The organism is Deinococcus frigens DSM 12807 (assembly GCF_000701425.1).
GTDB classification, from domain to species: domain Bacteria; phylum Deinococcota; class Deinococci; order Deinococcales; family Deinococcaceae; genus Deinococcus; species Deinococcus frigens.
Map to the genome: position 1 here is coordinate 1 of NZ_JNIW01000006.1, position 54520 is coordinate 54520.

Sequence of the window (54520 nt, forward strand, 5' to 3'; positions counted from 1 at the left end):
CTTCCGGCATCTCCTGCGTCACATCCAGGGGAAGATCGTGGTGATTCTGGACAATGCGGGTATCCATCGGGCGAAGATGGTTCAGGCGTTCGTGGAGATCCACGAACGCCTGTCGTTGGTGTACTTGCCACCGTACGCGCCAGAGCTCAATCCAATTGAGCTCGTGTGGGCGTACGTCAAACGAAATGTGTTGGGGAATTTCTGTGCCCGTTCGGTCACCGTCCTCAAGGAGAAACTGGTCGGTGCCTGGCAGCGCGTCAGATACATCCAGTTGCCGCGCCGCTTGATGGACTCTAATTTATGCCGCGATCAATAGAACCAGAGTGATTGTTTAGAAAGAGTGGCGCGCTAGCATGCGTCAAGGTTCTCATGCATCCTCATCTGCCGATCTCCCTTCCTGAACGACGAGGGGTCAGCGCTGCCTTGGCTGTGCCGGGTCTCCTGCTGACCGCAGTGGCAGGGGTGGTGCAGGCGCTGGGGCCGGTGGTGTCGGCGCGGCTGTTCGTGGCGGGCGAGAACGGCAGCCTGGTCCTGTCTGCCGCTCCGCCCAGTGCGCTGGCCGCCCAGGAGGGGGCTGGGGCTGGGGCTGAGTCCATTGTGACCACGCCGCTGGACCTGTGCCGCCACGACGCCGAACTGGTGGCGCGGCGGCCCACCGAGTCCGGACGGTTGTTCGACGCCCGCAAGTTCTACGCGGCGTTGCTGGACCCCCCCGCTGCCCAGATGCTGGCCGGGGCGGTGCATCCGCAGGCCCGCGCGTGTCTGGCGGTGCCGGTGGCTGCGGCAGGGACGGTAGACACGGCAGGGACACTGCGTGGCGCGCTGCATCTGGACCTCATCCTGCCAGAAGATGCGCCCCTGCCCGCGCCGCTGCTGGCGCTGGCCCACGCGCAGGCCGCGCTGCTGGCGGCGGCACTGGAGCGGCTGGAGCTGGACCGTGCTCTGGACGCCGCACAGTGCGAGGTCAAACTGCTGGAGCGGGCCTGGCAGGCGGTGGCGCACTCGGGCAGCCAGGACGAGCTGTTCGGGCAGATCACCGGGGCGGTTCATGAGCTGCTCGGGGCCGAGCATGTGGGCATCGGCCTGCTGGAGGGCGACGTGCTGGTGCTGCGGCATCAGGCCGGACAGGGGGTCTGGGTCACCAGCCACCCGGTCAGTGCGGGCGTCGCCGGACGGGTGGCCCGCAGCGGGCGGCCCGTGCTGGTGGCCGACGTGGGCCAGGACCCCGATTACGTCTCCATGTTGCCGGGGGTGATCAGCGAGATCTGCGTGCCGCTGCTGGACGGCGCGCGGGTGGTGGGCGTGCTGAACGTGGAGTGCGAGTCGCGGCACCTGGGCGCGCAGGACCTGCGTCCACTGGCGGCGCTGGGCACCTGGCTGGGGCAGGCCATGGAGCGCGAGCGTCTGCACGCCGACACCGAGCGCCAGCGCCGGGCGCTGGACCTGCTGCACCGCCTGCGGACCTCGTTCGGCAGCGGTCTGGACACGGCCCAGAGCATCCGGGCGGTGACCTGGGGCCTGCGCGAGACCTTCGGGTACTCGCACGTCAGCGTGTACCTGCTCAGCGGGGGCGTGCTGATCATGCAAGACCAGGTGGGCTACGCCGCCGTGATCCGGCGATTGCCGGTGGACCAGGGCGTGATGGGCCGGACCTGCCGCACCGCCCAGACCCAGTGGGTCCAGGACCTGGGCGATGACCCGGACGCGGTGGTGGCCATGCACGGCATCAATTCGGAAGTGTGCGTGCCGCTGCTGCGGGGCCACGAGGTGATCGGCGTGCTGAACGTCGAGACTTTTGGCGACGCCGAGCCGCTGCGCGAGTGGGACGCCCACGTCATCGCCTCGGTGGGCGGATACCTGCAACAGGTGCTGGAACGTTCCTGGCTGCACGCGCAGGTCAGGGAGCGTGAGGCCCGCTACCGCCTGCTGGCCGAGTACACCAACGATCTGGTGTGTCTGCACCGGCCCGGCGGCGACTTCAGCTATGTCAGCCCCAGCGTCCACGCGCTGCTGGGCTATTCGGCCTCCGAGTTGCTGGAAACCTCGCCCGCCGCCCTGATGCACCCGGAGGACCGGGCCAGCCTGCATGACCTCGACCGGCAGTTGGGTCAGCCCAGGCTGGTGCGGGTGCGCCACCGGGCGGGCCATTACCTGTGCCTTGAAGTTAGCGCCAGCCGCATTGAGCGGGCAGAGGCCAGGCCGGGAGAAGGTCCGGTGGAAAGCACCGTGCCGGGGGAAAGCGCGGTCCAGTACCTGTCCTCCTCGCGGGACGTCACGGCGCGTCAGCAGGCCGAGGCGCGGCTGTTGTGGGCCGCCACGCACGATTCCCTGACCCGGCTGCACAACCGCGACCGCCTGTACAGCGCGCTGGAGGAACAGATGGCGCTGGCCTGCCAGACCGGGCAGCCGTCCTACGCGGTGCTGTATCTGGACATGGACCGCTTCAAGGTCATCAACGACAGCCTGGGCCACACCGCCGGGGACGCGTTGCTCCAGGCCTTTGCCGAGCGCCTCAGCGCCTGCATGGACGGCGCGCTGGTGGCCCGCCTGGGCGGCGACGAGTTCGCCGTGCTGATGTGTGACCTGCCGCCGGGCGATCTGACGCGGGTGGACCTCTCACGGGTGGAGGCCGCCGCCGCCCGCCTTCAGGCCGAACTGCTCGCGCCGTTCACGGTCCAGGGCCGCGCGGTCCAGGTCAGCGTCAGCATCGGCGTCGCGCCGGGCGAGCTGCACCACCGGATGCCCGCCGACATCCTGCGCGACGCGGACCTGAGCATGTACCGCGCCAAGCGCGACCCGGCCCACCCGGTGATCACCTTCCGGCCCGAGATGCACGCAGCCGCCCTGCGCCAGCTCCAGATCGAGGCGGACCTGCCGCAGGCGGCCCGGCGCGGCCAGATGCGGCTGGTCTATCAGCCCATCGCGGACCTGGAGTCCGGCGAGACCGTCGGCTACGAGGCCCTGCTGCGCTGGCAGCACCCGCACCTGGGAGCCGTGTCCCCGGACGAGTTCATCCCGCTGGCCGAGGAACTGGAGATCATCTCCGAGCTGGGGGCCTTTGTGCTGGAGACCGCCTGCCGCACCTTTCAGGCCGCAGCGGTGGGCGGTGCGGCTGACCTGGCCGCCCGGCCCCCGGCCTTGCAGGTCAACGTGTCCACCCGCCAGTTCCTGCGTTCCGGCTTCGCACAGGCGGTGCGCCGCATTCTGGAGGACAGCGGTTTTCCCGCTGGGCGGTTGAACCTGGAAATCACCGAGAGCGCCCTGATCGTGGACATCGACGAGGCCGCCCGCACCCTGACCGAACTGCGCGGGCTGGGCGTCAGGATTCACATTGACGACTTCGGCACCGGGCATTCCAGCCTGGCCTTTTTGCACCGTTTTCCGGTGGACGGCCTGAAGATCGACCGGGCCTTTATCGCCCGGCTGGGCGAGGACGCGGTGAGCGCCAAGGTGGTCCAGACGGTGCTGCTGCTGGCCCGCACCCTGGACGTGGACGTGATCGCCGAGGGCATCGAGACCCAGATGCAGCGCGGCCACCTGATCCGCTTGGGCTGCCGCTGGGGCCAGGGCCACCTGTTCTCCCGCCCCCTGGAAACTGGCGCGACGCTGGAACGGTTGCGGGCCACGCCAGGGGCGCTGGCTGCGCCGCAGGACTGAACCGGGGCGGGTTTCAGCGCGCCTGCAAATTGAAATTCCACTCGAACGAGCGGCCCCACGGCGAGCTGGCGGTGTTCAGCAGGTACTCGTTGCCGATTCGCAGCGGGAAATAGGTCTGGGCGAGCCGCAGCAACTCGGCCTGCCCCTGCGGCGTGTCCAGTTCCCTTTCCGGCACCGCCCCGCGAAGTTGCGCCCGCAGTTCGGTGCTGTAGATCACGTCGTTGGCGTACTCGCGGGCCAGCAGGGCGTCCTGCCGCGTGGGATCGGGGCCGTTCAGGCTCAGCTTGGCGTGGGCCAGCGCCGCGCCCAGATTGTTGCCGGGGGTGCCCCAGGCCGCCAGCGCCCGCAGATTGGCGTGCTGGCGCAGGGTGGTCAGATCGGCCCACAGCCGCGAGTTGCCCAGATTGACCTTTTCCACGTCTGCCAGCGCCACCGGCCCGCGCCGCAGCAACGCGCTGACGCGCAGGGCGGCCTGGCGCGCGTCGCCGCCGTTAAAGACATAGAGGGTCAGGTCCGCCTTCCCCTCCTCCGTGACCGCGAAGCCGCTGCCCGCCGCGTGGTTGGCCGCGCTCCGGGTCAGGGGAATGCCCTCGTACTTGATGACCTGCTGCGCCGCCAGCGGATCGCTGTACTCGACATGAACAGTTTTTTCCTGCGGGGCCAGGGCGCGGGCCACCAGCATGGACAGCACCTCGTCCGCGCCGGGGTAAACGCGCACGCTGGTCAAGCCTCTGTCCGCCGCCTCCTGCGCCAGCGCCGCGCCCTCCGCCGGGGCCGGGCTGCCGGGCAGGGCGTCGTCCCAGGTAATGTCCAGCCCGGCAAAGACGCCCGTCCCTGCCCAGTCCAGCATGGCCCGTACCACCGCCAGGTTGCGCGCCCGGGCCGTGGCATCCGGCTCGCGCGGCAGGGTGATGAAGGCATAGATGGGCTGGCCCGTCCGCGCGCGCCACTCGCGCAGGGGTTCCAGCCGCGCCAGCGCCTGCGCAGTCGTCAGCGGACTGCGGCGCGACTGCACCAGCCCGCCGTAGGCCAGCGCATCCAGCGCGGCGATCAGTGGTCCATCTGCGGGCTGGGTGTTCAGCCACGCGGCCAGCAGCGCCGGATTGGCCTCCTGCGCGGCGTTGCCCAGCAGCGCGGCGGGCGGCACGTGGGGGGTGCCGCCGCCCAAACCCGCAATGAGGGCGGGCAGCACCCGTGTCGCCGGACGCGAATCCAGTGGCAGCAGCGTCTGTGCCCCGGCCTGGGCGGCAAAAAGGAATGAGACAAGGAGGACAGGGCGCAGCATCGGCGTCAGGCTAACGGGTAGGAATGAGAGGGAAGGACGAGAGGGAAGAGCGGTGGTTAATCCCCTCTGCTGAAGATTTCTGACCTCAATTGTGGCAGCAAGGGAGAGTGCGATCAGGAACATTTCTGCCCCCCGACACGAAGCCCGAGCTGCACCCGTCACCCCAGCAGCGCTATTTCCGCACCTCGAAGGTCAGCCGCTGCACCAGGCCCTGGTCCCGCCGGGTGGCCGCCTTCAAGCTCACCTGTCCGGCAGCCGTCTGACCGGGCACGCCGGGCAGATAAACCGTGTACAGACGCGCGGACATGCCGCGCACCACGAAGACGCTGGCCTTATACAGCGCCCGCCATCACGCAGATGGCCCTTTCGGGACAGCGGCTGTCAGTAAAGCGCAGCAGGGTGATTTTCGTGCCGCTGACGGTTATGGATTGGCCAGGTGCCAGGCTCACGGACGCGGCGGAGGCAGCCGGCAGGGCCGCGAGCGTCAGCGTCAGCAGCACTGTCTTGAACATGCTCCCCACTATGCGGCCCGGCGGGTCCGGGTTGCCCCTTAGCCCAGCAGACCGGGCAGCTCGTCTTCCACGCTGGCCAGGGCGCGGAACTGGGTGGCCTTGTCGCGCAGGCCCATCTGCTCATAGCAGCCCGAGAGCTTGAGGGCAAAGAACTGCACCGCCTGACAGTCCTCGCGGCACTCGGCGGCCTCCAGACAGGCCCGGTAGTGCTGCACCGCCAGGTGGTACTGGGCCGCCCCGACGGCCTGTTCGGCGCGGCAGTGGCTCATGCGCAGGGACACGATGTCGTTAAGTACCCGGCTCACGGCGGTCATGCCTGGCAGTTTAAGCAGGGGAGGGACCATCTGAATGAAAGATGAATCGGATTTCAGCCTATGAAATGTGCGTGTTCAACGTTGTTTCTTGGCTGTGGGCTAAATGTCTCGGGTCCATTTCTGCTGTGGCTGTACTGGACTGAGTACAAGGAGCGCGGTCCTCCAGCAGAGTGTGTTGCTGAAAAGCCGCATGGTCAGGCAAAGCTGTGATCCGCTCAGGTGAGGATGGGTGTGAAGATCGCCTACACCGTGCGGGCACGCGCGCTCAAGGCGGGCAGATTCACGTCCACCAGCCGGACTTTCAGCGCGGTTCCCACCTGCGCGGGCGTGCTGAGGGGCAGGTCATAGGCCAGCTCGGGAAGCAGCAGGGTGGCCTGCGGTCCCCGGCGGTCCACCACCACCGCCGCCCACTCGCGCTCCGGCTGGGCGGCGGCGAAGCGCAGGGTGTGGTGCTTGCGGCTCAGGCGCTCGGCCTGGCGGGTGGCGTCGGCGTTCAGCGTGGCCTGGGCGATGTGGGCGGCCACGGTCTTGCCGTCCAGCGGCTCCCGGCCCGTCAGCGCGGCCCGGAGCTGCTGGTGCACCACCAGATCCAGGTAACGCCGCATGGGGCTGGTGGCCTGGGCGTACAGGTCCAGACCCATGCCCGAATGCGGTCCGGGCGACGGCTGAAAGCGCGTGCGGGCCAGCGTCCTGCGCCGTGCCCACTGCACGCCCAGCCCCTCGCCCCGCACCTCGCGGCTGGGATCGGCCTGGGTGGCGAACGGCAGCGGGATGTCGTGATCGTCGGCATAGATCGCGGCGGCCCAGCCTGCCAGCGTCATGCACTCCTGCACCACGAAGCGCATCTCCGGCCTGGGCAGCGGCGTCACGGTTGCGCCGTGCTCGTCGGCCTTGATCCGCACCTCGGGCAAGTCGATAGACAGCGCGCCCTCGGAATCGCGCAGCTCCTTGCTGGCGCGGGCCAGCCCTGCCAGCGTCACGAAGGGTTCCTCGCCCGCCTCCAGCTTTTCCTGCGCGCCCAGGTAGGTCAGCCGCGACACCCGCACGGTGGTCAGCGCCACGTCCACGGCGTCGGCGTTGCCGTCGGCGTCCAGGTCCAGCGAGATCGACAGCGCGGGCATGGTGTCGTGCAGGCCCAGTCCGGTCTTCTCAATCAGGGCGTCGGGCAGCATGCCAATCGTCTGGTCCGGCAGGTACAGGGTTGCGCCGCGTGCGCGGGCCTCCAGGTCCAGTGCACTTTCCGGCGGCACCAGCGCGGCCACGTCCGCCACATGCACCCACAGGCGGGTCAGGCCGCCGTCCAGCGCCTCGATTCCAATGGCGTCGTCGGGGTCGCGGTTGCCCTCGTCGTCGATGGCGTAGGCCATCAGGTGGCTCAGGTCCAGCCGCTGCTCATCTGCGAAGTCCGGCACGTCCAGCGTCAGGTGGGTCAGCGCCGCGCCCAGACGGTCTGCATACGGTGTCCTGGCCCCGTTCCAGATGCCCAGGCGCAGCAGCAGCGTGTGGGCCGATTCCGGCGTCTCGGGCAGGCTCAGTTCGTGCAGGGTGCGGCTCTTTTCTGCCTTGCCGCGCGCCAGCAGTTCCACTTCGGTGCGCTGGGCCGGGGTGAGTTCGGGCAATGTCATGGCACCCAGGATAGGGGAGAGGTAGGAGGGGGCAGGCTGTGGAGCCGATTGTTGGCGGCGGATCGCTGAATAGAAGATCGAGTTTTCTATTAGATTTTAAATAGAAATATCCTCCTCTGAAATTTCCCGTCCAAGACGCAAAAATTCGATGGCGGGATCAAAAAAATTTAAAACCCATCTTGACAATCAGTGATTTCTGTGTTTCTATTCTCTTCAAGGAGACGGATATGAATGAACAGCAATCGCCCGCCGAGGATTTCCGTTCGCAGGTGCAGCGTCTGGTGGCCGAGGGCAAACTCACCGCCGAGGAAGCGGCTGGACTGCTGGAAAGCACCCCCGCCGACGCGCCGGAAGCCGTGATGCCCACCGCCCAGCAGGACAGCTCCGAAGGCATTCCCCCGGACCTGACGCTCAAGGTCAGCGGCTATACCCTGACCGTGCTGCACGACCCGTCTGTGGACGCGCCGCACCTGAGCGCCAACGAGGACGGCGTGTTGCGCCTGGCCGGTACGCCGAAAGGCTGGCAGGTTCAGCGCGTGGACCACTTCGGGGGTCACTGGGGCAGCGTCAAGGCCATCCTCTCTATGCCCTTCATGCCCCGGCATGTGCGGGCCACCGTCGAGGGCGGCAACCTGACCCTGCCTGATCTGGGCGGCGAGATGCAGGCCGACGTCAACGGCGGCAACATCCGCATGGGCCGCGCCGCCAGCCTCAAGGCCGAGGTCAACGGCGGCAACCTGACTGCCACGGAACTGGACGGTCCCACGCACCTGGGCATCAACGGCGGCAACCTGTCGCTGACCGGCGCGTACAGCCTGAACGCCAGCGTCAACGGCGGCAATCTCAAGTGGGCCGGGGTGCTGTCGGGCGGCGATCACCGCCTGGAAGTCAACGCCGGAAACGCCACCCTGCACCTGCTTTCCGGCAGCAGCCTGCGCGTGGACGCCGACGTGACCGTGGGCGCATTCAAGGCCGACTTCCCCACCCGCAAGAGCGGCGGCTTCATGAATACGCGCCACGCCGGGCAACTGGGCAGCGGCGAGGCCTATCTGTCCTGCAAGGTGGCCGCCGGACAGGTCAAGCTGCTGACGGGGGATTCGAGATGAGCGTCTCGTCTTCTCCCCACACGGCCCGCTCCGCGAAGGGCTACCGCGTGATCCGCCCGGCCCGGCAGCCCGTCGTCGAAGCGCCCAGACCTGGACTGTTTAGACGGCTCTGGCAGCGTCTATGTGCCCTGTGGCAAGTCACGCCCGGGCAGTGGCACGCCTGGCAAGCGAACCGGAAAGCCGCGTCGGGCGGCGACGGCCTGCGTGTGCTGATGCTGTCGAATGGACATCTCGCCCTGATCCCGCCGCTGGATGTATCAACCACGCACCGCCGTCCCGCGCAGCCGGATCTGCCGTGACCACTCACTTGGAGGATGACTTATGAAAGAGAAGGTGAAACGCATCCTCGATCTGGTGCGCGCGGGTCGCCTGAATCTGGAGGACGCCGGGCCACTGCTGGCCGCCCTGAGCGCCAAGCTGGCCCTGACCGACAGTGACCGCGAACTGATCGACTCGCTGCTGGGGCGCGACGAGCTGGACACCGGGCAGGTGGCCGAACATCTGCTGCTGCTGCGCGGTGTGCGCGATGTGCCGCCCGCACCTCCCCGTCCGCCCCCGCCCCCCGGAGGCTTTGGCAGTGAGGGCGATGGCGATGGGCGCGGGCCAGCCTGGACCTGGGACGGCGGCAACCGCCCCCGCCCGGGCAGAGGAGGACTGGAGGGCATGGTGGACCGGATTACCGAGAGTGTGGAACGTGCCGTGGAAAACGTGGTGGAGGGCAAGAAGCCCCAGTACGAGTATCAGTATCAGTACGACGCCTCGCGCCCGGCCTCGGCCCGTATCCTGCGAATTCAGGTGGAATCCTCGGCGGGCGACGAGTACAGCGCCAATCTGCCGGTCAGCCTCGCGCCGCACCTGCACAAGCTGATTCCGCCGCACGGCCTGCGCGCGCTGGAAAGTGCCGGATTCAGCCTGGAAACCCTGCAACTGCTGATCGAATCCGATCCACCCCCCGGCGAGCTGATCAGCGCCGAGGACAGCGCGGGCAACGAGGTCCACATCTCGCTGAAATGATCCCGTGTTGCGCTGATTCCCGAACATCCGGTGGGATTGCCGGACATTCGGGAGTTGCCGCAAGACGGTATTTTTTGCCACCCGCTCCGCTCGGATTCGTCTTTGACTCGTCGCAATCTGATCTCAGGGAGTGGGCTGGGATGCCTGGATTCCCCGCCCCTCACCGCTTCCTCTCGCAACATTTGCCGGAGGCGTCGTCATGCCGGGTGCAGCGGGGGCCGTTCCAGCCCCACCCTGAAATCTCTCGAACCCGTTGTTCGTTCCACGCCATCAAGCCCAGCCTGGGCATCTGCCACAATCACGCCATGCCTGACCCCGCCGCCGGAACGCGTTTTGCCGTCTATCTGTGTCCGCCTGCCGGATCGGCGCTGTCCCGCATGGGGTCTGGACTGCTGGGCTTCGACGTGCGCGCGGGCCAGCCGGTGGCCCTGCCCGCCTTCCTGCGCCCCGGGTGGCAGGCCGACGCAGGGCCGTTCGGCTTTCATTTAACAGTGGTGGAGGGCTTTTTCACCGATCCGGCGTGGTGGCCCGACATCGAGGCCGAGGCGCGGGCCTGTGTGGCCTGCCTCTCGCCGGACGCGGAGTTGGCGTTAACGAATGGGCGCATTGCTGTGTGGGACGACGGCGAAACGTGGGTGCTGCGGCTGGACGCCTCCCCGGCGTTGCTGGTGGCACACACGCTGCTGCTGTCGCGCCTCTCGCGTTTTGTGACCGCCTCGCCCTTTGCCGGGCAGGTGGCCCAGGGGCTGTACGCCCGTCCCTTCGAGGGGGTCCGTATGTCGCTGCTGCACACGCCGCGCGGGCTGGACACCTGGCAGCCGCATTTCACACTGGTGCAGCCCTACGGCGGGAATGATCCGCAGGCGCTGCGCCGCGAGTTGCAGGCGTGTATCCAGCCCTTTACCACGCAGAGTTACGCTGCCCTGACCCTGTTCGAGAAGCCGGAGGGCGAGGAGCGCTGGCGGGTGCGTGCCGAGTTGCCCCTGGGGAGGGATTGATGGAGACAGGGACTGGGTCTGCCCCCATACCCGTGCCGTCTCCGTTTCCCCCTAGACTCTGAAACGTGACGAACACAGGGGCGAAGCAGGGGCCGATGACGGTGACGGTGGCGACGGGAAATGCCGGAAAGGTGCGCGAGATCGCGGCGGCGCTGGCTGATCTGGACTGGGAACTGCGGCCCTTGCAGGGCGTGCCCATGCCCGAGGAAACCGGGGCCACCTACGAGGAAAACGCCGCCCTGAAAGCCTGCACGGTGGCGCTGGTGACCCGCACCGCCGCCCTGGCCGACGACAGCGGCATCGAGGTGGAGGCCCTGAACGGCGAACCCGGCATTTACAGCGCCCGTTTCGGGGGCCTGGGCAGCGATCTGGAGCGCAACCTGTATCTGCTGGAAAAACTGCGCGGGCACGCCAATCGCCGCGCCAAATTTGTCTCGGTGGTGATCCTGGCCCAGCCCAGCGGGCAGGTGGAGACCTACCGGGGCGAGCTGTCCGGCACCCTGCTGGAGGCTCCGCGCGGAGAGGGCGGCTTCGGCTACGATCCCCTGTTCGTCCCCGACGGCCAGACCCGTACCCTGGCCGAGATGAGCGTGGCCGAGAAACAGGCCATCAGCCACCGGGGCAAAGCACTCGCGGCCCTCAAAACGGCCAAGCGCGGGAATTGAATCTCGTTAAGCCGTTTCCACCCGCGTTTCCACGGTGATCTCGCTGTTCAGGCTGGCGGCCACCGAGCAGTATTTTTCGTGGCTCAGGCTGGCAGCGCGCTCCAGGGCCTCGGCGCTGATGCCCTCGCCCCCCGCTATGTGGCGCACGGTGATGTGGGTGTAGCGTTTGGGGTCCGTGTCGGCCCGCGTGCCCTCCACCTCGATGCGGTAACTCGCCAGCGGCGTGCGGCGTTTTTTCATGACTTCTACGACGTCGTAGGCCGTGCAGGTCGCCAGCGCGCCCAGCAGCGCCTCCATCGGGGAGACGCCGATCTTGGTGGCGCTGTTGTCGATCAGCAACTGGTGTCCGCTCTCACTGACGCCCAGATAGCGCTGCTCGCCCAGCCAGGTCACCTGAAGCGTTTTCTTGGGGGTAGAGGTCATGCGGACAGGCTAGAGCATCGGCGGCGGATCACGCGAAACCGTCCGGGATCTGGGGTCCCGGACGGCTTCCTGCCAACGTCTCTTTGGCGCTTAGCTGAAGTCCAGCAGGCTGCGCCCGTCCTTCTCGCGGTCCTCGGCCACCTTCCCCAGAATGAAGAAGGTGGGTGCCCAGTGGCCCAGGAACAGGCCGTCGCGCTCCTTGCTGTCCTGTTCCTGGCCGTCCTTGGTCTTGCCGCGCAGGAAGTTGATGGCCGAGAGGATGATCGAGGCGTAACCGAGGATGTACAGCACATTGGAAGTTTTCATAGCGGTCACTGTCTCCTGCGGGCCTGCTCCGGATGGTGGCTTTTCCCCTAATCTCAGCGCTGGATGGAGGTTGTTCCAGCAATTCATGAACATCTGCTAACGGCGCATCAGCAGCAGGATCTATGGTCTCGGACGACGTCCAACACCTCGATTTCTCCCCGGTTGCCCTTCACCGTTCCTCCGTCGACTCCTCCGTCAACAACGTAAGCCCGGAAGCAGTCTCAGCCACGGTTTAACCAAGTGATCCACCACCTTCATGTCGCCCGTGTCTCTTTAGGCATGGCTTTTCTCAACTCAAAACACGCGGCCCTCTATGGCGGCCTGCTGACCCTGGCCCTCGGCTCCTGCGCGGTGGTCCAGCGCCCCGACACCGACAAGCCCAATGCCGGACTGACCCTGCCGGCGGGTTTTCAGGCCGACCTGTACGCCCAGGACCTCGGCAAGCCCCGCCTGATGGCCTTCGCGCCCAGCGGTGACCTGTTCGTGGCCGATCAGGGCAAGGACCCCGGCACCGGACGCGTACTGGTCCTGCCGGACCGCGATAAGAACGGCGTTCTGGACAGCGCGCAGACTTACCTGTCCGGCCTGAACCAGCCCAACAGCCTGGCCTTTCATGGCGGCTTTCTGTATGTCGCGAACACCGATGGCGTGGTCCGCATGCCGTACAAGGATGGCGACTTGAAACCGGGAGCTGCCCCCGAGAAGATCATCGACCTGCCTGCCGGGGGACGCCACCACTCGCGCACCATCGTCTTTGGCCCGGACGGCAAGCTGTACGTGGCGACCGGCAGCACCTGCAACGTCTGTGAGGAAGAGGACCCACACCGCGCCACCGTCTGGATTTACGACGCCGACGGCAAGAATGGCCGCCCCTACGCCACCGGCCTGCGAAACGCAGTGGGGCTGGAATGGTTTGACGGCACCCTGTACGCCACCGCCAACGGGCGCGACATGGCCGGGAGCGACACCCCGCCCGAATCCTTTTTCCGCGTGATGGACGGCAAGAATTACGGCTGGCCGTACTGCTACCCCATGCAGGCAGGCGCGCCGCAGGTCTGGGATCAGGAGTTCGGCAAGAAGACCCCAGCGGTCTGCGAGGCGGCCCAGCCGTCGTTTGCCACCACCACCGCGCACGCCGCGCCGCTGGGTCAGGCCTTTTACACCGGCACGGCATTTCCCGCCGAGTACCGGGGGCAGATGTTCGTGGCCCTGCACGGCTCCTGGAACCGGCCCCAGAAGAGTGGCTACAGCGTCATCACCGTGGACCCCAAGACGGGCGCAACGAGGGACTTCATGACCGGGTTCCTGGGCGCGCTGGGCCTGTCCACCTCCGGGCGGCCCGCCGATGTCCAGATGGCCCCGGACGGCGCGCTCTTTGTCACCGACGACGGCAACGGCGTGATGTACCGGGTGACCTACAAGCAGCCCTGAGCCGTGGCCCCGGCACCTGACCTGGCACGGCGGGATGCTCTCCTGTCTCGTCTGGTGGGTGTGGCGTGGCCCCATCAGCCGTTCCTGGAGGTGCTGGCCCTGCCCCCAGACGCCGATCTGCTGGACATCGGCGCGGGGGAGGGGGCGCTGGTGCGCGAGTGGAGGCGGCGGTCAACCGGACGCACTGAGGGCATTGATCCCAGACCCGGTGCGGGGATACACCGGGGGAGGGCCGAGGCATTGCCGTACATGACCGGGGCATTCGACGCGGTTTTGCTGGTACGAACGCTGGCGCATCTGCCGGATGTCAGTGCAGCGCTGCTTGAAGCGTGGCGGGTGCTGCGCCCGGGCGGACGACTGGTGCTGGCGGCCCACGGCGCGGATCACCTGCGGGCGACATGGCACGCACTGGGCCGCCCAGCCGCTGATGGTGGCCCGGAAAACGCCTTGCGGGCGGCACTGGCTGAGGCCAGGCACCCTGCCCTGCGGCTGGATGTGCGGCGGCCTATCAGCGTCGCGGCAGCCGACGCGCGGGAGCTGGTGGACACTTATGGCCTGAGCGTCAGCGCGAACGGACAGCGCTTTCCCGAGCAGGACACGGCCCATCTCGCCGTCTACCTCGCCTACAAAACGAATTGAGGGTCAGTCCGTGACAGGCTTCCAGCCCCCCTCGCGCAGCGCCTATTTATCGAATTTGGCGTATCCGGCGGCGCTGCGGCGCTGTGCCCCGCGCGCGTAGTCCATCTGCATTTCCACCGTTTCGTGCTTGCCCTCGGTGAAGGTGGAATCGTGAATCCAGTAATTCAACCGGTCCTCGCCCAACTGGACCCACAACTTGTGGTCATCGTCAGCGTCGCGCCAGAAGGCGACGTGTTCGAAGCCATTGTTCTGCGCCCAGATCTGGATGTCGCCCAGCACGCGGGCGGACTTGGGGTGTGTCATCTGGAATTCCTGACCGTCGGATTCGTTGAGAAATTTAATGTCGGCCATAGTGTCCCCAGCGTACCTGAAAAGATCCGGCGTGCGGGCATGAATTGCCTCAACGCACCTTGAAACACCAGTCTTGCACTTCCTGCCAGCGCGGGACCGGGCGCTATCCTCGGCCCCGATGACGGTTCTCTCTGCCCCGCTGCCTGACCTGCCACTCAAGGTCACCACCCTGAACGTCAACGGCATCCGCAGCGCCCTGCGAAAGGGGCTGGCCGACTGGGCGGCGCGCGAAAGCCCCGACGTGCTGCTGCTTCAGGAAGTGCGCGCGCCGCCGATGCCCGACGCCCTGGCCCACCTGGGGTATCAGGGCGCGTGGTTTCCGGCGCAGAAGGCAGGCTACAGCGGCGTGGCGATTCTGGCCCGCCGTCCGCTGGAAGACCTGCGCGTGGGCATGGGCCACGCTGAGATGGACGCCGAGGGCCGCGTCCTGAGCGCCCGCATTGGCGGCGTGCGCTATGTCAGCGTGTACCTGCCCAGCGGCAGCAGCGGCGAGGCGCGGCAGTGCTTCAAGGACCGCGTGCTGGGCGACTTCCAGGACTTCACCGGGCGGCTGATTTCGGAAGGCGGACCCGTGATCATCGGCGGCGACTACAACGTGGCCCACCGGGAAATCGATCTGAAGAACTGGCGGTCCAACCGAGGCAACAGCGGCTTTTTGCCCCACGAGCGCGAGTGGATGAGCGCCCACCTGCAAAGCGGCCTGACCGACACCCACCGCGCCACCCTGGGAAGTGCAGCCGAATATACCTGGTGGAGCAACCGCGCCGGGGCCTATGCTAACAACGTCGGCTGGCGCATCGACTACCTGCTGTCGGCGGGCGTGCAATTGGGCGGCGTGCGGGTGGACAGAGAGGCGCGGCTGAGTGACCATGCGCCGCTGAGCGGGCGGCTGGAGGGAGGTTGAACCGCCCGGCTCATTGCTCCCGCAGAAAATCGAGCAACGCGGCAGTGAGTTCTGCGGGGGGGTCCTCGGCCAGGTGATGCCCGGAGTCGATGGCGTGGCCGCGCAGATGCGTGGTCCAGGGCCGCCACGCCAGACCGCCAGCACATCCCCGTATAGCTTGGCCAGATCGTCGCGCGACGACCACAGCACCAGCGTCGGACAGGTGACGCGGTGGCCTGCTGCCCGGTCTGCCGCGTCGTGGGCACGGTCAATGCCCAGCCCAGCACGGTCATCCTCGATTTGGGCACTGCTTCCCTACTTGCGGACGGGAGAAGGTGGCTCTCCCACCTGCTTCGCCTGCGCCATTCCCCCCAGGCCCCGCCGCTCCGCCGCGTACACCGCTAGCCCCGCTAGAATGCCCCAGAACGCCGCCCCGATGCCCAGCGGGGTAATGCCGCTCAGCGTGACCAGGATGATCATGGGGGCGGCCAGACTGCCCGGCTCCCCCCGGAATGCACCCTGAAGACTGCTGCCCATCGCGCCCAGCAGGGCGATTCCGGCCAGGGCCGCCAGCGTCTCAGCGGGCAGGATGCCCATCAGATGCACGAAGGTTCCGGCGAACAGGCCAAGGCCGATGTTGATGCCCCCGGCCCACACCGCCGCCGTGTAGCGCCGGGCAGGGTCCGGGTGCGCCTCCGGGCCGCTGACGATGTTGGCCAGCAGCGCGCCCAGCGTCAAGTTGTGGCAGCCGGCAAAGGCCGCACCCAGACTGGCGACGCCGCAGGTCCGCAGCACCGGCCCCGGCGCGGGTGCGTAGCCGTTGGTCTTCAGCACCCCGAAGCCCGGCACGAACTGCCCGGTAAAGGCCAGCAGCGTCAGCGGCAGCGCCAGATTCACCGTGGCATGCAGGCTGAACACCGGCACCACGAATTGCGGCTGCGTCAGCGCCAGGCTGATCGGCGCGGGATGCCACAGCCCCAGGCCCGCGCTGGCGGCCACGCCTACCACCAGCACGGCGGCCACCGCCCAGCGCGGTGAGATCTGCCGGATCAGGAAGTACGCCAGGATCATGGCCCCCACCAGCGCCGGCTGAAGGCCGAATGCCTGCGCCGCCTTGAAGCCAAAGGGCAGCAGAATCGCGGCGTTCAGCGCGGCGGCCAGATGCGGGGGAATGGCCCCCAGCGCCCGCGTGAGCGGCCCGAAGGTTCCCAGAATGAACACCAGTACGGCGGACGTGACGAAGGCCCCCACCGCCTCCGGAAAGGGAATGCCGGGCAGCGCAGTGACCAGAAACGCGATGCCGGGGGTGGACCAGGTACTCAGGACCGGCATGCGCGTCCGCAGACTGAGAAAGATGCTCGCCAGCCCGCTGAAAATGGCGTGCGCCCACAGCCACGACATGGCGACCGAGTCGCTCAGATGGGCCGCCTGCGCCACGCTGTAGACCAGCACGTTTGGCCCCGCCCAGCCGATGATCACGGCGATCAGTCCGGCCAGCACCGCGCTGGGCTGCGTGTCCTGCCAGAAGTTGCGCGGAGCGGGGGAGGCCAGCACGGGCGCGGTCATGGGGGTGATTGTGAGCCACCATTGGACTGCTGTCGAGTGTCAGAGGTATGGGAATTGGACTGCTTGTCTGGATAAAGGCGAGAAGTGGACTGCTTGTCTGGATAAAGGCGAGAAGTGGACTGCTATGCTGGGCTGATGGACGCCCCTCGCTGGTCTGCGCTGCTCTCTGGCTGGAGGGCTGGAAGTGGGTCTCGGTATGACCGGTTGGCCGAGGCCCTGCGCGTGGGTATTCGCAGCGGTCAGCTCCCACCATCCGAAGCCCTGCCGGCAGAGCGAGCGCTGGCCCAGTTGCTGGGCATCAGCCGCAGCACGGTGGTGGCCGCCTATGACACGCTGGCCGAGGGCGGCTGGATTACCCGCAGGCGTGGCAGCGGCACGCGGGTGGCCGCCACCGCGCCGCGTGGCGCGAACGTGCTGACCCTGCGAACCCCATCTGCCCTGCCCCACGGCGGCGACGAGTTCGACTTCACCATCGCCGTTCCCCTGCTGAACGACAGCCAGCGTCAGGAGATGCGTGGGGCCGCGCTGGACGCCTTCCAGGAATCGTTGTATTACCCGCACGGCCTGCCCGAACTCCGCGCCGTGCTGGCCGAAATCTACACGCGCGAGGGCCTGCCCACCACGCCGGAGATGGTACTGATCACCAGCGGCGCGCAGGGGGCGATTTCGCTGCTCGCAGGCGTCTTTCTGCGCCCACGGGACCAGGTGTTGCTGGAGACGCCCACCTACTTTGGAGCCATCGACGCCTTTCGTGCCGCAGGGGCCGAGACGGTGGGCGTCCCCGTGACAGCGCATGGGGTAGAGCCTGCCGCTCTCGCTCAGGCCCTCCAGCAGCACTCGCCACGCCTGGCCTTCCTGACCCCCACCTTCCAGAATCCAACGGGGACCGTCATGCCTGAGCGTGCCAGGGAAAAGGTTGCCACCGTTGTGGCCGACGCCGGGCTGCCCACCATCGAGGACGACACACTGATTGACTTGGGCTTTGAAGTTGAAGCGCCGCCGCGTATCGCCACCTTCGCTCCCGCCGCGCCGATCTTCAACGTCGGCTCATTGAGCAAGCTGTACTGGGCGGGGCTGCGGGTGGGCTGGCTGCGCGTGCCAGCGGCCCACGCGGGGCCGGTCGGTCAGGCCCGCACCCTCTCCGATTTCGGCAGCAGCCTGCCAGGGCAGCACATCGCGTTGCGGCTCTTGAAGGATCTGCCCCGGCTGCGACACGAGCGGCGTGAAGCCGTAACCGTCGCCCGCGACCTGCTGGCCGAACTGCTGCGCGCCCACCTGCCCGGGTGGCGCTTCACGGTGCCGGGCGGCGGACAGTTCCTGTGGGTGGAGTTACCCACCCGCCAGACCAGCGCCTTTACCCTCTGCGCGGCGCGTTACGGCGTGCGCCTGTTTCCCGGCGCGTCAATGGGTGTGACAGTGGGTATGGACGGCCTGCCCGACAGCTTTCTGCGCCTGCCCTTCACGCTGGACCCGTCCCGGCTGCCCGAAGCGGTGCAGCGCCTGAAGGCTGCCTGGGTCGAATTTCGGTCACGCCAGGGCGGCGAGCGGCTGGCCTGAGCATCAGTGCAGCAATCAGCGCAGAGGGTCTTCGGGGGCGCTCTCGGTCACGCGCACGTCGCCCTGGGGGTCCACCACCAGTTCCTCGCGGGCCAGGGTGGCGTCGAAGGTGCGGGTCTCGACGATCTGGCGCTTGCTGATACGAACCTGCTCGCTGACCACCACACGCTTCTCGACGCGGGCCTCCTCGCGGTAGACCAGCAGTTCGCGGCGCTCGCCAGCGGCCAGGGGCGCGCCGTCCAGCGTGATCGAGTGCGGGGTGCCTCCCGCGCCGGTCTCCAGATGCTCGATGATCAGCACCTCGGTGACCAGCTCGACGGGCATCTGCACGGTCTCGCGGCGGACCTCACGGGTAAAGACCACGCTGCCCGCCACCTCGCGCTCCTTCTCGACGATCAGGCGTTCCTCGCGCAGCTCAATAATGCCCTGGAGCTGGAGATCCCTGGCCTCCATTTCTTTTTCGGCGAGTGTCTGGGATACCGGTAAACTGTCGTTGCGTCGGTCTGTCATGTCAGCTCCTGCCCATCTGAGAAAAAAGGCGGGGCGACCTCCCTGAAGAAGTCGTCCCGCCCCGAGGACCTGGATCAGGCCTTGCGGTTCTTGTCGTCCATCATCGGCTTGCCGTCGGTGTCCAGACGCACGTCGCCGCTCTTGTTAACTTCCAGCACCTCGCGGCCCACGGTCTCGGTCACGGTCTGTGAGTCAGTCACCTCACGCTTGCCCACCGTGACTTCCTCGGTGACGAACGCCTGCTTGCTGACGTTGGCGCGCTCAGCCTCCAGATCAATACGCATGGTCTTGGAATCCGCGCCCAGCACCGCGCCCTCGACAGCACGCGCGTCGGTGACGGCGTGGCGCTCAATAACCACTTCCTCGCGCTTGAGGTCCACGTTCACGTTTTCCTGGTGGGTCTCGACGCGCTTGCCGACTTCCACGCTGCCGGCCACAAAACGGTCCTTGTTGACCATCAGGCGCTCTTCCAGCAGGCGCAGCTTGTCGGGGGTCTGGTACATGGCGTCGTCTTCGCGGTAGCCAGCCTTAGCGGCGTAATTGCTCTCGTCCACCTGGTAGTCCTTGTGGGCGGCGCGCAGCACGCGCTCATCGGATGCCTGGTCGTCGTCGCTGTACTCCTCACCCATGCGGTACTCGCGCATCTCCATGACCTGGTCTTTGGTCAGGTTGGTAAAGTGGACTTCCTCGCCCTCGAAGGTGGACATGCCCACCGGGACAACGACTTCCTTGCTGGAGAACCAGCCGCCCGCGTCCACGATCAGGTAGCGGATCTTGCCAGTTTCGGGTTCGGCCAGCGCGCCGCGAATGGTGCCGATCTTGTCGCCGTTCATGCCGTAGGCGGTCTGGCCGGTGGGATCGTGGTACTCGGTTCCAAGGACGTCGGAATGCTGCGAGGTAATGTCGGACAGAGTCATTAAACGGGCCATGTGGATCTCCTTTGCGTGAGTCGCCGTTTTGGTAACGGCTGGGCATTCAGTGAACGGACAGCGAACAGAGAACGGTGATGCCGTCTGTAACCTGCCTTCCGTTCGTGACGCCCATGCTGCCGCAGGGACGGGCCACAAAAATGGCAGCCAGCTAAAGGCGGCCCTTTGCAAGCCTTTACCCAATCCTGAGCGGACTCGCACCACCGTTACACCCACTTTAAAAAGGTTGTGCGGCGGTTCACATCGGGCGCGCCATGAGAGGGGCGGCAGGACACAGATGCCCGCCGCCCCTTCCACCGCCACCCGATCTCATGCAGCCTTGAACCCAGCTCAAAAAATCAAACTGAGATGAACAATTTCTTATGCCCCGTACTTGTTCAGCTTCATGGCATTCGCCATTAAGATCGGCATCAGGTCCGTGCCGGGGCGCAGGCCGAGGCTTCCTTTCTGGGCCTCTTCCTCGGTGTAGCGGGTAGTCAGGTCCTTGCGCCCGTGATCGCTGCGGACCAGCACCGGCACCGGGTGCCATGAGTGGCTGGACAGCTTGCTGGGCGTGCTGTGGTCCCCCACGATGCACAGCACGTCCGGCTTCAGCGCCAGAATGTCGGGCAGCAGCGCGTCGAACAGCTCGATCTTCTTGACCTTGGCCGCAAAATCGCCGTCCTCGGCGGTGCTGTCGGTCTTCTTGACATGGAAGAAGAAGAAGTCATACCTGTCCCAGTTCTCGGTCAGCACCCCCACCTTGCCGTCCAGCGCGTCTTCCTGGCCAGGCACGTCCAGCACGTCCATGCCCACCAGGCTCGCCAGCCCCTTGTACATGGGGTACGAGGCGATGCACGCAGCCCTGAGCTTGTAGGCGTCGTCGAAGCTGGGGAAATGCGGCACGTCGCTGTAGCCCCGGAACAGCACGCCGTTGACCTGGGCGTCGTCCTTCAGGAGGGCCTCGGCCCGCTCCACAAAGGCATTGACCAGTCCGGCGGTCTTGACGCTGGCGTCGTCGTGCGCCGTGGCCCTCAGCGGCTGCACCCCGGTGGCCTGCGGGTCCACGTCGCCCAGGTTCGCGCCCAGCACCTCGCCGCCCTGGGCGCGGAAGACCACCACGAAACGGTGCTCGGACTCGGTATAGATCTCCACCGGCACGCCATCGATCTCGGGAATGGCGGCCCCCAGCCGCGTCACGATCTCGGCGTTTTTCTCGTCGCTGGGGCGTCCGGCGCGGCGGTCTTCCACCACGCGGCCCGCGCCCAGCGTGGCGAAGTTGCCGCGCACGGCCACATCGCCCTTGTTCAGCTTGACGCCGATGCCCACAGCGCTCAGCGCCCCGCGCCCCACCACGTAATGCAGCGGATCGTAGCCAAACAGGCTCAGGTGGCCGGGGCCGCTGCCGGGGGTGATCCCCGCGCCCACCAGTTCCACCTGTCCCAACTGCGACTGCGCCGCCAGCGCGTCCAGATTGGGCGTCTTCGCCGTCGCCAGCTCGGTCTCACCGTTCACCGTCAGCGGCAGGCCGCCCACGCCGTCCAGCACCACCATCACGATCTTGCTCTCGGTCTTCTTGGACAGCCCACGGATCGTCTGCAACAGGTCACTCATGCCCCACAGTGTACGCCGGACACTAAATAGGGGGCAGCGGAAGGCGAGAGGAGATGTAGTGGAAGCGGATTTGCTGTTCCACTCCCTTTCACGGAGGTTGCAAGGCGTCCGGCTCAGGCTTTTGGGGACGTTTTTCTTTGCCAGGAAGAGCCTGAAAGACGGTGCTGGTCAACTTTACCGAAGTGGCCTCTGAAGGCCATCGGGCGCGCAGCGGACGGGCCTTACGCCGCTTGACGGAGCGGGGCGTACGAGCAGGAACGCCCGCCTCCCGTCTGCGAAGTCCACAAACTCCTGTCCAGTGCAGCGCCCCCTCCCCTGGAGAGGCAGGGGGAGCAGGCCGCCCAACACGACCTCAACCCAGCATCTGCCCCTGATCATCCAGCGCCGGATACGCCTCTCCCCGCTCCCGGTACATCGGAGCCAGCTCCGGGTACCCCCACTCGAAGGCCAGCCGCGCCAGCTCCTCTGGCGAGAGCTGGGGCGCGCCGTACAGCCCCGCCGCCAGCCGCTGCCGCTGCGCCTCGAACAGGATCGTCGCTGCCGCCACCGAGACGTTCAGGCTCGGCACCATGCCGAACATGGGGATGACGATGTTGCCGTCCGCCGCGTCCGCCGCCGCATCGGCCACGCCCCATTTTTCCGCGCCCAGCAGGACGCAGGTGGGGCGGGTGTAATCGGCCTCGCGGTAGTCCACGCTACGCTGCGACAGGTGGGTGGCGAGGACCTGCACGCCCTGGCCCTGCAATTCGCGCACCGCCCCCAGCGTGTCGGCGTGCATCTGCACCCGCACCCATTTGTGCGCGCTGCCGGAGGTGGCCTGGGAGGTGTTGCCCTCAAAGTCCAGCGGTTTGCCGCCCCCCGGCGGGACGGCGTGGGCAGTGAGCACCCCCACCGCGTCGCAGGTGCGGACGATGGCCGAGAGGTTGTGGGGCTTGTTGACCTGATCCATCAACACGGTCAGGGTGGGCTGGCGTTTGCTCAGCACCCGCAGAATCTTGGCGTAGCGCTCGGGGGTCATGGGGCCGAGGGTAGCGCGTGGTCAGCCTGCTCAGTACCCGACAGTTTCCAAAGTTCCATCCAGGACAGCACTTTCAAGCTTTCGCTCAGCGTGCGTCGCCTGATGATCAGGATCAGAACCCCCGTCTTGTGCAGCCAGGCGTGAGTACAACAGTCATGACAGGCCAGCAGCACGCAGGTCTGCGGCAGTCCTGTGATGTGTCACTCGTTTGGACATGGACAGAAATCTCGTCCTGGACAGCCTCCAGAGAAAGTGTCGGGTACTGAGGTCAGCCTGGATACGGCGCGGCCAAGTCGCCCATCAGAGGCGATCTTACACAGAGTTTCCGAGCGGTCCAGCCATCGTCACGGACTCCCCGGCCCAGATCGTGAAGTGCAGGACTCAGCAGATGCGCCCACCACAGCGGTGTCAGGAGCGCGAAGTCTTCATCGGTCAATGGAGTGTGTTCGGCATAGCCATGCACGACGTCGTCGTGGAGGCCGCGCCACGCGAGGGCAAATTCCTCAATGGGATCGGCGGGCCGGGCAAACTCGAAGTCCAACAGGCCCGTCCAGACGCCGCTTTGCACACGCAGATTCCACGGCGTGAAGTCACCGTGGATCAAGGTCTGGGGGCGGGCCGAAAAGTGAAGGCCTGTAAGTGCGGCGCGGGCGCGGTGCAGGTGCCAGCGGTACAGGCGCACGTCCGCCGGGTTGGTGGCTTCATGGGCATTCAGCAGGGCATCGGTGGCAGGCTCATTCAGAACGGCTTGCAGATCGCTCCAGCCGGGGCGGGGATGAGGCAAAGGAAGGTCACGCCAGCGGGCATGCAGTTCCGCCAGCCAGCGCCCCCGCGTGCGTGCCTCCTCGCGCGGGGCAGGATCGCCAGAAACGAAGCCGTGAAGGGACCACCACACGCCGTCCATAGACCAGGGGCCACGCCTGAGGGTGGGCAAATCCAGTCCTGTACCGTCTATCAAACTCAGGATGCCCAACTCATACTGCACCTCTGCTTCGGGACCGTGCCAGCGGCGCAAAGTGGCCCTTTCTGTCCCGTCCCGGACCTGCCAGTGCTGATTCAGGCGGCCTCCCAGGTCTCCAGTCACCCGCAGATCCCAGGCGTCAAGCAGTGCCGGGGGCGGAGTCATGCCCGCACAAATAAAGCCGCCCCATCCTCCCGCCGAGTCGCCTGCAACTCCCCGCGCGCCGCCAGATATTCCGCCAGCGCCGCCGTCTGGTCCAGCAGCAGGATGGCCTGAATGGGCCGCAGTCGGGGGTGCAGCGCGTGGGTCAGATCGTGAATGGTGGTTGGCCCGGCGGCAGCGTCCAGCACGGCGCGCAGTTTGTCGTCGTAGCGGTCCCGGAGCTGCTGGATGCGCCCGCGCCAGTCGGGCATGGGGCCGTCGTGTCCGCCCAGCGCCACGCTCACGCCCTCCAGTTGCTCAATGTGGTCCAGCGACGCGAGGTAAGACCGCAGCCCCGCGCCCCGCTGAAAACGCTGGGGCATCAGCGGCGGCGAGTTGCGCGGCAGCAGGTGATCGGCACTGAGCAGCAGATCGTCCACGCGCAGGCAAATCTGCGAACCCTCGTGGCCGGGGGTATGGATCACGGTAAAGATGTCGTCCAGCACGTTGCCCTCACGCAGGGGCGTCCGAACTTCCACTGTTTCCGGGAGCATGGTGTTGCGGGCGCGGCGGCGCAGGCGTTCGGCGTATTCGGCCCCCGTACCATTCTCAAGGCTGCCGCCGCCTGTCAGTCCCAGCCAGCGGATGTGGTCTTCCATCTCGGCCTGCCGCGCTGCCGGATCGCCATGTGGGTTTTCAATGGTCTGAGCGGCCCACTCGTGCGCGGCGACGGGCGCGGCGGTTTTGCCCCGCACGAAGGGCAGCCCCGCCACATGGTCCGGGTGCGGGTGCGTGACCACCACGCGGCTCAGGGTTTCCCAGGACCACGCCTCGCCGTATTCGCTGCGAATGGCGTCCAGACCAGCTTCCAGCGCGGCGGTGCTGGCCTCGTGGCTGCCGCCAGTGTCCACCAGTGCGGTGTAGGTGGGCGCACTGGACTGGCCCCGCACTACCAGAAACACGTTGGCGGCAAAATGCGGAAAGGCGGGAACGCTCAGCGTGTAGACCCGCGTGCCGCCGGACGTGACGTGGCGTGCGGCTATCGCCGGGGGAGAGACTTGGCTGGAGGCAGGCGCGCTCATGGCCGCACCCTAGAGCAGCGGACCCGCAAAGAGTGTCACGCTGCCCGGCCCCTTTACTTGCAGCGGATGTCCTGACCGAACCATTTGTCCGAGAGTTTGACGTAGGTGCCGTCTTTCATCAGCCCCGCGAGTGCGCCGCTCAGGGCGTCGTGCAGGGCGGTGTTGCCTCTGGCGACGGCCCCGGCGTTGCGCTCGTTGCTGATGGCCTCGCCGATCAGGATCTTGCCTGCCTACCCGGCGGTCTTGAGCATGTAGGCGACCACGGGGCCGTTGCTGGACCACGCGTCTACCCGGCCCGCCAGCAAGGCCGACAGGATGGTCTGGTCATTGGGATAGGTGGGGACCTCCTTGATGCCGGGAATGGCGCTCAGCACCGGAATCTGCGCGGTCCCCACCTGCGTGTCCACCGTCTTGCCTGCCAGCGCCTGCCGGGTCAGCGGGCCGCCCGATCTCGCCACGATGTTCACGGTGGAGCAGTAATGCGGCGGCAGAAAATCCACTGCTTTCTGCCGGGTGGGTGTAATGGCGTGCGAGGCCATCACCGCGTCAAAGCGCCCCTGGTTCAACGAGATCAGCAGGTTGTCGAAGGGCTGCGCCACCCACTCCACCTTCAGGCCCAGCGCCTTGCCCAGCGCGTCTCCCAGGTCCACCTCAAAGCCCATCAGGGCCTTGCCCTCGTAAAAGTTGAAGGGAGGATAAGGCGGCCTCTGTTCCCAGTTTCAGCGTTCCTGCCGCCTTGATCTGGTTCAGGGTACGGGGAGCGGCCTGCGCGGTGACGGACAGCAGCAGGGCGGCACTGACCAGGGCAACGGGCAGGGCAGTGGGCAGGATGAAGGCTCGGTTCATGGTGAAACCTCCGGGCGGTGCAGCAGAGTTCTTACGGGGCGGCGGCGGGGCCAGAGGAAGGTGGGATGGTTGTTCCAGCATAGGCTCAACAACAGCCCCTCTGCCTGAACCCAGTTGGCACTCTTCTGCCACATTCGGCAATAGAGATTCATATTACACTTTCGGCATGACCCATATGCAGCTTGTGCAGGAGCAAAAAGGCGACGGCCTGACCTTCCGCATCCACGCGCTGACCCAGGTGATCCGCTACTCGGCGTCTACCGACGGCGAGCTGGCCGAGACGCGCCAGACGGACGGGCGCTTTACCGTGGAGGCGCAGCTTCACGGCTCCGGCGTGCTGATCGAGCCGGGGGCGTTTCAATACAGCCACGGCAATATTCAGGCCAAGGTGGAACAGCAGGCCAAAGGGGGTTTTCTGAGCCGGGCCATCGCCACCGCAGGCACCGGCGAGAGTGCCTTTGCCACCCGTTTCACCGGCCAGGGCAAGGTCTGGACCGAGCCGACGCGTAAGCACTTCATCATCGCGGAGTCCAGCGGCGCGAAGGGCGACGACATGATTCTGGACGACAAGGCGTTCTACATGGCCCAGGACACCATGCAACTGGGCACGCACACGCACAACTCGGTTGCCGGGGCGCTGTCGGGCAACGGGCTGCGCCAGCCCAAGCTGTCGGGCAGGGGCATCTTCGTGGTGGAATCCCCGGTGCCGGTCTCGGAGGTGGAAGTGATCGAACTGGGCGGCAGCGACAGCCTGATCGTCGACGGCGACCTGATGCTGATGTACAGCGCCTCGCTGAACGTGGAGCTGCGCCCGCTGGTACGTGGGTTGCGCAATGCCCTGCGGAGCGGTGAGGGCCTGGTGTTCATGATCAGCGGCCAGGGAACCGTGTTCCTGACGCCCACGCACCGCAACCTCTCGGCGGCGACGCTGTAGCGCTCAGGTGGAAAGCTGTAGCACTCAGGCAGAAAGACAGGAAAGGGTGAAGACGGACGCGCAGATAGGCCGCCTTCCCATGCTTTAGCCTGCCCTCCATGTTGACCTTCGAGGAAGCCGCGCGGCGCGGAGAGGCAAAGGTGGGCGCGGAAGTGGTCCGGCTGGCGGCGCGGGGCGTGTGCGGCATGGTGGTGCCGCCGGAATTTGAGGAGGCCTTTTACCACAGCGTCAATCTGCCCGAGCAACTGGGCCGTCTGTTTACCCCGATTAACCCCACGCGTATCGACGAGGACGCCCTGGAAGACCTGACTGCACGGGCCGAGGCATTGATCCGCACCAGTTTTCTGATGGACGACGCAATCCAGGTGTTTTACCGCGCGCTGGGTAACGCGGGCCTGGACAGCGGCGCGGTGCATGTGCGCCGCCCCGGTCACCTGGCCAGCGAGGAAGCGCAGGCCATGCCCCCCAGCACGGCAGCGTTGCAGGCGCTCAAGCGGCTATGGGCCAGCGACTGGGCTTTTGGCGCGGTGCTGGTGCGGCTGGACGAGACCGGGGGTGTGGGCCTGGACGCCCGTCCCACCCTGATTCTGCCGGGGTTGACCGGCACGCCGGACCCGGTGCTGGCCGAGGCGCTGGGCGTGCAGACCGCCTGGGTCAACGAAACAGGGTTAGTTGGCCTGCCTTGAGCGCCCGCCGGGAGGCCCCACCCCCGCTGCTGTTCGCGGCGCTGGGCACGCTGGTCTTCCTGAACGTCTACGCGCCCCAGAGCCTGCTGCCGGTGCTGGCGCAGGAGTTCGGCGCGGGCGCGGCGCAGATCGGTTTTGTGGTGGGCGCGACGACCCTGGCGATGGCGCTGGCCTCGCCGCTGGTGGGCGTGCTGGCCGACGCGCTGGGCCGCCGGGGGGTGGTGGTCTGGGCCTTCGCGTTGCTGACCGCTCCTGCCGTGTTGGCCGTCTTCGCGCCCACGCTGGCCGCCCTGAACGCTGCCCGCTTTGCCCAGGGGCTGCTGATTCCCGGCGTGATGGTGGCCCTGAACGCCTATGTGGCCGAGGAAGTGCCGCCCGCCGGACGCGCCCGCGCGCTGACGCTGTACGTGACCGGTACGGTGCTGGGCGGTTTCCTGGGTCGCTTTCTGGCCGGATTGGTGGCCGTGCGCTGGGGCTGGCACGCGGCGTTCTGGCTGCTGGCCGTGGCCTCGCTGATCGGGTGTGGGCTGGCCCGCGCCGGGTTGCCCGCCGAACGGAACTTTAGCCCCCAGACAAACGGGCGCGCGGTGCTGGAAGGCCTGAACGCACATCTGCGAAATCCAGCGCTGCTGGCGACGTGTGCGGTGGGCTTTCTGATCCTGTTCACCCTGGTGGGCCTGTTCAATACGCTGACATTGCGGCTGGCGGCAGTCCCCTACCTTCTGAACACCGCCCAGACCGGACTGATCTTTGCCGTTTACCTCCTGGGCGTGGTTATTACGCCAGTGGCCGGACCGCTGCTGGCCCTGCGTGGTCCCCGTATCGCGCTGCTGACTGCGGTGGGGGCCAGCCTTGCGGGGCTGCTGCTGACGCTGGCCGCGCCGCTGCCCCTGATCGTTGTGGGCGTGGCGGCGGGGGCCTGCGGCGTGTTCCTGGCCCAGTCTGCCGCGCTGGCCGCCGTGCAGCGCGAGGTTACGCGGGCGCGCAGCCTGGCGTCGGGGCTGTACCACGCGGCCTATTACGGTGGGGCCGCCGCCGCCAGCATCCTGGCGGGATACGCCTACGAGGGTGGGGGCTGGCTGTCAGTCGTCCTGCTGGTCACGGGCAGTATGGCGCTGGCGGGCGTCGTCGGACTGCTGGGCTGGCGCAAAACTGAGGCGGCCTGAGCTAGCCTCACGCCATGAACATCGAACAACTGTGTGCGTCCGGCGCGTATCCCGGCTTGCACCTCGAAGCCCATGACCTGACCGAGAGCGGCAGCGGCATTCTGGAAATCGTCATCCGCAGCGAGAAGACCCTGAACAGCGTCGACGCCGAGGCCCACCGCGCCCTGACCCAGGTCTGGCGCGACATCGATGCCGCGACGGGCGTGCGCTGCGTGCTGATCCGGGGCGAGGGGCGCGGCTTCTCGGCGGGCGGCGATTTCACGCTGATTGAGGAAATGAGCCGCGATTTCACCGCCCTGGCCCACGTGTGGCGCGAGGCGCGTGATCTGGTGTACAACGTCGTCAACTGCGGCAAACCCATCGTCAGCGCCATTCACGGCCCCTGCGTCGGCGCTGGCCTGGCGGTGGCGCTGCTGGCGGACGTGAGCGTGGCCGCCAGCACGGCCCGCCTTCTGGACGGGCATGTGCGCCTGGGGGTGGCTGCCGGGGACCACGCCGCGATCATCTGGCCGCTGCTGTGCGGGCTGAACAAGGCGAAATACTATCTGCTGACCGGCGAGAGCGTGTCCGGCGAGGAGGCCGAGCGCATCGGCCTGGTCAGCCTGTGCGTGCCGGACGGGGAACTCCTGGACCGCGCCTGGAAGGTGGCGCGCACCCTGGCGGCGGGCAGCCCCACGGCGATCCGCTGGACCAAGTACGCCCTGAACAACTGGCTGCGGCAGGCGGGACCCACCTTCGACGCCAGCCTCGCGCTGGAATTTTTAGGCTTCACGGGTCCTGACGTGAAGGAGGGCCTGAGCAGCCTGCGCGAGAAGCGCGAGCCGAGGTTTGAGGAGGACGCGCCGATTTGAGGGCGGTCCAACCGTCCAAAAGGCGAGAAGTCTGATGGCCAGAGAAAAAAGCGTCCAGACGTTCAGACCTCTAGATGTTCTGGACTACGGACTGTTCCCCCCAGAGGAACGCCCCCTGCCCACCCCCGCCCGCGCCGCGTTATGGTGGGCTGAACACAATCACCCCAGGAGGAACTCTTATGGCGAACAAAGAACCCATCCGTGTGGCCGTCACCGGCGCAGCGGGCCAGATCGGCTATAGCCTGCTGTTCCGCATCGCGTCCGGCGACATGCTGGGCAAGGACCAGCCCGTGATCCTGCAACTGCTGGAAGTGACTCCGGCCCTCAAGGCGCTGCAAGGCGTGGTCATGGAGCTGCGTGACTGCGCCTTTCCGCTGCTCTCGGATATCGTGACCAGCGATGATCCCAACGTGGCCTTTAAGGACGCCGATTACGCCCTATTGGTGGGCGCGATGCCGCGCAAGGCGGGCATGGAGCGCGGCGATCTGCTGTCGGCCAACGGCGGCATCTTCAAACCCCAGGGTGAGGCGCTGAACAAGGTGGCCAGCCGGAGTGTGAAGGTCTTGGTGGTGGGCAACCCTGCCAATACCAACGCGCTGATTGCCCAGCAGAACGCCCCCGATCTGGACCCCGGACAGTTCACGGCGATGGTGCGTCTGGACCACAACCGCGCCGTGTCACAACTGGCCGAGAAGACCGGCCAGCCCGTGACCGCCATCCAGAACCTGACCATCTGGGGCAACCACTCCAGCACCCAGTACCCGGACCTGAGCGCGGCCACTGTGGACGGCAAGCCCGCCCTGGAGCTGGTGGACCGCGAGTGGTACGAAAAGGAGTACATCCCCACCGTCGCCAAGCGCGGTGCGGCGATTATCGAGGCGCGCGGGGCCAGCAGCGCAGCCAGCGCGGCAAGTGCGGCGATTGACCACATGCACGACTGGGCGCTGGGCACCCCGGACGGCCAGTGGGTCAGCATGGGTATTCCGTCGGACGGCAGCTACGGCGTCCCCGAGGGGCTGATCTACGGTTTCCCGGTCAAGTGCGCGGGTGGCAAATACGAGATCGTGCAGGGCCTGGACGTGCCGGACTTCAGCCGGGGCAAGATGGACGCCACGGCGCAGGAGCTGACCGAAGAGCGCGATGAGGTTCGCAAGCTCGGCCTGGTCAAGTAATCGGGAGATAGTAAGGAGAGGGCCGGGCTGGCGTGCCTGACCCCCTCTTTCTACGTCGCCCTGTACGGCGGCACCACTACGCCAGCGCCACTACGCCCGTGCCGTATCCGTCCCGTTTCCTGCCAGGGCCAGCGCCTCGCCGCGCACCTGACCCCGGTGGGCCAGATACCACTCCACGGTGCTGCGCAGACCCTCTTCCAGCGAGATGCGGTGGTGCCAGCCCAGCGCGTGGATGCGGCTGACATCGGTGACCTTGCGCGGTGTGCCGTCGGGCTTGCTGGCGTCGAAGGCCAGTTCGCCGCCGTAGCCCACCACGCCCCGGATCTGCTCGGCCACCTCGCGGATGCTCAGGTCCTGCCCGGTGCCCACGTTGATCGGTCCTGGCTCGGAAACGTGGCGCATTAAAAACAGGCAGGCGTCGGCCAGATCGTCCACGTGCAGGAACTCACGCAGGGGTGTGCCGCTGCCCCAGACGCTGACCGTGGGCGCGTCCTCCTCGTGGGCGTCCACCATCTTGCGGATCAATGCGGGCAACACGTGGCTGCCCATCAGATTGAAGTTGTCGCCCGGCCCATACAGGTTGGTGGGCATGGCCGAGACGAAGTTGTCGCCGTACTGCGCGCGGTACTGGTCGCACAGTTCGATGGCCGCGATCTTGGCCACCGCATAGGCGCGGTTGGTGTCTTCCAGCGGGCCGGTCAGCAGCGCGTCCTCGCGCAGGGGTTGCGCGGCGTCGCGCGGGTAGATGCAGGTGGACCCCAGGTTCAGCAGTTTGGCCACGCCGGTCTGGTGGGCCGCGTGGATCACGTTGGCCGCGATCATCAGGTTGTCGTACAGGAACTCGGCGGGGCGGGTGCTATTGGCATGGATGCCGCCCACCCTGGCCGCCGCCAAGAACACGTACTGCGGACGCTCCTGCTCAAAAAAGTCCAGTACCGCCGCCTGATCGCGCAGGTCCAGCTCCCGGCTCCCGCGCGTGATGACGCCGGTGTAGCCGTCGGCCTTGAGGGCGCGGAGCAGCGCGCCGCCCACCAGACCGCCGTGCCCGGCGACGTATACGCGGTCGCCCGGACGCATCACAGCGCGCCCATGCCCTTCAGGGCCACGCTGTGCCCGGCCTCGCGCAGGGTGCGCTCCTGGCGGGCCAGTTCCAGGTCGTGTTCCACCATCTCGCGAACCAGTTCTTCGAAGGAGGTCTTGGGCGTCCAGCCCAGCTTCTCGCGGGTCTCGGTGGCGTCGCCCAGCAGGTAATCCACCTCGGCGGGGCGGAAATACCGGGGGTCGATCTCCACGTAGTCCTCGTGGTTCAGCCCGGCCAGCGCAAAGGCGCGCTCGGCAAACTCGCGCACGCTGTAGGCCTCGCCGGTGGCGATGCAGTAGTCGCGCGGGGCGTCCTGTTGCAGCATCATCCACATGGCTTCCACGTAGTCGCGGGCGTGGCCCCAGTCGCGCTTGGCCTCCAGATTGCCCAGGTACAGCTTCTTTTGCAGGCCCATCTTGATCCGGCCCACCGCGCGGGTGATCTTGCGGGTCACGAAGGTCTCGCCGCGCCGGGGGCTTTCGTGGTTGAACAGGATGCCGTTACAGGCGTACAGGTCATAGGCCTCGCGGTGGTTAACGGTCTGCCAGTAGGCGTAGACCTTGGCCACCGCGTAGGGGCTGCGCGGGTGAAAGGGCGTATCCAGCCCTTGCGGAGGCGGGGCCGCGCCGAACATCTCGCTGCTGGACGCTTGATAAAAGCGCATGGGGTTGCCGGTGCGTCCGCCCACGTCGCGGATGGCCTCCAGCAGCCGCAGCGCGCCCAGCCCGGTCACGTCGGCGGTGTACTCGGCCTGGTCGTAGCTGACCTTGACGTGCGACTGCGCGCCCAGGTTGTAGACCTCCTCCGGCTGCACCTTTTCCAGCAGCGCGCGCATGCCCGAGGCGTCAGCCAGATCGCCGTAATGCAGAAACAGGCGCGCGTCCGCGTCATGTGGATCGTGGTACAGGTGATCGATTCGCTCGGTGTTGAAGGTGCTGGCCCGGCGGATCACGCCGTGAACCTCGTAGCCCTTGTCCAGCAGCAGTTCGCTGAGATAACTGCCGTCCTGCCCGGTGATGCCCGTGATCAATGCTTTTTTCATTAAGGTCTTCCTTCGTGTGGCGTCTCGGCCCTGCTGGCCGCTCCGGCCACTCTCGACTCCAGTCACTGTGTACTTCAGCCATGTACTTCAGCCACTCCGTACATCATATCAGTCACTGTCCTCGGGATCAGCTACCGTCTTGGGTGCGTTGGCCCAGTCTGTGCCTCCAGACTGCACGGCGCGGCGTTTCACGACCGTAAACACGCTCTGTAAGTTCTCTGGCAGACCCTCTTCTCTAATCTGATTTTCAGTGTGGGGCCGCATGCTCTCTCCATCATCACGGCTGCCCACCTACACGGTCATCGACTTTGCGGTCAGCACCAGCCAGCGGCGGACCAGAACCTCGGCCTCATCTGGCACAAGCTGATCTCAGGCTGATGGTAAATGAGGAATACTTAACTGGATTAAACCGTGAGCCGGGGTCCGCGCCCGCAAAATGGGTGTCTTGAGAGAACAGATGAGAGCGTCCGCATGTCCTCCACTTTCCTCCACGTCCGCTGCCGCACTTGGCCCACACCGTTCCAGGCAGATGCCCACCCTTCCCCTGTCCGCCCCGCACGGAGTTTAGCTATGCTCACCGTACATTTGCTGGGACACGCGCATGTGACCTACAACAACCGCCCGGTGCCGCTGTCGGCCAAGGCTGTGGCGCTGATCACGTACCTGACCATCGAGAAGCTGCCCCAGCACCGTGAACGTCTGGCCGATCTGCTGTGGAACACCCCCGAGGCCCGCAAGAACCTGCGCGTCGAGCTGGCGCGCATCCGTTCCGCCGGGCTGAATCTGTTTCCGCTGAGCCGCCAGTTGCTGTACCTGGAAAACGTTGAGACGGACCTGAACGGGTGGCTGGCGCAACTGGGCAGCGATATGGACCAGGCAGGACTGGCCCAGTGGCTCTCCACCCTGCGCGGAGTGCCGTTCAGCGGTCTGGAGGACCTGGGCAGCCCGGCCTTTCAGGAGTGGATCGATCACCAGCGCTGGGTGCTGACCGAGCAGACCGAGGAAGTTCTGGCGCGGGCGTACCGGCAGTTCGTGCGCGGCGGCAAGGGCTGGGGCACCCGCGCCATCGCTGCGCGGGCCGAGGCGCTGGGCTTCAGCCACCCCGGCGAATTCCTGATGGACGGCAGCGACGAGGGGCTGGATCTGCCCGAGGCTGCGGTGGGCGGTTCGCCCGCTGGCCCGCCCCCTGCCCCGTTTCCCACAGCGGATCTGCCCCCCGTGGAACAGCCTGATCTGAACTCTTCTGGGGCAGACGGGCCGCTGCATTTCCGTACCCCGGCGCGCGAGGCCGCGCTGCGCGACAGCCTGCAACGCGCCGCGCACGCCCCGCAGGTGCTGGTGCTGCACGGCCCCACCGGCAGCGGCAAGTCCTACGAGGCCGAACGCGCCCTAGCGGGGAGCGGCTGGCTGGCCCTGCGGATCAGCAACAGCCGGGCGGGCCGCCTGATCGTGGCGACGCTGGCGCAGACGCTCCTGGCCCCGCCCTTCTTTGCCCTGTCGTCAGGCGGCGAAGGCGGCGAACATGCCTCTGTCCCCGCCCCCAACGCTGGCCCTGATGCTGGGACCCCTGAGTCGTCCAGCGTCCAGACCTTGCAGGGTGTGCTGCTGCGCCCCGGCAGTCTGGAAGAGGACGTGGTCAAGGTGGCGACCGTGCTGGCCACCGTGCCGCGCCCGCTGGCCATCGTCCTCGATCACGCTCAGAATGGGCCGGTAGAACTGGCCTCGGTTCTGGAATTTTTGCTGAATGTTCCGGCAGCCGCTCCGCGCGCGCTGGTGATGCTCAGCCGCACGCCGCCGTCACAGGCCCCGCTGTGCCGCGCGCTGCTGCGGCGCTTCGGCGCGGCGCAGTCGCCAGTGGCGCAGTCGCTGGTGCTGGAAGTCACGCCGCTGTCGCTGGGCAGCGTGGTGCAGGCGCTGGCCGCACACGCCGCGTTTTCCGGCGACGCGGACCTGCATGCGCGGGCCGCCGTGATGGTGCAGCGCAGCGGGGGCAACGCCCTGCATCTGCTGTCGTTGCTCGAAGAGAGTGAGGTGAAACAGGATGGGCCGCAGGAGAGCGGACTGGAACGCGGCGGCGCAGCGGGTCGTCTGCTGCCCGCTGGCCGACTGCCCAGCGCCATGCGTGACACCTACATGGGTGAGATTGACGGCTGGCCTGCGCCGCTCCGCGAGGCCCTGAGCAGCTTGAGCGTGATCCAGGGTGATTTCAGTTTCGGGCTGGCCGGGTCCTTCCCGGAAGTGGCGCGGCGCGGCCTGACCCCGGCGGATCTGCTGCGCGAGGCCCTGGAGCGCCACGTCCTGGTGGAAGCCGAGCCGCCGGATGCCCTGTCCTGGCCCAGCTTTGCACCGGTAGGGAACGCGGCCCCCGGCGAGCCGTGTTACCGCTTCCGCGCCGAGGGCCTGCGGATCGCGCTGTCCAGCCTGCTGCCCCAGGCCGAGCGGCAGGACCTGCGCCGCCACCTGGCCGCCGAACTGGAAGCCAGCCAGCCGGGCCTGGCCCTGTACTACGCCGAGCGCGCCGGGATCGAGGCAGACGCCGAACGCCTGCGCCCGATCTACCGCGCCCGCCTGCCCGTGGGCAGTCCGCTGTTGCGCGCCCTGTCGCCACAGCGTGCGCCAGCGGCTCAGGGCGGCCTGGTGCAGATGCTCTCGGCTCCGTCACTGACCCTGCCGCCGCCCAGGTCCGCCCCCGAACCCCGGCGGGTGCCCGTCAGCGCCAGTCCCGCCGTGCCGTGGCAGGGCTACCTGCTGTCCTGGGAACAGGGCGGTTGGCTCAGCATCCTGAGTCAGGGCCGTTATGGCCACCCGCACACCCTGCGGGTCCATCTGCCGGTGCCTGTGGGCCTGCGCGACGCCCCGTCTATCACCCTGAGGCTGGTCTGGCGGCTGGATGTGTTTCACGCCGGGCATGAACTGGGGCCGAGTCAGGTGTCCTTTCCGCTGCGCTTTTCCATTCCCGGCGCGGACGGCGCGCAGGTGCTCACTCCTGATGCACCGGGCGACTACACCGAGGAAGGCCAGCGCCAGTATGCCGGCGCGAACGTGACCCTGGGCGGCTGGATGGAGCACGAGCTGCGCTTCAACATGGCCGGTCACGCGGCGGAGCGGTTGGACCTTCAGGTGCGCGCCCTGGATCTGGCCCTGACCATCGGTGAACTCAGCCTGAACGGGCAGCTGATCCTGCCGCTGACCGCCGCGCCCAAACGTCCGGGCGTCGCGGGAAAACAGCAAACGCTTCCTCTGCCCAAGTCCCTGGCCGTTCGGCACTAGACCCATCGGGGGTACATCTGGCCCTGCCTGCCCTTGATCTCAAGGTCAATTGAGATTTGGACATGGGTTTTTCCCTTGCGGGTGATTGCTCCAGCCGCGTGGCATAAGCGAAAGCCGCCATCGCAGGCAATATGGGAATGATCCAATCTGGTGCAGAAGCCAACAGGAGATCGTCTTTTCAACCGGGCGGAGTGGACAGCTTCTGTTAAGCAGGACGGAGAATGGAGCCGCTCGAAGTCTGTTTTCCGGTAACACGTCCAGGGGAACCGCTCTCATCACGCTTTGGGAGTCTGTCTGACGTCCACAAGTTGCCTCAGCCTCGCCCGGGAGAACAGGCCGCTTCATCCCCCTCGCCCAAACGGATGGCTGGGGCGGCCCGGCACCGGGGGACATTCGTCCCGCCTCCTATCGTCCCCGGAGGATTAGCGCCGCAGTAACGCCGCCCGGGCCACACTGCTGTTACCACGGTGGCTCTGTCGCCCCAGACCCGCGTTCAGGGTCTGTTCGGGCAGGGGTCGCCGGGTTCGCCAGGACGGGATCAACCCGCATCTGGCACAACCGTCTCCGGCAGAGTGCCGGGCGCGGCGAGACGCGGGGCGTGGGGTGGGGCCAACGATGAGAATGGGAATGCCAGTGGATGCCAAAATTTACGTGGCGGGACATGACAGCCTGATTGGCGCGGTGGTGTGCCGCAAGCTGGAGGAACTGGGGTACTGGAATATCATCACCCGCGCCGCCGAGGACCTCGACCTGCGTAGCCAGGAGGCCGTCCAGGCGTTTTTCGAGCAGGAACTGCCCGATTACGTGTTTCTGGCCACGCTGGCGGGCGAACACGTGCTCGACGGGCTGCTGCGCCCCGCCGAATCGCTGTACAGCAAGGTCATGATCGCCTCCAACGTGATCCACGCCTCCTACCTGTACGAGGTCCGCAAGCTGCTGAGCATCATCGACTGTCAGTTCAACCTGGAAGCCCTGCGCTACGAGGCGGACGAATTTGCCATCCAGGCCTACCAGCAGGAGGGCCAGGACAGCGATCACCTGATGCGGTCGCTGGTGACTGGCCTGTGTGACCGTTACCGCCGCCAGTACAGTTGCGACTTCATCTCGGTGGTCTTTCATATCGACGCCGCTCCCGGCGAGGGTGGCGCGGCCCCCGCGTCCCTGCCGGGGGGCGCGTCCCTGGGGCAGATGTCGGTGGGCGGCCCACCCGCCTTGCAGGACAGCGCCGCCCTGTGGCAGCGCGATCAGCTCTACGCCGAGGACCCGGCCCACGCCTGCCTCTTCCTGATGGAAAACTTCTCGGCCACCGGGCCGATCACGGTCAGGACCGGAACGCGTGGCGGCAACGTGGCCTGACGCGCTGGTCCGAAGCGGGCTGTCACAACCAGACACCCTGAGCGTGGACGCGAGAGTCCGGTTCAGGGTGATTGACTGCGGGCATGTTCAGCCTACAAATCCGGCTCGTCGGTCAGGTCCGCGTCCACGGCGCTCACGCCGCCCTCGCCCACGCGGCGGCGCTTGCGGAGCATGGCGGGTTCCTGGTCCAGATTGAACACAAAATGGCGCGGGCGGCGTTCGCGCAGCCAGGTTTCCAGCGCCACCAGACGCGGGCGGAAGCGGATGAACTCGCGCAGTTGCCGGATCGGCACGAACCGGGCCTCCTGCACGTCGCGGTCTGGGTCGCGCGGCTCCAGCTTACCGCTGACCTCGCGCCCGGTGTAGAAGAATTGCAGGTGGTGGCCCCAGGTCTGCGCCTTGAACTCCACAATAAAGGCCAGGTCGCGCAGTTCCACCACCAGCCCGGTTTCCTCGAAGGTCTCGCGCCGCGCGCCGTCCTGGATCAGCTCGCCGCCCTCCAGCCCGCCCTTGGGCAGCGACCAGCGCCCCCGCTCACGCACCAGCAAGATCTCATCGCCGCGCAGCACGATGCAGCCCACGGCGATGCGCGGTCCCTCCACCACACGCTTGTGCCCGCGCTTGCTGGGTGCGGCGGGAACTGGCACCGCCACCGTGTTGGTGACCTGCCCCGGTCCCGGCGCGTTGCTGGGCGTGCGCCGCTGCCGCCGCCTGCGCTGGCCGCCCGCCGCCGCGTTCTTGCCTGCGCCGTCGCCGGTCATTACACGCCCTCCGGCGCGAGATCGTTGAAGCGGACGTGCGAGCTGTGGAATTGCAGCTTGACCGTGCCCACCGGGCCGTTGCGCTGCTTACCGATGATGATCTCGGCAATGCCCTGCTGATCGGTTTCCTTGTTGTAGTACTCGTCGCGGTAGATGAACATCACGATATCGGCGTCCTGCTCGATGGCCCCGGAGTTGTGACTGACCAGACCATCGGCCAGCCAGGAGGCGGGGCCGGGAACCGTCAGGTCGTACACGACTTCTTCACCGACCTCCTTAATGCCGAGTACCTCGTCCCAGTACAGATCGCTCTGCGCCCACTCGCGCAGGGTATCGTCGGCCAGATGGTGGGCATAGTCCAGAACTGTTGCGCGGGACGGGGCAAACCTGAAGTGCGAGGTGCCGCCGTAAGACGTTCCGCGCGCCGCTGTCATGGCCCGTTGCGTGACACCCTGGGCTTTCATCTGCCCACGGACATGTTCCCAGACGTCAGTGGGCAATGTATCCACGTTGGTGTTCGCCACGCGGGAGATCAGATGCCGCCTCAGTTGCTCGCCAGCAGCCACGCGCGGCCCAAAAGTACCCACCCGGTCCAGAAAGGCCAGTTGAGCCTCTGACCCGGAAACGTCCACGTTCCAGACGGGCCGCGTCTGCTGAGGAACAGCTTTCAGGCGGGCCACGATACCGAAGCGCAGCAGCAACGCCGCCACATCGCGGGCCAGTGTCTCGCTACAGGTGGCAAAGTAGACCCGGCTGCTGCCGCCAGTTTCGCGGACATGGATGCAGCCGTCGGTGGCCCACAGGTGGCGCAGAAGCGAGGCGATCACCGCATCCGGCTGCGAGAACAGCTCTGCCGGAATCCGCTTGTCGTGCGAACGTTGACCAAAAATGCCCAGATCCTTGAGCCAGCCACCCACGCCCGCCGCGTGCCAGCGGGTGCCGTTGCCGGAAATGACCAGTTGATGCCACTGTCCGCGCCCCACGTGCCGGTTGACCGTGGAGCCAAGCGCCTGTGCCTCACGGGTCACGAAGGCGCTGTTGTCTTCTGAGGCGGTGGTGTAGCGCAGCGGCTGGTCCTTCAAGAAACTGCCGTCCCCGATCAGTTGGCCCAGCAAGCCCGCCCGTTCCTCTGACCAGCCCTGCCCAGGAGCAGTGGGCTGAGGCACCTGGCGGGCCAGGGCCAGCCGGTCCCCCACCCGCAGACTGTCCAGCGTGACCCAGCCGCCCAGGCGGTAGACCCGGTGGCCTCCCGTGGCCCGCAAGCGCCGCCCGGAACGGGTCAGCACGTCCAGCACCGGGCGCGGCCCGACTTCCCAGATCAGTTCGCTGCGGGCAGGCACGACGCGCCCGTCCTCGGCCATCGCCAGCACTTCGGGGGTCTGGCCCACCAGTTCACGGATCGGCAAGCGCTGCCCGTTGGCCAGATTCACCAGCGTCTCGCCCACCACACATTCCCTCAAATCGCTCAGCATTGGTCTGTGATTGGGCCGCTGTTCCACCGCGCGGCTGAGCTGGCTGAGCACCATAATCGGCACTTCCATCTCACGCGCCAGTCCCTTGAGACCACGCGAGATGGTGCTGATTTCCTGCTGGCGGTTATCGGAACCCCCCGTACTCTTGCCCCCCGACATCAGTTGCAGGTAGTCCACCACCACCAGCCCCAGTTGCCCGTGCTGCGCGGCCATGCGCCGCAATTTGGAGCGCAGGCCGTTGAGGGTCAGGTCTGGCTCGTCGTCGATGACCATCGGGGCCTCGGCCAGGCGGCCCGCCGCGTGCGCCAGCCGCTCGAAGTCCCGCTCGTTGAGCTGCCCACTGCGGATGCGGTTCATGTCCACGCGGGCCTCTGAACACAGCATCCGCAGCGCCAGTTGCACGCTGGGCATTTCCAGGCTGAACACCGCCACCGTCTTCTCGCCGCGCAGGGCGACATTCTGGGCGATGGACAGGGCGAAGGCGGTTTTTCCCATCGAAGGCCTGGCCGCCAAAACATTCAAACTTCCCTTCTGCAAGCCCGAGATCTGCTCGTCCAGATCCTTGAAGCCGCTGCTCACGCCGTCGGGAATGCCCTTGTTGGCATGCAGCAGCGTGATGTACTCGAAGGTGTCGTGAACCACTTCGCCCATCGCCTGGTACTGCTCGCCCTTCTTCTTCTGCTCGGCCACCTCGAAGATCATCTTCTCGGCGCGGTCCAGCAGGTCTTCCAGGGGCAATTGCGCGTCGTAGGCCAGTTGCATGGCCTTGCCCGACGCGCTGATCAGTTGGCGCAGCGTATGCTTTTCCTGCACGATACGCGCGTAATGCTCGGCGTAGGCGGCGGTCGGCACCTGGTCCGACAGGCCGATCAAGTAGGTCAGGCCGCCCACCTCGTCCAGGGTGCCCTTGCTGCGCAGGTCCTCGCTGAGGGTCACCAGGTCCACCGGCTCGCCGCGCTCCTGGAGGTCGCGCATGGCGGTAAAGATCTTGCGGTGGCCCTCGCGGTAAAACATCTCCGGGGCCACCGTGTCGCCCAGGCTGCTCATGGTGTCGTTGTCCAGCAGGACGCTGCCCAGCACGCTGATCTCGGCGTCGTTGCTGTGCGGTGGAACGCGCGGCGTGAGTTCCAAAATCGTGTCTCCTTTGCCCGGTCGTGGTGGCCAGCGCAGCCCCATTAACACGGGGGCGCGGCACACGCGGGGTCTCAATTCGCGGTGTAAATCGGGGGTGGGGACGGATGGGCGGTCCCATTCGCCAGACCGTGGCCCGGCTGAACTGGGGAGCAGCATAGCACCCGCGCGCCGCCGGGGGTCTGTCCGCCCGCCCGCCCTGACAAATATCTTTCCGGGCACCACCGGAGCACAAACGCGCGCCCACACGGTCAATATGGCCTGACAGCCGCGTCGTCTGAATGGTTGCTCCGGCTGCATTCGCGTAAGAGTCCTGTTAGGAACCTCTCCCTAATCTGTGGCCACGCAAGGACGGGAGACACCCACACCTGCCGGGCCATAAGTAGGCGGGCCGGACCCATACATACGTCATCCGGCAGACCGAAAGCGCACAAGGAGAACCACCATGAAGAACAAGACCCAAGGCTTCACCCTGATCGAGCTGCTGATCGTCATCGCCATCATCGGGATTCTGGCGGCGGTTTTGATTCCCAACCTGCTGGGCGCACGCGCCAAGGCCAACGACATTGCCGCCGCAAGCGTTGGACGCAATGTGTTGAATGCGATGGCTGCAACTGAAGTGGGTAATACTACTGGCACACTTCCTGCGTGCACATGGGCTGCCGGCATTACTACCGTTACCGCAGGTACCGAATCCGCCAAGGTTAATTCGCCAGCTCCCATCACTAACGTTGTATGCAGCAACGTAAACGCTGCCGGTGCGGCTGCTACTACCGCCGCCACCGCCACAGATTATAAGGTCGTTGTGACCTATAGTGGCGGTAAAGCTGCCAACCAGACTTACACTGCTGCTCGGTAATCTGAAGTCTGATGAGGGGGCCGAAAGGTCCCCTTTTTTTATTGGAGGTTAGAAGATGGGCACAATGCAGACCGCAGGCTTGACCTCGATCGAACTGTGAGTCACCTCAGCGCCTGAGACTTTGAGAACTTGACGTTCCAGCCGCAGCAAACGGCGTATGCAGGAGTCGAAGATAGGCCCAGAACGTATCTGGTTCCCGCCTGAGCCGATAGGTTCTGAGAACGGCTGGGGCAGGCAGATGCGATGCGACGATCACCCTGTCCCTGCTGACCATGTGCATCCACCTGCCCTCCACCCACGTGCGCTCGAACAGCGTCCGCACCACACCCGGTTGCAAAGTCGTGAGGGGATCACGGACGAATTCATCGACGACGCGCGCCCTGGATTTGAGGGTGGCGTCCCGGGGGAAGTGCACCGCGATCTTCCAGTGCAAGGTGGATTCGGCTTGGAGGAATGGGGAAAGGACTTCGGCCAACCACTGAAGTGGGTGTGGGAACTAGGTTTTCAGGTGGGTAGTGAGCATGTCAGCATGGAGCAGGGCGATCTCTCTGTTCGGCACAGACGCTGATCCCGCCCTTTGTGTCGCCAGACCGCGTTGCGCGTTCTCTGATGAAAGCTCTGATGAAAGACGAAGTGCATTCCAGACGCGCTGACCCCAGGAGTGGGTCCCGAACGGCTGTTTTCCGGCGGGCGCATTGACGACGTCAAAAAGGCGGCGGGGAGATTGCCTTCCCGCCGCCGCTCGCTGCCCTGCCTCACGGCTCGAAGGTGTCCTGGAAGGCGTAGCGGTCCCCGCGTACCCAGTAGTTGACATAGCTGGCCCGCTTGGAGCCGCTGTAGGTGGTGCGCCTGAGCAGGAAAGCGGCGGTGCCCAGCGGCACGCGCAGCAGGTCCGCTTCCTCCTGGCGCAGGTTGACGGCCTCCAAGTTCTGCTCGACCCTTGCCATCGGGACGCCCATGCTGACCATCGTTTCGTGGATGCTCTCGGCATTTAGGTTCTGGTCCAGCAGGCCCGGTGCCAGCGCGGCGTTCACGTAGCGTTTCTCGATCACCAGTGCCTCGTCTCCGGCGTTCCGCAGGCGGTGGACGAAAATGACGGGATCGCCCGCCTGGATTTGCAGCACGATGGCGATTTCGGGGGTGGCCTCGATCTGCATGGCGCGCAGGACGGTGGTGCGGTGGTCCGGATGCCGCGCCCATTCCTTGAAGGGCCGCACGCGGAAGGTGCCCTGCCGGAAGCGTTTGCCGGTGGGAAAGGTGCCTGCGCCCTGCACGCGGTACACGTAGCCCTCGCGTTCCAGCTCGTCGATGGCGCGGCGGGCGGTCATGCGCGAGACCTCGAACTCACGGGCCAGTTGCGGCTCGCTGGGGAGGGGCAGCCCCTCGGCGTAATGGCCACCCAACAGCCGTTCTTTCAAGGTGGATTTGATCAGCGGGTACTTCGCCATGCATCCCTCCGGGGCACTCCGCGCGTGCGTTTTTACACACGGGCCAGAGCTTGAGCCTATCTTAAGGTTAGTGTCCGAGGTACACAAGCTTGTCTGGACCGTCGCTCATCTGGAGGCCATATCTGGCAGAGGTGAAGCCCCCTATTTCAAGTGGTCAATCGCTGGAAAGCAGAGTGATGGGAATGGCGGGAACACCTGTCTGGAAGGGGTGAGAGAACCTGCCCCTTTGCCCTGGTGTCCGCTCTGGACCTGGCTGTCTGAGCGTTTCGCAACGGCGCGAGTGACAGCATTCGCGCTCCGGGTGCCTAGCCGCCGATGTGTGACATCTCGATCTTCCGGCTCCGCGTGATTTCGCCGCGCTCCTCGCTGTAGCGGTCCGTCCGGCTGGCCCAGACCGCCGAGACTAGGGCGCGCAGCGCCCCGTCGTCGGCCCCGGCCCGCAGCGGGGCGCGGAGATCGGTGCCGCTTCCGGCGAACAGGCAGGTGTACAGCACGCCCACCGCCGAGATGCGCGCCCGCGAGCAATCGCCGCAGAACGGCGCGCTGACCGAGGAAATCAGCCCCACCTCATGGCCGTCCGCGCCGATGTGACGGGCGGCCACCTCACCGGTGTAATTGGGGTTGAGCGGCTGAAATTCTGCTCCGGTGCCGTCCGCGCTCAGGCGGGCCAGCACTTCACGCGACGGCACCACGCTGTCCAGATTCCAGCCGTTGTGGTTGCCCACGTCCATGAATTCGATAAAGCGCAGCACGGCCTTGCCCCGCAGGGCCAGCCACAGGTTCCGCAGACCGTCCTCGTTGACGCCGCGCTGAACCACCGTGTTGATCTTGACGCTCAGGCCCGCCGTCAGCGCGGCCTCGATGCCGTCCAGCACCTTCTGGGGGTGCGTGCCCAGACCGTTCATCCGCCCAAAGACCTCTGGATCGAGGCTGTCGATGCTGACCGTTACGCGGTCTAGGCCCGCCGCGCGCAGATCCGCCGCCATGCGGGGCAGCAGCAGCCCGTTGGTGGTCAGGGCGATATCCTGCACGCCGTCGATCTGCGCGAGGCGCGAGATCAGTTCGGGCAGATCACGGCGCAGCGTCGGCTCGCCCCCGGTGATTCGCAGCTTCTGCACGCCCAGACCGACAAAGGTGCGGGCCAGCCGCTCGATTTCCTCGAAGCTCAGGAGTTCGGCGCGGGGCAAAAAGGCGTAGTCGGGGCCAAAGATCCCGGCGGGCATGCAGTAGGTGCAGCGCAGGTTGCAGCGGTCCGTCACGCTGATCCGCAGGTCTCGCAGGGGCCGTGCCAACTGATCGAGCAACATTGCCTCCCAAGATACGCCGCGCGGACGACGGCAAAGGCGGATCAAGGCCCAAACCCTGGCCGGACCACGCCACCTTCCCCGCTGCCCGCCCCAGCTAGAATGCAGCCACCATGGACATGAAGAAAATGATGAAGCAGATCCAGCAGGCCCAGACTGCCGCCGCCAAGATTCAGGAAGACCTGGCCGCCAAATCGGTGGAAGGTTCGGCCAGCGGCCTGGTGACGGTCACGATGAACGGCCACGGCAAGGTCACGGCCCTCAAGATCAAGCCTGAGGCGGTGGACCCGGACGATGTGGAAGCGCTGGAAGACCTGATTCTGGTGGCCATTCAGGATGCCAGCGCCCAGGCCGACGCCCTGCAACAGGACGCCACGCGCGGGCTGGGGCTTTCCGGATTTTGAGGACGTGGAACGTGGCTGGGCAGTCTGTGAACGCGGGCACTAACGGTTCCAGCCCATGAAGTATCCGCCCTCACTGGTCTCCCTGATCCGCGAGCTGTCGCGGCTGCCGGGCATTGGTCCCAAGAGCGCGCAGCGGCTGGCCTTTTACCTGTTCGAGCAGCCGCGTGAGGACATCGAGCGGCTGGCGGGTTCGCTGCTGTCCGCCAAGCGTGACCTGCACAGTTGCCCGATCTGTTTCAACATCACCGACGCCGAGCGCTGCGACGTGTGCAGCGATCCGGCGCGCGATCAGGCCATCATCTGCGTGGTGGAGGAACCCGGCGACGTGATCGCCATCGAGCGCAGCGGCGAGTACCGGGGGCTGTATCACGTCCTGCACGGCGTCCTGAGTCCCATGAACGGTGTCGGCCCCGAACAGCTTCATATCAAGCCGCTGCTGCCGCGCGTTACCGACGGGCAGGAAGTGATCCTGGCGACCGGGACCACCGTGGAGGGCGACGCCACCGCACTGTACTTGCAGCGCCTGCTGGAGCCGCTGGGCGCGCTGGTCAGCCGCATCGCCTACGGGCTGCCGGTGGGCGGCGCGCTGGAATACGCCGACGAGGTGACCCTGGGCCGCGCCATGACCGGACGCCAGCAGGTCAGCAAGCCCCGGCCCCCCAAAGTCAAGAACGACGGCGAGGATGCAGAGGGGGCGGTGGGCGTTCCAGCGCGGTAATACCCCCCCCCATCTGCCTCGCCATCAGCTCCCCTCAAAGGGAACAAAGAAGGACGAAAGCCCGTGGAGCGCGGAAATATCGTGGACTTCCTTTTAAGGGAGGTGCCCCGGCGGGGCCGACCCGCAAAGCTGCGAAGTGGAGGGGTCAAACCGTGGCAGCCGCCCATAAGCTGCCAGTCTCCCACTCACCACCCAGACTGCACACCACTCCTGACTCCCGCTTTCTTTCGGATGACCCGTCGCTCACCCGGATCGCGTAGGCTGTCGCCTTAGATGTCCTCCCTGATTGACGCAATCCTCTCCGCCTCTTACCTGGGGATATTCCTGATCGTCTTCGCGGAAACCGGGCTGCTGGTGGGCTTTTTCTTGCCCGGAGACAGCCTGCTGATCGCGGCGGGCCTGCTGGCGGCGGGCGGCAAGCTGAATCTGGGGGGCGTGATGGCGGCGGTGGTGGCGGGCGGCATCATCGGCTGCTCTGCCGGGTACTGGATCGGACATCGCTTCGGCCCCGCTGTGTTCAGCAACCAGAACTCACGCTTCTTCAAGCCCGAATACGTGGCGCAGGCCGAGAAGTTCTTCGTCCGCTACGGGGCGCTGGCCGTGATCCTGGCCCGCTTCGTGCCCATCGTGCGGACGCTGGTGCCAACGCTGGCGGGCGTGAGCCGCATGCCCTTTGCGCTGTTCACGCTCTATAACATCATCGGCGCAGTGTTGTGGGGTGTGGGCCTGACCGCTCTGGCCTACTACCTGGGGCAGTTGATCCCCGATCTGGACAAGTACATCCTGTTGATCGTGGCCGTGGTGCTGGTGGTCAGCGTGATCCCAATTGTGCTGAAGTTCATGCAGGCGCGGCGGGGCGCGGCCAAAGAATAAGCAGATGGCAGAGGTTCAGAGCCGGGAACTCTTGATGGGCGCTGTGTCCGCCGGTTGTCTGGGCAGGTTGCCGTTGAGGGTGGTGTCACGCGGCAACCGCAGCCACGGGCCGAAGCAGCAGCAATTCGTGCCGGATCAGGCCCTGTGGCACGCCCAGCAGGAGGTGTGGCAGCGCCTTCAGTCCCAGTTGGCGCGGGCGTCCACCAACAGTCGGCAGATTCCGGCGCTCCAGAGCGATCATTATGTTCAGTTCAACGAGCCGGAACTGGTGGCCTCCGTCGTTCGTGACCTGTGGAGCGAACTGAATCTCTAATTGAGCGGTGATTCGGGTGTTCGGCTCTCTCAACCGTCCCTGTAGCACTGGCGGCCTCGGGTCAAGAAGTGATCGGAATCCGTATCACGTCAGACCACCGAGCGGCCACTCCATCCTGCGCTGGATGAAGAATACGCTCAACTTCCAACAGGAAAATGATCAGGCTCCTTGACTCGGTTCCTCTCATCCGGTTCCCGGTTCGCACTAAGGTAAGAGCATGCCCAGCTCGCGGTTTCGTCCAGTGCTGATCGGCGCGCTGTACCTGCTGGCGTGGTACGGGCTGGACGTAGTCTCGCAGCAGTTCGCCGTCACGCCGGAGGTTACGGTGTGGTATCCGGCGGTAGCGCTGGACGTGGTGCTGTTGCTGGTCTGCGGGCTGCGCTACTGGCCGCTGCTAATCCTCAGCCGACTGGTGCATACCTTTCTGGTGATGGAGCCGCTGCCCGCCCTGCCGCTGCTGGGGTACATCGCGGCAACGGTGGCGGCCACGACTGCTGGAGCCTACTTGCTGCTGCGCCCGCTTTACATCGATCCGCGTCTGCCCCACCTGCGCGACGTGGCGCTGTTCGTGGCGGTGGCGATGCTGGGCACGCCGCTGGCGATGCTGGGCACGCCGCTGGCGATGTCGGCCTTGCAGGTTCTCAACCTGACGGTGGCCGGGCTGCTGCCCCCGGGCGAGGGCCTGACACGGACCCTGCAACTGTGGGCGGGCAGCGCCACCGGCGTCGGGCTGCTGGCTCCGCCCTTGCTGCTGCTGCTGGGGCGCTGGCCGGGGCTGTGGTCGTCTGCACCCGCGCTGGCCCCCGGCCCCGCCGCCGGAAACCCGGCCCAGATCGGAGGTCTGGCCCAGGGTCCGTGACGCCGCCGTGGCCGCCGCGCTGGTGGCGCTGGCGGTCTGGGCCGGGTACGGGGGGCCGCGCGGCACCTCCCTCGACTACAGCTACGCGCTGTTCGTCCCGGTGCTGTGGATCGCCACCCGGCACGGCTTCGCCCCTGCCGCCGTGTGTGTGCTGGCGTTGAACGTGGGCGTGGCCCTGCTGACTGCGGGCCGCACCGAGAGAACGGGCGGGCTGGCTCTGCAATTCGGCCTGGTTACGGTCACGGTTGCGGGCCTGCTGCTGGGGGCGGTGATCCGCGAGCGGCGGCACCTGAACGCGCGGCTGGCGTACCTGGCGCTGCATGATCCGCTGACCGGTCTGGGCAACCGCCGACTGTTCGGTGAGCGGGTGGCGCGGGCGCTGGAGGGATCTCCTGTCTCCAACAGCCTGGCCGTGCTGCTGATGGATTTCGACAACTTCAAGGCCATCAATGACAGTCTGGGCCACAGCGCCGGGGACCAGGTGCTGATCCAGGTGGGCGAGCGCCTCCAGGCCAGCGTGCGCCCGGACGACACGGTGGCCCGGCTGGGCGGCGACGAGTTCGCTGTGCTGCTCCAGCATCTGCCCGGCCCGCATCAGGCTTTCGAGGCGGCGGACTGGCTGCTGCATGTCCTGAAGCCGGTGATCCCGGTGGGGGGTCTGGAGTTGCAGGTGCGCGCCAGCGTGGGCATCGCGCTGTACGGCGCGCTGGCGGGACCGCCCCAGAACAGTGAAACCCTACTGCGAGACGCGGACGTGGCCCTGTACCACGCCAAGGCGCACCGCCGGGGCCGCGCCCAGGTCTTCGACGCCTCCATGCACCGTGCGGTCCTGGACCGCCTGGAACTGGAAACCGACTTGCGGGCGGCCATCGCGGACGGCGCGCTGGAGGTCCACTATCAGCCGGTGATCGATCTGCGCGGCGGCTTTCTACGGGGCTTCGAGGCCCTGGTGCGCTGGCCCCACCCCACGCGCGGCCTGCTGGCTCGCGAGGCCTTTATTCCGCTGGCCGAGGCCCGGCCTGATCGTGCCGCTGGACCGCTGGACGCTGCGCGCCGCCGCCCGCGAGGCCGCCGGATGGCCGTCTGTGGCAGGCCGCGCGGCTCCGGCGCTGGGCGTCAACCTGACGGCGGCCCAGCTCCACCTGCCCGGCCTGGCCGACGAGGTTCGGGGCGTGCTGGAGAACAGCGGCCTGCCCCCCGAACGCCTGACGCTGGAGCTGACCGAGAACGTGCTGATGAACGACCGCGCCGCCACGGTGGACACCCTGCGGACCCTGCGCGCTTCGGGCGTTGGACTGGCCCTCGACGACTTCGGCACCGGCTCCTCGTCCCTGGGTTCCTTGCGCCAGTTTCCGATCAATGCCCTCAAGGTAGACCGCAGCCCCATCGCCGATCTGAACGGGGACCGCACCGGCACGGCGCTGGTGCGCGCAGTGGCCGAACTGGGTCAGGCGCTGGACCTGATCACCGTGGCCGAGGGCATCGAAACCGCGCGGCAATACGCGCAGGTCCGTAAGCTGGGCTTCACGCTGGCGCAGGGCTTTTACATCTCGCCCCCGTTGGACGCCGGGGCTGCCAGGGTGTTGGCTCAGCAGACCGGCCCGCTGGTCTACACCGAGTTTGACGCTGCCGGAAACTGATGCTAACGCTGGGAAGGGTGCGCGAATCCTCAGGCTTGCTGGCGACCAACGCCCACATCGCCCCCCCTCCGCTCCAGGGTCAGAAAACTCAGATCATACGGATTGCGCCCGTCCGCCGCCCGCTCGCGCCGCGCCGTTTCCGTCCATTCGCCCGGCAGTTCGGGAAAGAAGGTATCGCCCCCGATCTCCGCGTGAACGAGGGTCAGTTCCACCCGCTCAACTTGAGGCAGGTACAACTGGTAAATCTCCTCACCGCCGATAATCATGATGTCCTGCGCGTCTCCAGCCGCCTTGAGAGCCTGCTGGGACGAGTGAACAACGGTGCAACCGGGTGCCTGAAAATCCGGGTTGCGCGTCAGGATGATGTTCTGTCGGTCGGGCAGCGGCCTGCCAATCGAGTCGTAGACCTTGCGCCCCATGACCATCGGCTTGCCCAGGGTCAGCCGCCTGAAGTGCGCCAGATCAGCGGGCAAGCGCCACGGCAGGTCGCCGCCTTTGCCGATTACGCGGTTTTCGGCCATCGCCACCACGAAGGTCAGGCGCGGGGTCAAACGGCCACCGTCGCCTTGATGTGCGGGTGAGATTCGTAGCCCGTGAGTCTGAAATCTCCGTACTGGAAGTCCAGCAGGTCTTTCACGTCCGGGTTGAGGTGCATGGTGGGCAGCGGCCTGGGATTACGCGACAGTTGCTCGCGCGCCTGCTCCAGATGGGTGCTGTACAGGTGGCAGTCGCCGCCGGTCCAGACGAAGTCGCCCGGCTCCAGACCGCAGACCTGCGCCACCATCATCGTCAGCAACGCGTACGAGGCGATGTTGAACGGCACGCCGAGAAACATATCCGCGCTGCGCTGATACAACTGGCAGCTCAAGCGTCCATCGGCCACATAGAACTGAAAGAGGGCATGGCAGGGCGGCAGCGCCATCCGCTCGATCTCGCCCACGTTCCACGCGCTCACGATCAGGCGGCGGGAATCGGGGTTGGACTTGATCTGCTCCACCACCTGCCTGATCTGATCGATGTACCGTCCGTCCGGCGCGGGCCAACTGCGCCACTGGACGCCATAGACGGGGCCGAGGTCGCCGTCCTCACCCGCCCACTCGTCCCAGATTTTCACGCCATTGTTCTGCAAATACCCCACGTTGCTGCTGCCCGACAGGAACCACAGCAATTCGTGAATGACCGACTTCAGATGGATTTTCTTGGTCGTCACCAGCGGAAAGCCGTCCGCCAGATCGAAGCGCAGCTGCGCGCCAAACATGCTGCGGGTGCCGGTGCCGGTGCGGTCCGTCTTGACGGCTCCGCCCTCCAGAATCTGGCGCATCAAATCGAGGTAGGGCTGCATGGGCAACAGTGTAAAGGGAGGCCGCAAGAATGCTTCGCCATCTGCTGTGGATGGGCGTCTGGCGCGGGACCCGGCGCTGCTAGGGAACGATGGACGTTCTGACCGCCTAGAGTCTAACCGTCACACCGCGCCCTGCTCCGCGCGCACCACGTTCTTCAGTCGCATCAGGATGGCCCCCATGCCGCGCAGGCGCATCGGCGTGATCAGTTCGGACAGGCCCATGTTCATGTAAAAGTCGTCGGGGACGCTCAGGATCGTGTCGGGCGAGGCTCCGTCCAGCGCCTCGTGCAGGATGCCCGCGTAGCCGCGCACGGTGGGGGCTTCCTCCGGCACCTTGAAGTACATGTTGACGCCGCCGCCCTCGCCCTGTTCGGTCACCAGGAAAAACGGACTGGTGCATTCGGGCACCGGTTGCATGAATTCCGGGTGTTCCACGTACTTCGCGGGCAGGGGCGGCAGCTTGCGGCTGTATTCCAGCAGGGCTTGCAGGCGCAGCGACTTGGGCGCGCTTCTGAACATGCTCACGATGCCCTGGAGCTTGTCGGGCAGCGCGGCGTTGGTAGAGGAATCAGAGGTCATGCGTCACTGTACCGCCGCACCCCCGTCCGCTATGGTGAGGTTTGTCCAGTTGACATGATCGGTCAACTAGTGGTGAAGGCTAGACTCTCGGTAAGAACTCTGGAGGTTCAAACATGGACAGTATTAATTCGGAATATGTCAAAGACGTGCTGGTCAGCACCGACTGGGTGGCACAGAACCTGAATACCCCCAGCGTGCGCCTGATCGAGGTGGACGAGGACATTTTGCTGTACGACACCGGCCACATCCCCGGCGCGGTCAAGGTGGACTGGCAGACCGATTTCTGGCACCCCGTGGAGCGTGATTTTATCGGCCCCGATCAGGTCAGTGAACTGCTGGGCCGCCTGGGCATCAGGCAAGGCGATCAGATCATCCTCTACGGCGACAAGAGCAACTGGTGGGCGTCTTACGCGTACTGGTTCCTGTCGTACAGCGGCGTGCCCAATCTCAAGCTGATGAACGGCGGACGCCAGAAATGGATGGCCGAGGGCCGCGAGGTGACCACCGACGCGCCCACCCATGAGGCCACGCACTACCCCGCCCTGACCCGCGACGAGAGCCTGCGGGCCTACCGCGACGAGGTCCGCGCGCATCTGGAAAGCGTGCAGGCCGGAAAGGGCGCGCTGGTGGACGTCCGCAGCCCCGACGAGTTCTCGGGCAAGGTCACGCACATGGCCAATTACCCACAGGAAGGCGTGCTGCGCGGCGGCCACATTCCCGGCGCACGCAGCATTCCCTGGGCGCGGGCCACCAATGAGGACGGCACCTTCAAGAGCGCCGACGAGCTGACCGAGCTGTACGCGGGCGAGGGCGTGACCCCCGACAAGGACGTGATCGCGTACTGCCGCATCGCCGAGCGCAGCAGCCACAGTTGGTTCGTGCTGCGCGAGCTGCTGGGCTACCCCAGGGTCCGCAACTACGATGGAAGCTGGACCGAGTGGGGCAACGCCGTGGGCATGCCCATCGAAAAGACCTACAGCGAGGCTTAACCGTCCCAGCCCAGGCCGCCTGATGGCGGAGATGGTGTGCGGTTCCCGGTATTCATGCTTCCAGTGGGCAGAGCGCCAGGAGAGGGCGTCGCTCAAGCTGACCCCATAAAACTGGTGGTTGCGGCGGTCTTGCTGCTGGTGGTGCAGTGCCGGGGCAGAGGTCTACGGCGTCCGCCCGGCGCTGCCCGTCTGGACCAGCTCCAGGGAGCGGGCAACGCCGTGGAGGATCTGGGAATCCTCAATTTTTTCCCCGGCGACTTCCCGGCGGGCGTGAGGCGCTCACGCTGGGAAGTCGCCGGGGAAAATCCGGAACGACTGGAGGCCGCATGATGGGGCGTTCCAGTCTCTTTTTTTTGGCGGCATCACAAGTTCAAGTGAACCCCGGACACGCTTTTCCCTCGCCCCTTGTGGACGACTGATACGGATTCCGGTCATTCAGTTATCTTTTGGGACAGCACCAAAAGCCAACACCATTCTGGAATCCGTACTTTTCCTTCTCCCGTTGGTCGGGTTTCGCAGTTATTGCGTAACTGCTCAACCGGAATCCGTATGATTCAGCCGTGGAGCGGCGGAAGGAAGGCGTGGAGCGACGGAAGGGTGAGGAAGACGGAGCGGGCAGGCCGCCGAATGCGAGTTGTCGGGAACTCCTGTTGGATTTCACCTGAATGAACGCCCCCACCATCCGGCGCACCCTCGTTCATCTGCGGGATGAGTCCGGAAAAACAGTGCTCACGCTGGACGAGCTGATGGATGGCCGCGTGCGCCTCCGTGGTTTTCCTGAAACGCCGGACCTCCACGCCGAGACCATCGAGGACTTGCTGGTGGACGCCGCCGCCTCCAGACTGAACGGCGAACTCTACGCCGCGCTGCTGTGGGAACTGGACCTGCTGGCTCTGCGCGGCGACCGTGGCTGGCCGCCCGGCTGACCCTGGCATGATGCCCCCGCTTTAGAGCTAGTCTGGCAGGTGCATCGACAATCCAACCCTGCCGCTCCCGTGCGGCAAGTGCCGTTGCCTGCTTTCCGGAGGTTTGTAGTCATGAAGAGATTTACCCTGTGCCTGACCCTGGCCCTGTGCCTGCCCGCCGCCCACGCTCAACTGGCCGCCACCGACCCGTCCCAGTCGGTGCCCGGCGACGCCCGCCCCGACGCACCCGAGCTGAGCGCACGCGGCCCCTACGCGGTGGGCGTGCGGACGCTGACGCTGACCAATCCCGGTCAACTGGACATCGCCAGGGCACCCAAGGAAGGCGACATTCCCCGCTACGACCGCCCGCTGACGGTGGAGGTCTGGTATCCGGCGCAGGGCGACAGCGGCAGTGGCAGCACCACCTACAACGACGTATTGGGCAGTGGCCCCAATGATCCCAAACGCCCCAACACACCGTTCATCACGCTGGGCCGCGCCACCCGTGACGCCCCGCCCGTCGCGGCCAAGGCCCCATATCCGCTGGTGATCGTGTCTCACGGCTATCCGGGCAGCCGCTACCTGATGACCTACCTGACCGAGAATCTGGCGAGCAAGGGCTACGTGGTGGCCGCGATTGACCACACCGACAGCACCCACGGCGACAAGGTAGCTTTTGCCAGCACGCTGCTCAACCGCGCCCTGGATGATGAATTTGTCTTGACAGAGATGGCCCGGCTGGGCACGGCGGGCAGCGGCTCGCCCCTCAGCGGCCTGATCAACGCGGACCAGACCGCGCTGGTGGGCTACAGCATGGGCGGTTACGGCGCGCTGAACGCGGCGGGCGCAGGTTTCGGCCCAGAAATGCTGCCGCTGGTGCCGGGCGGGGCGTTGAAGGTGCGCCAAACTGGCGCTTACAAGGTGGACCCGCGCATCAAGGCGGTGGTGGCCTTTGCGCCGTGGGGCGGGGACGCCGCCGTGCGCGGCATCGGCATCAACACGGGCGGCAAGTACGGCTTCTGGGACGAGGCGGGCCTGGTCGGACTCAAGGTGCCCACAATGTTTGTGGTGGGCAGCCGCGACGATGTGGCGTACTATGAGGGCGGAGTGAAGCCGCTGTTCGAGAACGCCGTCAATGCCGAGCGGTACATGCTGGTCTACGAGAACGCCTCGCACAATTCCGCGCCCAACCCGCCCCCTGCTGCGTCGCTGAACAGCTACGACGACTACATGCACTACGCCGAACCCGCCTGGGACATGTCGCGCCTGAACAACATCAACCAGCATTTCGTGACCGCCTTTCTGGACTGGAAGCTGAAGGGCCAGGAAGGGGACGCCGCGTACCTGAATGTGCCCACGCCCAAATCCAACGACATTAAAGTCAGCCGCAACGCCGACGGCACGCCGAAAGCCGACGACACCTCCTGGAAGGGGTTCAAGAACCGCACCGCGCGCGGCATCGAGCTTTATAAGATGATGCCGAAGTAAGGACTAGGGTAGGAGGAGGCGCGGCCATTCATCAGGCCGCGCCTCCTCCTACCCTGCCCGGTCTTCAGCCGCCTCTCAACTTCTCCTGACACGCCGGGTTCATGCTGGGGCATGACCCAGGATGAACCCACGGGTGGGCGCGCCGCCCTGCCCATCAACCCCACGCTGACGCCGCACCTGAAGCCGGGTGCGGACCATCCCGGTGCCGAACATCAGCCAGCCGGGCAGGGGCCAGCGCCGGAGCATCTGGAGGGGCGGCCCGCGTCTGGCGCTCCTGTGCCGGACACCCACGGCCAGCGGCTCGGCGCGCAGGAGGTCAAGCAGATGACGGGCGGCGGCGACGCCTCCATGACCGAGGCGAACATCGCTCTGGAGAGCGCCGAGGGCATCGATCCGCACACGGAGGACTGAACTCCGGCGCGGTCTATCCTGAACCCATGCAATCGGTGGCCGAACTTCGGGAAG

General features: G+C 66.4%; 57 protein-coding genes and 1 pseudogene (1 of these 58 cut by a window edge). 31 read left to right on the top strand and 27 right to left on the bottom strand.

Annotated elements, in window-relative coordinates; translation table 11 throughout:
* Positions 1 to 316 (top strand): transposase (locus tag Q322_RS0103370; protein WP_034417459.1); only part of this gene is annotated, 316 nt, incomplete at its 5' end.
* 113 nt (positions 317 to 429) lie between these two features.
* Positions 430 to 3657, top strand: a complete 3228-nt coding sequence (locus Q322_RS21510; RefSeq protein WP_051668087.1) for an EAL domain-containing protein — start codon at positions 430 to 432, stop codon at positions 3655 to 3657.
* 13 nt (positions 3658 to 3670) lie between these two features.
* Here the strand turns inward: Q322_RS21510 and Q322_RS0103380 are convergent, their stop codons facing one another.
* The 5 genes from Q322_RS0103380 to Q322_RS0103395 form a co-directional block, all read right to left on the bottom strand.
* Positions 3671 to 4942: a DUF4127 family protein gene (locus Q322_RS0103380; protein ID WP_029475939.1), complete on the bottom strand. Its 1272-nt coding sequence runs from the start codon at positions 4940 to 4942 to the stop codon at positions 3671 to 3673.
* 172 nt (positions 4943 to 5114) lie between these two features.
* Positions 5115 to 5249 carry a hypothetical protein gene (locus Q322_RS24745; RefSeq protein WP_281173609.1) on the bottom strand — a complete coding sequence of 45 codons (135 nt, stop codon included), beginning with the start codon at positions 5247 to 5249 and terminating at the stop codon, positions 5115 to 5117.
* A 25-nt stretch (positions 5250 to 5274) separates the two neighbouring features.
* On the bottom strand, positions 5275 to 5454 hold the full coding sequence (locus Q322_RS21515) for a hypothetical protein (RefSeq protein ID WP_051668089.1): 180 nt from the start codon (positions 5452 to 5454) through the stop codon (positions 5275 to 5277).
* Between the two features lie 38 nt (positions 5455 to 5492).
* Positions 5493 to 5768 carry a hypothetical protein gene (locus Q322_RS0103390; protein WP_029475941.1) on the bottom strand — a complete coding sequence of 92 codons (276 nt, stop codon included), beginning with the start codon at positions 5766 to 5768 and terminating at the stop codon, positions 5493 to 5495.
* Between the two features lie 242 nt (positions 5769 to 6010).
* Entirely contained in the window at positions 6011 to 7393 is a 1383-nt protein-coding gene (locus Q322_RS0103395; RefSeq protein WP_029475943.1) for a ribonuclease catalytic domain-containing protein, read from the bottom strand.
* 227 nt (positions 7394 to 7620) lie between these two features.
* Between Q322_RS0103395 and Q322_RS0103400 the strand changes: the two genes are divergently transcribed.
* The 5 genes from Q322_RS0103400 to rdgB all read left to right on the top strand — a co-directional run bounded on the left by Q322_RS0103400 (position 7621) and on the right by rdgB (position 11176).
* A complete protein-coding gene (locus Q322_RS0103400; RefSeq protein WP_029475945.1) occupies positions 7621 to 8499 on the top strand; it encodes a DUF4097 family beta strand repeat-containing protein in 879 nt (292 codons plus the stop codon).
* Entirely contained in the window at positions 8496 to 8798 is a 303-nt protein-coding gene (locus Q322_RS23040) for a hypothetical protein (protein ID WP_156952858.1), read from the top strand. Before Q322_RS0103400 ends, Q322_RS23040 begins: the two co-directional genes overlap by 4 nt.
* Before the next feature lie 22 nt (positions 8799 to 8820).
* On the top strand, positions 8821 to 9513 hold the full coding sequence (locus Q322_RS0103405) for a hypothetical protein (protein WP_029475947.1): 693 nt from the start codon (positions 8821 to 8823) through the stop codon (positions 9511 to 9513).
* Between the two features lie 305 nt (positions 9514 to 9818).
* Positions 9819 to 10511, top strand: coding sequence for a hypothetical protein (locus tag Q322_RS0103410; RefSeq protein ID WP_029475949.1), 693 nt, complete (start codon positions 9819 to 9821; stop codon positions 10509 to 10511).
* Positions 10512 to 10606: 95 nt separating this feature from the next.
* Positions 10607 to 11176, top strand: a complete 570-nt coding sequence (rdgB, locus tag Q322_RS0103415) for an RdgB/HAM1 family non-canonical purine NTP pyrophosphatase (RefSeq protein WP_029475950.1) — start codon at positions 10607 to 10609, stop codon at positions 11174 to 11176.
* A 6-nt stretch (positions 11177 to 11182) separates the two neighbouring features.
* On the opposite strand, the gene Q322_RS0103420 is transcribed toward rdgB, so the two are convergent.
* Positions 11183 to 11599: an OsmC family protein gene (locus tag Q322_RS0103420; protein WP_029475952.1), complete on the bottom strand. Its 417-nt coding sequence runs from the start codon at positions 11597 to 11599 to the stop codon at positions 11183 to 11185.
* 90 nt (positions 11600 to 11689) lie between these two features.
* Positions 11690 to 11905 carry a hypothetical protein gene (locus tag Q322_RS0103425; RefSeq protein WP_029475954.1) on the bottom strand — a complete coding sequence of 72 codons (216 nt, stop codon included), beginning with the start codon at positions 11903 to 11905 and terminating at the stop codon, positions 11690 to 11692.
* A 279-nt stretch (positions 11906 to 12184) separates the two neighbouring features.
* Here Q322_RS0103425 and Q322_RS0103430 point away from each other — a divergent pair, with 279 nt between their 5' ends.
* Together Q322_RS0103430 and Q322_RS0103435 are read left to right on the top strand one after the other, a co-directional pair.
* Complete coding sequence (locus Q322_RS0103430) at positions 12185 to 13336, top strand: PQQ-dependent sugar dehydrogenase (RefSeq protein ID WP_084147763.1); 1152 nt, start codon at positions 12185 to 12187, stop codon at positions 13334 to 13336.
* 3 nt (positions 13337 to 13339) lie between these two features.
* Positions 13340 to 13975: a class I SAM-dependent methyltransferase gene (locus Q322_RS0103435; protein WP_245593121.1), complete on the top strand. Its 636-nt coding sequence runs from the start codon at positions 13340 to 13342 to the stop codon at positions 13973 to 13975.
* Positions 13976 to 14017: 42 nt separating this feature from the next.
* Here the strand turns inward: Q322_RS0103435 and Q322_RS0103440 are convergent, their stop codons facing one another.
* Positions 14018 to 14326, bottom strand: coding sequence for a hypothetical protein (locus Q322_RS0103440; protein ID WP_029475960.1), 309 nt, complete (start codon positions 14324 to 14326; stop codon positions 14018 to 14020).
* A gap of 118 nt (positions 14327 to 14444) precedes the next feature.
* On the opposite strand from Q322_RS0103440, the gene Q322_RS0103445 reads away from it, so the two are divergent.
* Positions 14445 to 15230, top strand: coding sequence for an exodeoxyribonuclease III (locus tag Q322_RS0103445; RefSeq protein WP_034417463.1), 786 nt, complete (start codon positions 14445 to 14447; stop codon positions 15228 to 15230).
* A gap of 294 nt (positions 15231 to 15524) precedes the next feature.
* On the opposite strand, the gene Q322_RS0103450 is transcribed toward Q322_RS0103445, so the two are convergent.
* Positions 15525 to 16775 (bottom strand): benzoate/H(+) symporter BenE family transporter, encoded by a 1251-nt coding sequence (locus Q322_RS0103450; RefSeq protein WP_029475964.1) that lies wholly within the window; start codon positions 16773 to 16775, stop codon positions 15525 to 15527.
* Positions 16776 to 16910: 135 nt separating this feature from the next.
* Between Q322_RS0103450 and Q322_RS0103455 the strand changes: the two genes are divergently transcribed.
* On the top strand, positions 16911 to 18332 hold the full coding sequence (locus tag Q322_RS0103455; protein WP_029475966.1) for an aminotransferase-like domain-containing protein: 1422 nt from the start codon (positions 16911 to 16913) through the stop codon (positions 18330 to 18332).
* 15 nt (positions 18333 to 18347) lie between these two features.
* Here Q322_RS0103455 and Q322_RS0103460 read toward each other — a convergent pair whose 3' ends face one another.
* The 9 genes from Q322_RS0103460 to Q322_RS24380 all read right to left on the bottom strand — a co-directional run bounded on the left by Q322_RS0103460 (position 18348) and on the right by Q322_RS24380 (position 25412).
* The gene (locus tag Q322_RS0103460; protein ID WP_034417465.1) at positions 18348 to 18842 is read right to left on the bottom strand and encodes a YsnF/AvaK domain-containing protein; all 495 of its coding nucleotides are present in this window, start codon (positions 18840 to 18842) and stop codon (positions 18348 to 18350) included.
* A 74-nt stretch (positions 18843 to 18916) separates the two neighbouring features.
* Positions 18917 to 19771 carry a PRC and DUF2382 domain-containing protein gene (locus Q322_RS0103465; RefSeq protein WP_029475971.1) on the bottom strand — a complete coding sequence of 285 codons (855 nt, stop codon included), beginning with the start codon at positions 19769 to 19771 and terminating at the stop codon, positions 18917 to 18919.
* A gap of 360 nt (positions 19772 to 20131) precedes the next feature.
* The gene (locus tag Q322_RS0103470; protein WP_029475974.1) at positions 20132 to 21364 is read right to left on the bottom strand and encodes a 2,3-bisphosphoglycerate-independent phosphoglycerate mutase; all 1233 of its coding nucleotides are present in this window, start codon (positions 21362 to 21364) and stop codon (positions 20132 to 20134) included.
* 352 nt (positions 21365 to 21716) lie between these two features.
* Positions 21717 to 22382, bottom strand: coding sequence for a tRNA (guanosine(18)-2'-O)-methyltransferase TrmH (gene trmH / locus Q322_RS0103475; protein ID WP_029475976.1), 666 nt, complete (start codon positions 22380 to 22382; stop codon positions 21717 to 21719).
* A 268-nt stretch (positions 22383 to 22650) separates the two neighbouring features.
* On the bottom strand, positions 22651 to 23508 hold the full coding sequence (locus tag Q322_RS21520) for a phosphotransferase enzyme family protein (protein ID WP_051668091.1): 858 nt from the start codon (positions 23506 to 23508) through the stop codon (positions 22651 to 22653).
* Positions 23505 to 24566 (bottom strand): MBL fold metallo-hydrolase, encoded by a 1062-nt coding sequence (locus Q322_RS0103485; RefSeq protein WP_029475980.1) that lies wholly within the window; start codon positions 24564 to 24566, stop codon positions 23505 to 23507. Before Q322_RS0103485 ends, Q322_RS21520 begins: the two co-directional genes overlap by 4 nt.
* A 53-nt stretch (positions 24567 to 24619) precedes the next feature.
* Positions 24620 to 24787, bottom strand: coding sequence for a transporter substrate-binding domain-containing protein (locus Q322_RS24930; protein ID WP_425388208.1), 168 nt, complete (start codon positions 24785 to 24787; stop codon positions 24620 to 24622).
* Positions 24788 to 24796: 9 nt separating this feature from the next.
* Positions 24797 to 25216 (bottom strand): ABC transporter substrate-binding protein, encoded by a 420-nt coding sequence (locus Q322_RS20565; RefSeq protein ID WP_415831088.1) that lies wholly within the window; start codon positions 25214 to 25216, stop codon positions 24797 to 24799.
* Position 25217: 1 nt separating this feature from the next.
* Complete coding sequence (locus tag Q322_RS24380) at positions 25218 to 25412, bottom strand: hypothetical protein (RefSeq protein WP_245593122.1); 195 nt, start codon at positions 25410 to 25412, stop codon at positions 25218 to 25220.
* 166 nt (positions 25413 to 25578) lie between these two features.
* Between Q322_RS24380 and Q322_RS0103495 the strand changes: the two genes are divergently transcribed.
* The 5 genes from Q322_RS0103495 to Q322_RS0103515 all read left to right on the top strand — a co-directional run bounded on the left by Q322_RS0103495 (position 25579) and on the right by Q322_RS0103515 (position 30221).
* The gene (locus Q322_RS0103495) at positions 25579 to 26346 is read left to right on the top strand and encodes an AIM24 family protein (RefSeq protein ID WP_029475982.1); all 768 of its coding nucleotides are present in this window, start codon (positions 25579 to 25581) and stop codon (positions 26344 to 26346) included.
* Between the two features lie 98 nt (positions 26347 to 26444).
* Complete coding sequence (locus tag Q322_RS0103500) at positions 26445 to 27032, top strand: hypothetical protein (RefSeq protein ID WP_029475984.1); 588 nt, start codon at positions 26445 to 26447, stop codon at positions 27030 to 27032.
* Entirely contained in the window at positions 27029 to 28198 is a 1170-nt protein-coding gene (locus tag Q322_RS0103505) for an MFS transporter (RefSeq protein ID WP_029475986.1), read from the top strand. Before Q322_RS0103500 ends, Q322_RS0103505 begins: the two co-directional genes overlap by 4 nt.
* Before the next feature lie 14 nt (positions 28199 to 28212).
* Entirely contained in the window at positions 28213 to 29049 is an 837-nt protein-coding gene (locus tag Q322_RS0103510; protein ID WP_029475988.1) for an enoyl-CoA hydratase/isomerase family protein, read from the top strand.
* A gap of 179 nt (positions 29050 to 29228) precedes the next feature.
* Positions 29229 to 30221 (top strand): malate dehydrogenase, encoded by a 993-nt coding sequence (locus Q322_RS0103515; protein WP_029475990.1) that lies wholly within the window; start codon positions 29229 to 29231, stop codon positions 30219 to 30221.
* A gap of 90 nt (positions 30222 to 30311) precedes the next feature.
* On the opposite strand, the gene Q322_RS0103520 is transcribed toward Q322_RS0103515, so the two are convergent.
* Positions 30312 to 31298: a GDP-L-fucose synthase family protein gene (locus tag Q322_RS0103520; protein WP_051668095.1), complete on the bottom strand. Its 987-nt coding sequence runs from the start codon at positions 31296 to 31298 to the stop codon at positions 30312 to 30314.
* Positions 31298 to 32344, bottom strand: coding sequence for a GDP-mannose 4,6-dehydratase (gmd, locus tag Q322_RS0103525; protein ID WP_029475993.1), 1047 nt, complete (start codon positions 32342 to 32344; stop codon positions 31298 to 31300). The genes Q322_RS0103520 and gmd overlap by 1 nt, the downstream gene beginning before the upstream one ends.
* A 570-nt stretch (positions 32345 to 32914) precedes the next feature.
* On the opposite strand from gmd, the gene Q322_RS0103535 reads away from it, so the two are divergent.
* Entirely contained in the window at positions 32915 to 35614 is a 2700-nt protein-coding gene (locus Q322_RS0103535; RefSeq protein WP_051668097.1) for an AAA family ATPase, read from the top strand.
* 627 nt (positions 35615 to 36241) lie between these two features.
* The gene (locus Q322_RS0103540; RefSeq protein WP_051668100.1) at positions 36242 to 36970 is read left to right on the top strand and encodes an NAD-dependent epimerase/dehydratase family protein; all 729 of its coding nucleotides are present in this window, start codon (positions 36242 to 36244) and stop codon (positions 36968 to 36970) included.
* A gap of 92 nt (positions 36971 to 37062) precedes the next feature.
* Here the strand turns inward: Q322_RS0103540 and Q322_RS0103545 are convergent, their stop codons facing one another.
* Entirely contained in the window at positions 37063 to 37731 is a 669-nt protein-coding gene (locus tag Q322_RS0103545) for an NUDIX domain-containing protein (protein WP_029475998.1), read from the bottom strand.
* Entirely contained in the window at positions 37731 to 40334 is a 2604-nt protein-coding gene (locus Q322_RS0103550) for a replicative DNA helicase (protein ID WP_029476000.1), read from the bottom strand. Before Q322_RS0103550 ends, Q322_RS0103545 begins: the two co-directional genes overlap by 1 nt.
* 445 nt (positions 40335 to 40779) lie before the next feature.
* Here Q322_RS0103550 and Q322_RS22170 point away from each other — a divergent pair, with 445 nt between their 5' ends.
* Positions 40780 to 41193 carry a type II secretion system protein gene (locus Q322_RS22170; protein WP_029476002.1) on the top strand — a complete coding sequence of 138 codons (414 nt, stop codon included), beginning with the start codon at positions 40780 to 40782 and terminating at the stop codon, positions 41191 to 41193.
* Positions 41194 to 41948: 755 nt separating this feature from the next.
* Here the strand turns inward: Q322_RS22170 and Q322_RS0103565 are convergent.
* A complete protein-coding gene (locus Q322_RS0103565) occupies positions 41949 to 42641 on the bottom strand; it encodes a GntR family transcriptional regulator (RefSeq protein WP_029476006.1) in 693 nt (230 codons plus the stop codon).
* Between the two features lie 305 nt (positions 42642 to 42946).
* On the bottom strand, positions 42947 to 43948 hold the full coding sequence (gene moaA, locus Q322_RS0103570) for a GTP 3',8-cyclase MoaA (RefSeq protein WP_029476008.1): 1002 nt from the start codon (positions 43946 to 43948) through the stop codon (positions 42947 to 42949).
* A 110-nt stretch (positions 43949 to 44058) separates the two neighbouring features.
* On the opposite strand from moaA, the gene Q322_RS0103575 reads away from it, so the two are divergent.
* The 6 genes and pseudogenes from Q322_RS0103575 (at position 44059) to Q322_RS22175 (ending at position 48752) form a co-directional block, all read left to right on the top strand.
* Positions 44059 to 44349, top strand: a complete 291-nt coding sequence (locus tag Q322_RS0103575) for a YbaB/EbfC family nucleoid-associated protein (protein WP_029476010.1) — start codon at positions 44059 to 44061, stop codon at positions 44347 to 44349.
* Positions 44350 to 44404: 55 nt separating this feature from the next.
* Positions 44405 to 45067, top strand: a complete 663-nt coding sequence (gene recR / locus Q322_RS0103580) for a recombination mediator RecR (RefSeq protein ID WP_029476012.1) — start codon at positions 44405 to 44407, stop codon at positions 45065 to 45067.
* A gap of 273 nt (positions 45068 to 45340) precedes the next feature.
* Positions 45341 to 45940, top strand: coding sequence for a DedA family protein (locus tag Q322_RS0103585; protein WP_029476014.1), 600 nt, complete (start codon positions 45341 to 45343; stop codon positions 45938 to 45940).
* Between the two features lie 4 nt (positions 45941 to 45944).
* Positions 45945 to 46253 carry a hypothetical protein gene (locus tag Q322_RS0103590; protein WP_029476016.1) on the top strand — a complete coding sequence of 103 codons (309 nt, stop codon included), beginning with the start codon at positions 45945 to 45947 and terminating at the stop codon, positions 46251 to 46253.
* 217 nt (positions 46254 to 46470) lie between these two features.
* Complete coding sequence (locus Q322_RS0103595) at positions 46471 to 47112, top strand: MASE1 domain-containing protein (protein ID WP_084147765.1); 642 nt, start codon at positions 46471 to 46473, stop codon at positions 47110 to 47112.
* A gap of 268 nt (positions 47113 to 47380) precedes the next feature.
* Positions 47381 to 48752, top strand: a pseudogene (locus Q322_RS22175) (putative bifunctional diguanylate cyclase/phosphodiesterase).
* A gap of 29 nt (positions 48753 to 48781) precedes the next feature.
* Here Q322_RS22175 and Q322_RS0103605 read toward each other — a convergent pair.
* The 3 genes from Q322_RS0103605 to Q322_RS0103615 all read right to left on the bottom strand — a co-directional run bounded on the left by Q322_RS0103605 (position 48782) and on the right by Q322_RS0103615 (position 50673).
* Complete coding sequence (locus Q322_RS0103605; protein WP_029476020.1) at positions 48782 to 49303, bottom strand: dihydrofolate reductase; 522 nt, start codon at positions 49301 to 49303, stop codon at positions 48782 to 48784.
* The gene (locus Q322_RS0103610; protein WP_029476022.1) at positions 49300 to 50094 is read right to left on the bottom strand and encodes a thymidylate synthase; all 795 of its coding nucleotides are present in this window, start codon (positions 50092 to 50094) and stop codon (positions 49300 to 49302) included. The genes Q322_RS0103605 and Q322_RS0103610 overlap by 4 nt, the downstream gene beginning before the upstream one ends.
* A gap of 120 nt (positions 50095 to 50214) precedes the next feature.
* On the bottom strand, positions 50215 to 50673 hold the full coding sequence (locus tag Q322_RS0103615; protein WP_029476024.1) for a SufE family protein: 459 nt from the start codon (positions 50671 to 50673) through the stop codon (positions 50215 to 50217).
* A 113-nt stretch (positions 50674 to 50786) separates the two neighbouring features.
* Between Q322_RS0103615 and Q322_RS0103620 the strand changes: the two genes are divergently transcribed.
* From Q322_RS0103620 to Q322_RS0103645, 6 genes are all read left to right on the top strand, one after another.
* A complete protein-coding gene (locus Q322_RS0103620) occupies positions 50787 to 51662 on the top strand; it encodes a sulfurtransferase (RefSeq protein WP_029476026.1) in 876 nt (291 codons plus the stop codon).
* Between the two features lie 36 nt (positions 51663 to 51698).
* Positions 51699 to 51992, top strand: a complete 294-nt coding sequence (locus Q322_RS0103625) for a hypothetical protein (protein ID WP_156952859.1) — start codon at positions 51699 to 51701, stop codon at positions 51990 to 51992.
* A gap of 335 nt (positions 51993 to 52327) precedes the next feature.
* Complete coding sequence (locus Q322_RS0103630; RefSeq protein ID WP_029476030.1) at positions 52328 to 52588, top strand: hypothetical protein; 261 nt, start codon at positions 52328 to 52330, stop codon at positions 52586 to 52588.
* A gap of 111 nt (positions 52589 to 52699) precedes the next feature.
* On the top strand, positions 52700 to 54055 hold the full coding sequence (locus tag Q322_RS0103635) for an alpha/beta hydrolase family protein (RefSeq protein ID WP_029476031.1): 1356 nt from the start codon (positions 52700 to 52702) through the stop codon (positions 54053 to 54055).
* Between the two features lie 111 nt (positions 54056 to 54166).
* Complete coding sequence (locus Q322_RS0103640; RefSeq protein ID WP_029476032.1) at positions 54167 to 54466, top strand: hypothetical protein; 300 nt, start codon at positions 54167 to 54169, stop codon at positions 54464 to 54466.
* 26 nt (positions 54467 to 54492) lie between these two features.
* On the top strand, positions 54493 to 54520 hold the start of the coding sequence (locus tag Q322_RS0103645; protein WP_029476034.1) for an MmcQ/YjbR family DNA-binding protein. Its footprint extends 329 nt past the window's final position; only the first 28 of its 357 coding nucleotides appear in the window; the start codon lies at positions 54493 to 54495; its stop codon lies beyond the right edge, outside the window.

What these genes read in the sequence shown, in the direction of transcription:
- Q322_RS0103380 (WP_029475939.1), bottom strand. Translation starts at nt 4,942, where the DNA reads ATGCTGCGCCCTGTCCTCCTTGTCTCATTCCTTTTTGCCGCCCAGGCC.
- Q322_RS24745 (WP_281173609.1), bottom strand. Translation starts at nt 5,249, where the DNA reads ATGTCCGCGCGTCTGTACACGGTTTATCTGCCCGGCGTGCCCGGTCAG.
- Q322_RS21515 (WP_051668089.1), bottom strand. Translation starts at nt 5,454, where the DNA reads ATGTTCAAGACAGTGCTGCTGACGCTGACGCTCGCGGCCCTGCCGGCT.
- Q322_RS0103390 (WP_029475941.1), bottom strand. Translation starts at nt 5,768, where the DNA reads ATGACCGCCGTGAGCCGGGTACTTAACGACATCGTGTCCCTGCGCATG.
- Q322_RS0103395 (WP_029475943.1), bottom strand. Translation starts at nt 7,393, where the DNA reads ATGACATTGCCCGAACTCACCCCGGCCCAGCGCACCGAAGTGGAACTG.
- Q322_RS0103400 (WP_029475945.1), top strand. Translation starts at nt 7,621, where the DNA reads ATGAATGAACAGCAATCGCCCGCCGAGGATTTCCGTTCGCAGGTGCAG.
- Q322_RS23040 (WP_156952858.1), top strand. Translation starts at nt 8,496, where the DNA reads ATGAGCGTCTCGTCTTCTCCCCACACGGCCCGCTCCGCGAAGGGCTAC.
- Q322_RS0103405 (WP_029475947.1), top strand. Translation starts at nt 8,821, where the DNA reads ATGAAAGAGAAGGTGAAACGCATCCTCGATCTGGTGCGCGCGGGTCGC.
- Q322_RS0103410 (WP_029475949.1), top strand. Translation starts at nt 9,819, where the DNA reads ATGCCTGACCCCGCCGCCGGAACGCGTTTTGCCGTCTATCTGTGTCCG.
- rdgB (WP_029475950.1), top strand. Translation starts at nt 10,607, where the DNA reads ATGACGGTGACGGTGGCGACGGGAAATGCCGGAAAGGTGCGCGAGATC.
- Q322_RS0103420 (WP_029475952.1), bottom strand. Translation starts at nt 11,599, where the DNA reads ATGACCTCTACCCCCAAGAAAACGCTTCAGGTGACCTGGCTGGGCGAG.
- Q322_RS0103425 (WP_029475954.1), bottom strand. Translation starts at nt 11,905, where the DNA reads ATGAAAACTTCCAATGTGCTGTACATCCTCGGTTACGCCTCGATCATC.
- Q322_RS0103430 (WP_084147763.1), top strand. Translation starts at nt 12,185, where the DNA reads ATGGCTTTTCTCAACTCAAAACACGCGGCCCTCTATGGCGGCCTGCTG.
- Q322_RS0103440 (WP_029475960.1), bottom strand. Translation starts at nt 14,326, where the DNA reads ATGGCCGACATTAAATTTCTCAACGAATCCGACGGTCAGGAATTCCAG.
- Q322_RS0103445 (WP_034417463.1), top strand. Translation starts at nt 14,445, where the DNA reads ATGACGGTTCTCTCTGCCCCGCTGCCTGACCTGCCACTCAAGGTCACC.
- Q322_RS0103450 (WP_029475964.1), bottom strand. Translation starts at nt 16,775, where the DNA reads ATGACCGCGCCCGTGCTGGCCTCCCCCGCTCCGCGCAACTTCTGGCAG.
- Q322_RS0103455 (WP_029475966.1), top strand. Translation starts at nt 16,911, where the DNA reads ATGGACGCCCCTCGCTGGTCTGCGCTGCTCTCTGGCTGGAGGGCTGGA.
- Q322_RS0103460 (WP_034417465.1), bottom strand. Translation starts at nt 18,842, where the DNA reads ATGACAGACCGACGCAACGACAGTTTACCGGTATCCCAGACACTCGCC.
- Q322_RS0103465 (WP_029475971.1), bottom strand. Translation starts at nt 19,771, where the DNA reads ATGGCCCGTTTAATGACTCTGTCCGACATTACCTCGCAGCATTCCGAC.
- Q322_RS0103470 (WP_029475974.1), bottom strand. Translation starts at nt 21,364, where the DNA reads ATGAGTGACCTGTTGCAGACGATCCGTGGGCTGTCCAAGAAGACCGAG.
- trmH (WP_029475976.1), bottom strand. Translation starts at nt 22,382, where the DNA reads ATGACCCCCGAGCGCTACGCCAAGATTCTGCGGGTGCTGAGCAAACGC.
- Q322_RS21520 (WP_051668091.1), bottom strand. Translation starts at nt 23,508, where the DNA reads ATGACTCCGCCCCCGGCACTGCTTGACGCCTGGGATCTGCGGGTGACT.
- Q322_RS0103485 (WP_029475980.1), bottom strand. Translation starts at nt 24,566, where the DNA reads ATGAGCGCGCCTGCCTCCAGCCAAGTCTCTCCCCCGGCGATAGCCGCA.
- Q322_RS24380 (WP_245593122.1), bottom strand. Translation starts at nt 25,412, where the DNA reads ATGAACCGAGCCTTCATCCTGCCCACTGCCCTGCCCGTTGCCCTGGTC.
- Q322_RS0103495 (WP_029475982.1), top strand. Translation starts at nt 25,579, where the DNA reads ATGACCCATATGCAGCTTGTGCAGGAGCAAAAAGGCGACGGCCTGACC.
- Q322_RS0103500 (WP_029475984.1), top strand. Translation starts at nt 26,445, where the DNA reads ATGTTGACCTTCGAGGAAGCCGCGCGGCGCGGAGAGGCAAAGGTGGGC.
- Q322_RS0103510 (WP_029475988.1), top strand. Translation starts at nt 28,213, where the DNA reads ATGAACATCGAACAACTGTGTGCGTCCGGCGCGTATCCCGGCTTGCAC.
- Q322_RS0103515 (WP_029475990.1), top strand. Translation starts at nt 29,229, where the DNA reads ATGGCGAACAAAGAACCCATCCGTGTGGCCGTCACCGGCGCAGCGGGC.
- Q322_RS0103520 (WP_051668095.1), bottom strand. Translation starts at nt 31,298, where the DNA reads ATGCGTCCGGGCGACCGCGTATACGTCGCCGGGCACGGCGGTCTGGTG.
- gmd (WP_029475993.1), bottom strand. Translation starts at nt 32,344, where the DNA reads ATGAAAAAAGCATTGATCACGGGCATCACCGGGCAGGACGGCAGTTAT.
- Q322_RS0103535 (WP_051668097.1), top strand. Translation starts at nt 32,915, where the DNA reads ATGCTCACCGTACATTTGCTGGGACACGCGCATGTGACCTACAACAAC.
- Q322_RS0103540 (WP_051668100.1), top strand. Translation starts at nt 36,242, where the DNA reads ATGCCAGTGGATGCCAAAATTTACGTGGCGGGACATGACAGCCTGATT.
- Q322_RS0103545 (WP_029475998.1), bottom strand. Translation starts at nt 37,731, where the DNA reads ATGACCGGCGACGGCGCAGGCAAGAACGCGGCGGCGGGCGGCCAGCGC.
- Q322_RS22170 (WP_029476002.1), top strand. Translation starts at nt 40,780, where the DNA reads ATGAAGAACAAGACCCAAGGCTTCACCCTGATCGAGCTGCTGATCGTC.
- Q322_RS0103565 (WP_029476006.1), bottom strand. Translation starts at nt 42,641, where the DNA reads ATGGCGAAGTACCCGCTGATCAAATCCACCTTGAAAGAACGGCTGTTG.
- moaA (WP_029476008.1), bottom strand. Translation starts at nt 43,948, where the DNA reads ATGTTGCTCGATCAGTTGGCACGGCCCCTGCGAGACCTGCGGATCAGC.
- Q322_RS0103575 (WP_029476010.1), top strand. Translation starts at nt 44,059, where the DNA reads ATGGACATGAAGAAAATGATGAAGCAGATCCAGCAGGCCCAGACTGCC.
- recR (WP_029476012.1), top strand. Translation starts at nt 44,405, where the DNA reads ATGAAGTATCCGCCCTCACTGGTCTCCCTGATCCGCGAGCTGTCGCGG.
- Q322_RS0103585 (WP_029476014.1), top strand. Translation starts at nt 45,341, where the DNA reads ATGTCCTCCCTGATTGACGCAATCCTCTCCGCCTCTTACCTGGGGATA.
- Q322_RS0103590 (WP_029476016.1), top strand. Translation starts at nt 45,945, where the DNA reads ATGGCAGAGGTTCAGAGCCGGGAACTCTTGATGGGCGCTGTGTCCGCC.
- Q322_RS0103595 (WP_084147765.1), top strand. Translation starts at nt 46,471, where the DNA reads ATGCCCAGCTCGCGGTTTCGTCCAGTGCTGATCGGCGCGCTGTACCTG.
- Q322_RS0103610 (WP_029476022.1), bottom strand. Translation starts at nt 50,094, where the DNA reads ATGCAGCCCTACCTCGATTTGATGCGCCAGATTCTGGAGGGCGGAGCC.
- Q322_RS0103615 (WP_029476024.1), bottom strand. Translation starts at nt 50,673, where the DNA reads ATGACCTCTGATTCCTCTACCAACGCCGCGCTGCCCGACAAGCTCCAG.
- Q322_RS0103620 (WP_029476026.1), top strand. Translation starts at nt 50,787, where the DNA reads ATGGACAGTATTAATTCGGAATATGTCAAAGACGTGCTGGTCAGCACC.
- Q322_RS0103630 (WP_029476030.1), top strand. Translation starts at nt 52,328, where the DNA reads ATGAACGCCCCCACCATCCGGCGCACCCTCGTTCATCTGCGGGATGAG.
- Q322_RS0103635 (WP_029476031.1), top strand. Translation starts at nt 52,700, where the DNA reads ATGAAGAGATTTACCCTGTGCCTGACCCTGGCCCTGTGCCTGCCCGCC.
- Q322_RS0103640 (WP_029476032.1), top strand. Translation starts at nt 54,167, where the DNA reads ATGACCCAGGATGAACCCACGGGTGGGCGCGCCGCCCTGCCCATCAAC.